This is a genomic window from Pseudoxanthomonas jiangsuensis, assembly GCF_010093185.1.
In the GTDB taxonomy this organism is placed as follows: Bacteria; Pseudomonadota; Gammaproteobacteria; order Xanthomonadales; family Xanthomonadaceae; genus Pseudoxanthomonas; species Pseudoxanthomonas jiangsuensis.
Map to the genome: position 1 here is coordinate 1 of NZ_PDWL01000027.1, position 41,988 is coordinate 41,988.

Sequence of the window (41,988 nt, forward strand, 5' to 3'; positions counted from 1 at the left end):
ACTTTTGTCATCTCTTATGTTCACAGATGTACTTCAGTGATTCTACGTCCCCTCCGTTGATTTTTGGTCATAGCCCGTGTCCCCCACCGCCTCTATTGGTCGGCGGGTATAAAGTTCAATACGAGACAGCAGAGACAGCCCGTGGACAGGCCGCCTCCCCATGACGCCCCGCCTTGACCGGTGCGCTCCCCTCCCCGCGTTGGTGGAAGGAGCCCGGTCGGCGCAGACGGAGCAAGGAGAAACAATGAAACTGGCATGGATTCTCTGGCTGTCGCAGCTCCTGCCGCAGCCGGCCGCCGACTCGCTGTGCCTGAGCACCACCGTGTACCTGGAAGCCCGCGACCAGAGCGCGCGCGGCCAGCAGGCGGTGGCCGAGGTGGCCCTGCGCCGTCGCGACAGCGGCCTGTGGGGCGACTCGATGTGCGACGTGGTCACCGCCCGCAAGCAGTTCGCCCCGACCATCGTCTCGCCCAATACCCGGCTGCGGAACATGGACGCCTGGAACCGCTCGATCGACGTCGCCCTGCGCGCCGAGCGCAACTGGGCCCTGCCGGTCGGCCAGCGCGAGGAGATCGTGCCCGGCGCCAGCCACTTCGCCGCCCACGCCATCGCCAGCCCGAGCTGGCGCAACGCCTACCAGGTGGCGACCATCGGCGACCACACGTTCTACCGGGTGCAGCGGCTCAAGCCGCGGGCCTGAGCCCTCCCTACCCACCCACGGCACGCCCCGGGCCCGCGATAATCGCGGGCCCGCGCGTTTCCGCGCCCCGCCCGTCCCGAGGACCCCGTATGAAGCTCTACACCAAGCCCGGCGCCTGCTCGACCGCCGTCCACATCGACCTGTGCTGGACCGGCCAGCCGTTCGAGCTGGAGGTCCTGGACGCGACCACGATGAAGGCCCCGGCCTACCTGGCGATCAACCCAGCCGGCGCGGTCCCGGCCCTGGTCGACGGCGACTTCGTGCTGACCCAGAACGCGGCCATCGTCGGCTACATCGCCGACCGCTTCCCCCAGGCCGGGCTGGCCGGCGACGGCAGTGCCCGCCAGCGCGCGGAGGCCAACCGCTGGCTGTCGTTCGTCAATTCCGACCTGCACCCGGCGTTCAAGCCGATCTTCGGCCCGGGCAACTACATCGGCGACGAGGCCCAGTTCGACGCGGTCAAGGCCGCCGCCCGCAAGCGCGTGCGCAGCCTGCTGGAAACCGCCGACGCCCGCCTGCAGGGCCGCGACTGGCTGGCCGGCTTCCGCAGCTACGCCGATCCCTACCTGTTCATCACCCTGCGCTGGGCCGGCCGCACCGGCGTGGACCTGGCCGGACTGGACGCCCTGGCGGCGTTCGCCGCGCGCATGGACGCCGACCCGGGCGTGCAGCAGGCGCTGAAGGCCGAAGGCCTGGCCTGAGCCGGCCTCAGGCCGGATCGGCCAGGGCCTGCTCCCACTGGCTGGCGAACGCCTCGCCCTTGCTCTTGGCCAGGGCCTGGCGCAGCTCGGGCAGCACCGCCTGCAGCGAGGCCGCATCGGTGCAGCGCTCGATCTTCAGCTGCAGGAAATAGCCGCGCAGGCCCAGGTGGGCACGGACGGCCTCGCTCATGCCGTCGTACAGGCGCACGTAGTGGCCGGCATCGCCGGAACCGGCGGCCGGCGCTGGCGTCTTCGCCGGTACGGCTGCCGGTGCCGCGGCGACGGCGACAGGCGCTGCCGGCGCCGGCACCGCGCCCGGGCGTGCGGCCTGGACCAGCCCGGCCACGTCCAGCCCCCTGTTCAGCGGCTCGATCAGGCCCTCGGCCAGCAACCGTTCCAAGGCGTCGGCCGGGGCCTTGACCCCGGCGGCCACCTCGCGCAGTTCGGCCAGCGTGCGCTGGCCGTCGGTCATCAGCAGGACGGTCCTCAGGGCCGGCGGCAGCTTGCGGCTGCGGTCGCGGATCTCGTCCCGTCCGGCCTCGGTCTTGCGGTAGATCCCCTCGCGCATCGTTTCCCCCCCAGGAAATGCGGCGGGGCCACGATATCACTCCCGCCGGTCGAGTGGCACGAAGGCCAGGTTCTCCGGGCCGGTGTAGTTGGCGCTGGGCCGGATGATCTTGCCGTCGATCCTCTGCTCGATCACGTGCGCGCTCCAGCCGGAGGTGCGGGCGATCACGAACAGCGGGGTGAACATGGCCGTGGGCACGCCCATCATGTGGTAGCTCACCGCGCTGAACCAGTCCAGGTTGGGGAACATCTTCTTGATGTCCCACATCACCGTCTCCAGGCGCTCGGCGATGTCGTACATCTTGCGGCTGGCCTGCTCGTCGGACAGCTCGCGCGCGACCTGCTTGATCACCTGGTTGCGCGGGTCGGACACCGTGTACACCGGGTGGCCGAAGCCGATCACCACTTCCTTGCGCTCGACCCGCGCCTTGATGTCGGCCTCGGCCTCGTCCGGATGGTCGTAGCGCTTCTGCACCTCGAACGCGACCTCGTTGGCGCCGCCGTGCTTGGGCCCGCGCAGCGCACCGATCGCCCCGGCGATGCAGCTGTGCATGTCGCTGCCGGTGCCGGCGATCACCCGCGCGGTGAAGGTGGAGGCGTTGAACTCGTGCTCGGCATACAGGATCAGCGAGGTGTGCATCGCCCGCACCCAGGACTGCCGCGGCGGCACGCCGTGCAGCAGGTGCAGGAAATGGCCGCCGATGGAGTCGGCCTCAGGTGCCATTTCGTCGATCGCGCGGCCGTTGTGGCTCCAGTGGTACCAGTACAGCAGCATCGAGCCGAGGCAGGCCATCAGCTTGTCGGCGATGTCGCGCGCGCCGGGATGGTTGTGGTCGTCCTTCTCCGGCGACACGCAGCCCAGCACCGATACGCCGGTGCGCATCACGTCCATCGGGTGCGCCGACGGCGGCAGCTCCTCCAGCGCGGCCTTGACCGCCGCGGGGATGCCGCGCAGCGACTTCAGCTTGGCCTTGTAGCCGGCCAGCTCGGCCGCGTTGGGCAGCTTGCCGTGGACCAGCAGGTGGGCGATCTCCTCGAACTCGCTGGTGGTGGCCAGGTCGAGGATGTCGTAGCCGCGGTAGTGCAGGTCGTTGCCTTGGCGGCCGACCGTGCACAGCGCGGTGTTGCCCGCGGCGGTGCCGGACAGGGCGACGGATTTCTTCGGCTTGAAGGTCGGGGTCGGGGTCTCGCTCATCGGAATGCTCCGGTTGCTGGTGCCTGGGCCTTCTAGGCGTATCTGGGAAGGCGTGCTATTTCTTCGCCGCGAACAGCGCGTCGAGCTTCGATTCGAAGGCGTGGTAGCCGATCCGGTCGTACAGCTCCTCGCGGGTCTGCATCGCATCGACCACCGCCTTCTGGTGGCCGTCGCGGCGGATGGCCGCGTATACGTTCTCGGCGGCCTTGTTGGCCGCGCGGAACGCCGACAAGGGGAACAACTGGATCGCCACCCCGGCCGAAGCCAGTTCTTCGCGCGAGAACAGCGGGGTCTTGCCGAACTCGGTGATGTTGGCCAGCACCGGCACCTTGACCGCGTCGACGAAGCGGCGATAGGTGTCCAGGTCGTAGGCGGCCTCGGCGAAGATGCCGTCGGCGCCGGCCTCCACGCAGGCGATGGCGCGCGCGATCGCCGCGTCCACGCCGTCGACCTGGATCGCATCGGTGCGCGCGATCAGGAAGAACTGCGCATCGGTCTTCGCATCGGCCGCCGCCTTCACCCGGTCCACCATCTCGCCCTGGGACACGATCTCCTTGCCCGGGCGGTGGCCGCAGCGCTTGGCCCCGACCTGGTCCTCAATGTGGCAGGCCGCCGCGCCGGCCTTGATCAGCGACTTGATCGTGCGTTCGATGTTGAACGCGCTCGGGCCGAAGCCGGTGTCGATGTCGACCAGCAACGGCAGCTCGCACACGTCGGTGATCCGCCGGGTATCGACCAGCACGTCCTCGAGCGTATTGATGCCCAGATCCGGCAGGCCCAGCGAGCCGGCGGCCACGCCGCCGCCCGACAGGTAGATGGCCTTGTAGCCGGCGCGCTGCGCCAGCAGGGCATGGTTGGCGTTGATCGCGCCGATCACCTGCAAGGGCGACTCGGCGGCCAGCGCGGCGCGGAACTTCGCGCCCGGGGAAGCGCTGGCGCCTGCGGAGTGGCTGGACATGTTCGGCTCCTCGGCCGGCTGGCCGGTTGGCGGGCGCGCGGGAGTGCACGCGGCACGGGCAATGTGTCACCCTGTCTCCGGTTGATCAATCTTGATGCGGACGATCAATATGTCCCTGGACGCCGACCTGATTCCCGCCTCCGAAGCCTGCCGGCTGCTGGGCATCAGCGCCGCCACCCTGTACGCCTACGTCAGCCGCGGCCTGCTGGAATCGCGCCCCGGCCGCGACCACCGCAGCCGCGTCTACCGCCGCCAGGACGTCGAACGCCTGGCCCAGCGCAAGCGCCTGGGCCGCGGCCCGGCCCGCGGCGCCGCGCAGAGCCTGGACCGCGGCCTGCCGGTGCTGGAGACCCGGATCTCCCTGATCCGTCACGATGGCCCGTACTACCGCGGCCGCTCGGCCGTGGCCGCGGTGCGCGCAGGCGCGACCCTGGAGGACATCGCCCGCCTGCTCTGGGACTGCGGCAGCCAGGACCCGTTCGCCGACCCGCCCGGCGACTGGCCCGCGCGCGTGGTCGCCCTGGCCACCGACACCGATCTGCCTCCGGTCGCCCGTGCCATGGCGGTCATCCCCCTGCTCGCGCTGCAGGTGCCCCACTCCTTCCAGGCCGACCAGGGCACGCGCCGTGCGCTGGCCGCCACCCTGCTGCGCCAGAACGCAGCACTGATGGTCGCCCGGCGCCCGGCCGGTCCGGTGCACCGCCTGCTGGCCGAGGCCTGGCGCCCCGGCGACGCCGCCTTCGCCGAACTGGTCCGCGCCGCCCTGGTCCTGTGCGCCGACCACGAACTCAACGTCTCGGCCTTCGCCGCCCGCGTGGTCGCCTCCACCGGCGCCCACCTGCACGCCACCGTCTGCGCCGGCCTGTCGGCCCTGTCCGGCCCCCGCCACGGCGGCGCCACCGCCCGCGTCTACGCCCTGCTCGAGGACGCCCGCCAGTCCAGCGACATCGACCGCCTGGTCGCCGGCCGCTGGACGCGCGGCGAAGACCTGCCCGGCTTCGGCCACGCCCTCTATCCCGACGGTGACCCGCGCGCGACCGAACTGCTGGCGATGCTGCGCGCAGCACGCGTCGAACCGGCGGCGTTGCCGCTGATCGAAGCGGTGATCGCCGCGGCCGAGTCGCACAGCGGCCGCCGGCCGAACGTGGACTTCGCCCTGGCCGCGATCTGCTACGCCTGCGGCCTGCCGGCGGAACCCGCGCTGGCGATGTTCGCCGCCGGGCGGCTGGCGGGGTGGCTGGCGCATGCGCTGGAGCAGCAGGCGCAGGGGAAGCTGATCCGGCCACGGGCGCGGTACGCGGGAGTGCAGCCGGAGAGTGGCGGCGGGGAGCCCCGGCCACCGGCGGCATGACTGCGACCAGGAGGCGGGTACCCCCCACGCTGCGAGCTATACACGTATAGGCATGGTGCCATTCCAATTTCGGGACACCCGAAAAATCCGCGTGGCCGCCACCTAGACTCGGGGCCGATCCCGCCTGCACGGCACTCCGAGACGATATCCATGACCTGGGCACCCCGCTTCCTGCACCATGCCCGCCGCGCCGCGCTGGCAACGGCCCTGCTGTGGCTGGCCTGCGCGCCGGCCAGCGCGCAGGACGATGCGATGACGCCGATCTCCATCCCGGCGCAGCCCGACGCCATCGAGCTGGGAACCGGGCCTTTGCCCGGCGCGACCGTGCCCGAGAGCTGGCACCGGCAGTACGGAAGCGTGTTCACCCGCAATGTCACCGTCGCCACGCTTACGCCCTTCCTTCCCGACCCGGCCAAGGCCACCGGCGCGGCGGTGATCGTCGCCCCCGGCGGCGGCTTCCGCTCGCTATCGATGCAGAACGAAGGCTGGGACGTGGCCCGCGCGCTGGCCGACCGTGGCGTGGCGGCCTTCGTGCTCAAGTACCGGCTGCACCAGACCCCGGCCGATCTGGACGGCTTCGCCCGCTCGATCCAGGAGATGTTCGCCGGACCGGTGCCTGCCCACCGGGTCGACCCGATGTCGAGCATCGCCACCCTGGGCCCGCAGATCGCCGATGCGCGCGCCGCCTTCGCCCTGGTCCGCGACCGCGCCGGCGAATGGCGCGTGGACCCGGACCGGATCGGCATGCTCGGTTTCTCCGCCGGCGCCATGCTCACCATCGCCACCACCCTGGCCGGCGAGGACGCCAGGCCGGCCTTCATCGGCGACATCTACGGCCCGCTGGCGCCGCTGGACGTACCGGCCGACGCGCCGCCGCTGTTCATCGCCATCGCCGCCGACGACGGCCTGTTCGCCGGCAGCGGCTTCGGCCTGGTCGAAAGCTGGCGCAAGGCCGGCCGCCCGGTCGAATTCCACTTCTACGAGCGCGGCGGGCACGGGTTCGGCATGTACCCGAAGCCGACCACCAGCACCGGCTGGTTCGATGCCTTCACCCGCTGGATGGCCATGCACGGGCTGATGGCGCCCAAGCCGCGCAGCGCAGCGGGGGCCGCACGATGAAGGCCCGCCATTGTCCCTCCCCGGCCCGGTCGCCGCGCGGCACACCCACGCGCGCGTGGCCGGCGGCGCTGGCGCCCACCCTGCTCGGCGCGCTGCTGGCCTGCCTGCCCGTGCCGCAGGCCCGGGCGCAGGCCGCGGAGGCCCCAGCCCCCGGATCCAACCCGCTGTTCCGCGACCGTTTCACCGCCGACCCGGCCCCGCTGGTGGTGGGCGAGCGCCTGTACCTGTATGTCGGCCACGACGAGGCGCAGCGCGACGAGATGTTCAACATGCGCGAGTGGCTGGTCTACTCCACGACCGACATGAAGACCTGGACCGACCACGGCCCGATCATGAAGGTCGCCGACTTCCGCTGGGCCAAGGCCGACGCCTGGGCTGCCCAGGCCATCCACAAGGACGGCAAGTACTGGTTCTATGCCGCGGTCGAGCATGACGGCACCCAGCCGGGCAAGGCCATCGCCGTGGCCGTGTCCGACTCGCCCACCGGCCCGTTCGTCGACGCCAAGGGCTCGGCCCTGGTCACCAACGCGATGACCCCCAAGGGCACCCACAGCTGGGAAGACATCGACCCGACCGTGTTCACCGACGATGACGGCACCACCTGGATCGCCTGGGGCAACCGCCAGTGCTACATCGCCCGGCTCAAGCCGAACATGATCGAGATCGACGGCCCGATCACCGAGATCACCCCGCCGCATTTCGAGGAAGGCCCGTGGCTGCACGAGCGCGACGGCATCTACTACCTGACCTACGCCTCGCTGGACCGCTCGCAGCATCGCGACGAGAAGGTGTCGTACGCGACCGCGCCCTCGATCCAGGGCCCCTGGACCTATCGCGGCGAGCTGACCGGCTCGGGCAAGTACAGCTTCACCATCCACCCCGGCATCGCCCGGTTCAAGGGCCAGTGGTACCTGTTCCTGCACAACGCCGCGCTGGCCGTCGGCGACCAGAGCGGCGCGATCGGCCGGCGCGCGGTCACCGTCGAGCATCTGCAGTACAACCCCGACGGGACCATGAAACCGGTGGTCCAGACCGAGGCGGGCGTATCGGTGCCGCCGCCGCGGTGAGGCCTGCGCCCAGGACTCGCCGCGTAAGCTTCCCCGATCCGCTCGAGCAAGGGGCTTGGGCCGTGTTCCAGGCCACCGTGCTCGCGCTGTTGCCCGAGCTTGGACATCTGGACCGCAGGCAGATCGCCAAGCTCACCGGCGTGGCGCCGATGAATCGCGACAGCGGACAGGGCCAGGGCAAGCGAAGGATCCGCGGCGGCCCCGCCCCGGTCCGCGTCGCGCTCTACATGGCCACGCTCTCGGCCGTGCGCTGGGATCCGATGATGAAGGCGCACTACCAACAGCTCAGGGCCCGCGGAAAGCTCGGCAAGGTGGCGCTGGTCGCGTGCATGCGGAAGCTGCTGGGGATCATCAATGCCAGGCGGCGCGACGAGCTGCGGAGCGTGGGTCTGGCGCTGGCTTGAGCGGCATGCTTCAAGACAGTTGCTGAACTAAGCCGACCCGCGAAGCGGGTTCGGCTTGAATGAATTGTTAGACCACAGAGTGCTGGTTAAAAGTGTGGCTGCAATCGCGCCGACCATAAATGCGGCGAGTGCGTTACCCGCGTAAGTCAGGCCGGAGGTGAGAGCAGTAGTGGCGATCACTGCAACGCAGAAGCTGGCGAGCGCGTTCAGTGCGTTAGCCCGCGTAATGAGCAGCGCAGAGGAGTGGATGATCAAAGCCGGCAGGAAAGCGCCTAGGCCGAACACTATGAGAGCGTCCCATAGAGTGACGGACCATCCAGCTGGCATGGCTATAGCGGCAGTGACGCCTATCGCCGGGACCGCCAGGCCGCCCGTGAAGACCCCGGAAAAAGTGCCTGCCAGTATGCTCTTGAGTAGACCTTCCATGATGCCTCTCCTGTGGTCTAACGCCGGAATTAAGCCGCGCCGCGAAGCGGCGTCGGCTTGAATGAACTGTTAGGCAGCGGGCCGATTGGCCTGCCACCCCTTGATTGCGCTCAATGATGCCGCCTCCAAGGCCGGGTCACCGCAGCGCGTGGAATACGTGCCTTGGCGGTACTGAATGGAGCGGGCCAGATCATCCGTGGCCTTGTGCCCAAGAGCATCAATCCGGGTCACCTCATCCGGCGTGAGGCGAAGGACGGCGGAAAAGCTGACAAAGGATTGGCTGCAGTTCACGTCAAGCACGTAGCCAATTCCATCTCGCAACAGGAACCATGCATGGGGCTCGTGATCTACAACGACCATTGATGTTGCTCCCGCGGCCTAACGCTTGAATTAAGCCGACTTGCGAAGCAAGTTCGGCTTGAATGAATTGTTAGGCGCGTACATAGAACCCCCACACGCCAGCTGAAAGCTCGCCTGCAGCGAACTGCACGGTCTTTGCGCCATCGCTGATCTCGTATTGCCACATCTTGTGAAGCTCTTGAGGGTGCGAAGGGTGCGGAAGCTCGATGGCGTCGCCCGAAATTCGTGACCAGCTATAAGACCATACGTTGAGTCCGCCAACGCGAAACGCTTGGCCGTCCATCGTGATCCCAACCTGCTGCCATTTGTGCATAGCGTCTAACGCCTGAGTTAAGCCGGCCCGCGAAGCGGGCTCGGCTTGAATGAATTGTTAGGCCCTTGTCGGCGGGACTAAAACCGCATCCAGTTCGGGCTCCAACTGTGCTAAGGGAAAAACAGTGCGCTCAATGCGTGCAGTTCTCTCCGCGCAGTTTACGCGCGCCTTGACCTCGGTCGGGCGGTGATCGCCCGGGTACTTCCGCAACACTAGTTGGACCTCTGCATCGGTATGCCAAGTGGCGGAATCAAGAGACCACCGGCCATCCAGCGGCGCCCAGATGACTTCGCTCCTTGAGCAATCAACTAGGCGAAACCGGTATACCCAGTGAGAGTTGCGCACTTCTACGGGCTCCGCCTCAACGGCGAAGCGGCCAGTAGATGACTTCGAGATTTCACGATGTGTCTGCACGGGCCTAACGCCGGAATTAAGCCGCGCCGCGAAGCGGCGTCGGCTTGAATGATTTGTTAGGCGCGCACGATACCCGCACCGACGGCCTGCAACTGAGTGATTGCCGGAAGAGCATTGGCAAGAGCTGGAGCGAACCGCGCAGGATCCTGCATGGCTGCACCTGCAAGGACCTGGAGCAGGTTGATGAACTCGTCCACGCTGATAGAAACCACATAGTTGTGGTCTGCGTAGGTGTTGAAGTCCCTGACACGACTTTGCTTGACCTGCAAAACAGCATCACCTTCACTCCAGGAAAACTTTGGGTCAGGAAAGTGCGCCTCCCTTGAGCCGTAGTTTGCACCGGAGCCGTGCCTAGATATCTTCATAACTTTCCCATCCAAAGACGCAACTCGACATGCCTGCCTAACGCCTGAGTTAAGCCGACCCGCGAAGCGGGTTCGGCTTGAACGAATTGTTAGGCACTTCTTGCGATGGTTCGTAACGATCCGCCGTAAGAGCCGAAGAGGACTTCCTCCTCCGCTTCTTCCTCAACGTTGTCGAAGATTGTGTAATGCTTGAAACCAAGTTCACCCGCTAGGCGAATGATGTAGTCACGGGTTTCATTTGGAAGGTATTGGGACACCGCCACAGCGCGTTGGTCCGGCGCCTTGAGACCGCTAAACGTGGAGTAGCCAACCACTCCCAATTGGGCAAGACGGCTCCCGATTGCGTCCCGGTCCTGCAGGAACTCATTCACTCCAATCTTGATGTTCTTCAGCGCCGATGAGTCCGAGTCGGTCGACGTAATCTGCAACGGCGGCAAGCGTGATTCGATCTCCGCGATCCGCTGCGCGATGATTGCAATTCGCGCATCGTCTTTTGTAACAACAATTCGCTCGTTGGTTTTGCTGCTCAAGTATGTAGCGTAGTAAGAGTCCTCTTGCATCTCCGGACGGAACTTTGTCTGGAGTAGGAAAACAGCCAAGAGAAACAATGGGACATTAAAAATTGCAGCGACTACGAGAGCTCTCATCTCCCAAGAGTCTGTAGGCATCCGCGAGGCGGCGATTAGAAAGCAAGAGTCAATGGCAAGCAGGCCAGCAAGCCATGCACCTAGAAGCTGGATTGGTTTTGTGATTTTTTCTGGCTTTACAGCATCACTCACAACAAGTCCCCTGAAGTGCCTAACGCTTGAGTTAAGCCGTGCCGCGAAGCGGCATCGGCTTGAATGAATTGTTAGGTGCCACCCGACGCCTCCGAGAGGACCGGTTGAATGGACCTAAACTCCGGTGTGGCCTGATGATGCCACGGGAACAGGCCAGCCTGGGAAGGCCACACAACCTGGTAGAGCGGGAAAGAACTGCCTTGGTAGTACCACCGGCAAAACCCGACGTGGTCGTGGTACTGCGTGAGCGGAACCTCAACAAAGCAGCAGGAATAGTTGTTGAGCAAAGCGTCTGTGGGACGTGTCAGGTCAAGCGGAGTACCGGCTCTGGCCGCGTCCGCCGCAATGGTTAGGATTTGATGCGCGATCTCAGACCTGAGGCCGAAGATGATGAGTTCGGGATGGCCGAAGCTTTGGAACAAGCCCACGGTAAAGGAGTACGGAGGTAGCTCACCGTCAGCCATGATGTTGACGCAGTGCCAGCCATAGTCGGCAATGTCATCAATGACCTTTTGCTCGCTCTTGTCGTCGCCTGAAGTGCGAACCATCTCTAGTGGCACCTAACGCTTGAGTTAAGCCGCGCCGCGGAGCGGCGTCGGCTTGAATGACTGGTTAGGCCGCGCCTAGAAGCACGCGCCAGCCCAAGAACACCCGACAAAGATAACAACACACAACGCCGATGTAAGAGCAAAGCCCGAATATAGGATCGATAGCATGAAGCGAGCCGACCGCGTGAACTGCATGTTGCGATAGATTCCGACTACGCCAAGTAGAGGCGAGGCCAGCAGCGCCAGAAGAACTAACCCCTCCAAGCGCGCGCCGTAGAGACGGTTGAACTGAGGCAATACAAGAACTGCGGCAACCAATAGAAGTGGGCAGGCAAGAAGCCATCCAGTCAGCGAGAGTCTTCTTGAGATCGTGGCAGTGCCCATAAGCGGCCTAACGCCTGAATTAAGCCGACCCGCGAAGCGGGTTCGGCTTGAATGAATTGTTAGGCGGCACTCGCATGCTAGTCATAGATAAAGCTACCGAACTTGAACAAGACGGATTTGCCACGGAAGACGCCAAAAAAGTTGTCGGTGTTCTTGGGGCAATAGACGTGACGCACGTGATCTCCCGGCCCAGTGAGTGCAATTGCCTCGGTCCATTCAGGTGAGGCTGCCAGATCGGGAGCGCCAAGCCTACGGGCAAAGTCTAGTGTCTCATCGCGGCTCAGTGGCACGGAAACCTCACAGCCGGCAAGTCCAATCTCTCGCGAGAATTTCCTTGGCTCCAACTCAGGTTTGACCGATTGGTGAGCGCAGCCGCTAGCGAGCAGCGAAATGAGTAGAGCCAGTCTGAAAAGTCGGAGTTCGAATCCTGAAGTGCGGAAGTCCATGCTGTGCCGCCTAACACCTATTCGATGAAATTATGACGCATATCCCATACACATAAGCCCACGCAAACCTCCACTCGCCACCCGTCCGCTCAAATGCCGCACGCTCCCGGGTGGACGTTGGTGCGTAATCCATGTGCCTAATCCCGCCGCTTCCCTGGCGCGTGAAGGCCACGCTACAGCCCTACCCCGCCACTTTCAACGCTGAGCCTGGCCTTCGCAGCTCGAAGTGCCGGGCACGGGGCGTTCCGCATCGGCGACGACATTCAACGCACCGGCCACGAGGCTGCCGGGCTCCGGCGCCGCCCTTTTCCGCCCCGACGGCGCTGCTGCAATGCAGCGGCGCCGGGGCTTCCTGCTTCGCCGTCGATGCGCGTTTGCATCGACGTCGGACCTTTTTGCTCCGATCACATGGCTCCCCAGCCACGGCCCCGGGGCTTTTCCGCCCCGCATTCCAGGCTCATGGCGCCGCCCTTGGGGCTTCCCAGCATGCAATCGGAATTTTCCTATACGCCGCTGGGCATTTTCCCGGTGGCCGCTCCCCGCATGTCGCGCCAGCGTGTGCGCGCCGGCACTCCGGCCGGCGCCATCGACAAGGAAGCCTGTTGCCATGAGCCAGAACCTGATCGACCTGAATTTCTCCGCCGAAAGCCTGGCCGCGATCGACGCGGCATTGGCGACGCTGGAAGCCGAGCTGGCACCGCTGAAGGGGCTGGACCCGGGCCAGCGCCGCGACCTGACCAAGATCGGCGACAAGTCCGAGGCGTTCTGCCGGCAGGCGGTGACGGCCTTCTCCGAGCATGCGCAGGTGCTGCCGCGCAATTTCGACCTGGACGCCTACCGCGGCGACCTGGCCGCGCTCGATGCGCTGCGTCCGCGGCTGCGGCGCGTGGGCCGGCTGCAGGAGCTGATGGAGCACACGGAGATGGCGCTGGGCAGCGACCTGATGACCGCTTCGCTGGAAGGCTATGCGGTGCTGAAGGTGTCGGGTCGCAGTGCGGGCCTGGACGGGCTGCGGCAGGCGCTGTCGGCGCGCTTCCGCAGCCGGCGCGGCGAGCCGGCGGCAGCGCCGCCGGCGGAGGCGACGGCGCCGGCCTGATCGGCGCGGGTGCGTGAAGTCGTGGAGGATGCCCCGGCCCCGCCGGGGCATTCTTTTTTGTGCCTGCGCCGGAGCGATGGCGCTACGCCCCCGCGTCCGCGCCCCGCTCCAGCGCGCGCCTCACTTCCTCCAGCGCGTTCGGGTCGTCCAGGGTCGACAGGTCGCCCGGATCGCGCTGCTCGGCCAGCGCCTGCAAGGAGCGCCGCAACAGCTTGCCCGAGCGGGTCTTCGGCAATGCGTTGACCACGTACACGCGCGAGGGCCGCGCCACCGCGCCCAGCTGTTCGCTCACGGTGCGCATCATCTGCGCCGCCGCTTCGGCCGCGTCGCCGTCGCTGCGCTTGAGGGTGGCGAACACCACCGGCACCTGGCCCTTGATCGCGTCTTGCACGCCGATCACCGCGGCCTCGGCCACGGCCGGGTGGCTGGACACCGACTCCTCGATCTCGCGGGTACCCAGGCGGTGGCCGGCGACGTTGATCACGTCGTCGGTGCGGCCGAGGATGAAGGTGTAGCCGTCGGCATCGCGGATCGCCCAGTCCAGCGAGCTGTACAGCTGTTCCTTGAAGTGGCTGAAGTAGCTGGCGATGAAACGCTCGTCGTTGCCCCACACCGTGCTCAGGCAGCCCGGCGGCAACGGCGGCTGGATCGCCAGCACGCCCTTCTGCCCGGGGCCGACGTCCTGGCCGCTGTTCTCGTCGATCACCCGCAGCCGGTAGCCAGGCGCCGGCAGGCCGGGCGAGCCGAGCTTGACCGGCTTCATCTCCACGCCCGGCATCAGGGTCAGTACCGGCCAGCCGGTCTCGGTCTGCCAGTAGTTGTCGATCACGGTCTTGCCCAGGGCGGTCGTGATCCAGTCCGCGGTGGGCTCGTCCAAAGGCTCGCCGGCCAGGAACAGGTACTGCAGCTGCGACAGGTCGCAGCTGCGCAGCCACTGCGGGTCCTGCTTCTTGAGTACGCGCACGGCGGTGGGCGAGGAGAACATGGTGCGCACGCCGTACTTCTCGCAGATCCGCCACCAGATGCCGGGGTCGGGCGAGGTCGGCAGGCCTTCGTAGAGGATCGAGGTGGCGCCGGCGATCAGCGGGCCGTAGACGTTGTAGGAATGGCCCACCACCCAGCCGATGTCGGAGGTGGAGAACATCACCTGGCCCGGGCGGATGTCGTAGATCGCCCACATCGACAGGGCCAGGGCCACGGCATAGCCGCCGACGTCGCGCTGCACGCCCTTGGGTTTGCCGGTGGTGCCGGAGGTGTAGAGGATGTAGCTGGGTTCGTTGGATTCCAGCCATTCCACCGGCACTTCGGCGTCGGCGTGCTGCGCGGCCAGCGGGCCGTATTCCAGGTCGCGGCCGGGCTGCAGCGGCAGGTCGGCCGCCAGCCCGCGGTTGACCACCAGCACGTGCGCCGGCGGGTGCTGGGCGCGCGCCAGGGCCTGGTCCACCAGCGGCTTGAACGGGATCACCTTGCCGCCGCGGATGCCGGCGTCGGCGCAGACCAGCACCCGGGGCTTGGCATCGTCGATGCGCAGGGCCAGGTTGTGCGCGGCGAAGCCGCCGAACACCACCGAGTGGATCGCGCCGATCCGGGCGCAGGCGAGCATCGCGATGGCCGCCTCGACCGTGTGCGGCATGTAGATCACCACCCGCTCGCCCTTGCCCACGCCCAGCGAGCGCAGCACCGCGGCGAACACGTTCACTTCGCGGTGCAGCTGGCGGTAGCTCAGCTCGCGCACCTGGCCGGTTTCCGAGGACCAGCCCACCAGCGCCAGCTGTTCGCCGCGCGCGTCCAGGTGGCGGTCCACGGCGTTGTGGCACAGGTTGGTGGTGCCGCCGGCGAACCAGCGCCGGAACGGAGGCGTGTCGTATTCCAGGATCGCCTGCGGCGGGGTGTGCCAGTCGATGGCCTTGGCGGCGTCGGCCCAGAACGCTTCCGGCTGTTCGATCGAACGCCGGTGGAAGTCTTCGTAACGCATCTGCCTGCCCTCCCGGTAGGTAGGCCGAAGGCTAGACCCGGGCGGGACGGGCGGCGTTAAGACCTTGGTCGAAAAACCGTGGCCTGGAACGGCAAACGCCGGGTTTCCCCGGCGTTGCGCTTCGCGAAAGGTTGATCGGGGTCGTCAATGCGGCCGCCCCCTGTAGGAGCCGGTCTTGCCGGCGACCGCCATATTGGACGCGTTTGCGTGAAACCGGTTGCCTGCGATGCGTCCGCGATGGCGGTCGCCGGCAAGACCGGCTCCTACAACGGCGGCGCGTCCTTCACGTAGCGGTCGAACCAGGCCAGCATCTCGGCGACGAAATGCTCGTTGGATTCGCGCGCGGTGTACCAGTGCGGCTCGAACGGCAGCATCACCAGGCGGGTGGTGCCGCCGTTGCCGCGGATGGCCTGGAACAGGCGCGGCGACTGGGTCGATTCGGTGCCGGGATTGGCGTCGTCGCTGCCGTGCACGATCAGCAGCGGCTCGTCGATCTTGTCGGCGTGGAAGAACGCCGAGGCCTGGTCGTAGACCTTGGGCGCGGCCCAGAACGAACGCCGCTCGTTCTGGAAGCCGAACGGGGTCAGGGTCTTGTTGTAGCCGCCGCTGGAGGCCACGCCGGCGCGGAACAGGTCGGTATGCGCCAGCAGGTTGGCGGTCATCAGCGCGCCGTGGCTGTGGCCGGTGACGCCGATCCGTTCGCGGTCGACCACGCCCAGCTCCACCGCCTTGTCCACCGCCGCCTCGGCGTCGGCGACCAGCTGCTCCAGGTAGGTGTCGTAGGCGTTCTTCGGGTCACCGACGATCGGGAACGAGGCGTTGTCGATGATCGCGTAGCCGGCCAGCAGCAGCAGGCGGTAGTTGGCCAGGCGGGTGAAGGTCTGCTCCGAGCCGCTGATCTGGCCGGCCTTGGACGGATCGGCGTAGTCGGCCGGATAGGCGTACAGGATCGCCGGCACGCGCGTGCCCTCCTGGTAGCCGGGCGGGGTGTACAGGGTGAACGACAGGTCCACGCCGTCCTTGCGCGTGTAGGTCACCAGTCGCTTCTTCACTCCGCGCACCAGCGGCGTGGGATCGGGGAAGCGGGTCAGCGCGGCGGGCGTGGAGGCCATGGCGGCCTCGCCCTCGGCCGCTTCGGCCACCGCTTCGCCGAGGCGGCGCAGGTAGAGGTTCGGCGGATCCAGCGGCGACTGGTGCCAGGTCAGCAGCCGCGAGGTGTCGCCGGCGGCGAAGCCGACGAAGCTCTCGTAGGCGTCGGACGCGCTGCGGAACAGCCGGGTGGTCGCGCCGCTGGCGATCTCGTAGCGGTCCAGGAACGGGCGGTCGCCCTGTGGGGAGGCGCCGCCGCCGCTCAGGAACAGCGCGCCGCCCTCCTCGCGCAGCACCCAGGCGCCGTTGGCCAGGCGGCGGTACTGCGGGTTGCCCGGATCGGCGTACAGCTCGTCGGTGGACAGGTCCCACAGCACGCGGCCGGGCTGGCCGGGACGGTCCACGTCCACCAGGGTGGTGGTCTGCCAGTTGCGGTTGGCGTCGTACTCGTAGGTCAGCGCGCGGCCGCCGTCGGCGAACCAGGCGATGCCGGCGTAGCGCTGCTTCAGCCGCGCGACCTCGCGCGGCTTGGCGGTGAACGGCGCGGCCAGGCTCATCAGCCGGTCGCGGGCGGGCACCTCGGCCTTCCAGTCGCCGCCGTCCAGGGCCTCGGCCCAGACCAGGGTGGCCGGCTGGTTGGCGCGCCAGCCGTGGCTGCGCGGGCCGGTCGGCACGCCGCGCACCGGCACCCGGTCGGCGACCGGCAGCTGCGCCAGCGGGCGCGCCTTGCCGTCGGCCAGATCCAGCACGGCCAGGTCGTGGGCGAAGCGGTTCCAGGTGGTGACGTAGGAATACGGGCGCTTGAGCGTCTGCACCAGCACGTGGCGACCGTCGGGCGCGGCATCGACCTCGCCGATCACCGCCGCCTGCCCGACCGCGGCGACCCGGCCGCTGGCCACGTCCACGGTCGCCAGCTGGGCGGTGGCGTAGTGGTCGAACAGCGCCTCGTCCTCGGGGCCGGACAGGGTGTCGCGCGCCTCGTAGGTGCTTGACTCGCCCTTGCCGGCGATCGCCTCCTTGATCTCCGGCCCCGGTGGCACCGCGGCCTTCTGCGGCGCCGGCCCCAGGCCCTGCGGCACCTGCTTGACCAGCAGCGCCTGGCCCGCGCCCAGCCACTGCACCTCGCTGCCGAGGATGGTGTTGAGCCGCACGCCCTCGATCCGGCGTACGGTGCCGCTGGCGACCTCGCCCACCCACAGTTCCACCCCAGCATCGGTGGTGTTGTCGAAGGCGAAGCGCTGGCCGTCCGGCGACCAGGCCGGCATCCCCGGGCAGGCGCCGGCCGGCAGCGCCACCGGGATCTGCGCGCCGCTGGCCAGGTCGAGCAGGCTGAAGCCCTCCAGGCAGGTGCGGATGCCGTAGCCGCTGGAGCGGTCATGGCGGCTGTGGTTGCGCGGCTCGACCCGCACGCCGGCCAGCTTCAGGTAGGGCTCGGCCACCCGCTCGACCGGCGGGTACAGCGACTGCTGCACCAGCAGGGCGCGGGTGCCGGTGGGGTCGATCGCCGGGGTCGGGTTGAGCGGCGTGCGCATCACCCCCAGCAGCGGTTCGGGCGGCTGCAGGTAACCACCATCGGCGGCCAGCGCGGGCAAGGCGAGCGCCCCGCCCAGGAGTACCGCCATCGCCAAGGGTCGCCGTGTCGCGTGCATGCCTTTCCCCGCAGAGCTGAAGTCACGGGAACGTAACACGTGAAAACACCGCGTTTGCAGGCCCTGGGCGCACATGTGCCATCGGTCATGGCCATGCGCCTCCGAGGCGAAGGCAAAAAAGAGGGCGGCTTCAGCCGCCCTCTCATTCACGCATCCGACCTGTGCCGGATCAGAGCAGGTGCGCCACGCCGGCGCGCTCTTCTTCCAGCTCGGCCAGGGTCTTGTCGATCGCGGCCTGGCTGAAGGCGTCGACCGGCAGGTCCTTGACCCGGGTGTAGGTGCCGTTCTCGGTGGTCACCGCGACGCCGAAGATCACGCCCTCCGGAATGCCGTAGGAACCGTCCGACGGAATGCCCATCGTCACCCACTTGCCGTTGCTGCCCAGCACCCAGTCGCGCACGTGGTCGATGGCGGCGTTGGCGGCCGAGGCGGCCGAGGACAGGCCGCGGGCCTCGATGATCGCCGCGCCGCGCTTGCCCACCTTCGGAATGAACTCGTTGGCGTTCCAGTCGGCGTCGTTGATCTTGTCCTTCAGCGACACGCCATTGGCGGTGGCGAAGCGGTAGTCCGGGTACATGGTCGGGCTGTGGTTGCCCCACACCACCAGCTTCTCGATCTCGCCCACGGCCACGCCGGCCTTGGCGGCCAGCTGGCTCAGCGCGCGGTTGTGGTCCAGGCGCAGCATGGCGGTGAAGTTCTCCGGCTTGAGGTCCGGCGCCGACTTCATCGCGATGTAGGCGTTGGTGTTGGCCGGGTTGCCGACCACCAGCACCTTCACGTCGCGCGAGGCGACCTTGTTCAGGGCCGCGCCCTGGGCGGTGAAGATCTTCGCGTTCTCCAGCAGCAGGTCCTTGCGCTCCATGCCCGGGCCGCGCGGGCGCGCGCCGACCAGCAGGGCGACGTCGGCGTCCTTGAACGCCACTTCCGGGTCGTCGGTGCCGACGATGCCGGCCAGCAGCGGGAACGCGCAGTCCTCCAGCTCCATGATCACGCCCTTGAGCGCGGCCTGGGCCTTCTCCATCGGCAGCTCCAGCAGCTGCAGGATCACGGGCTGGTCCTTGCCCAGCATCTCGCCGGAGGCGATGCGGAACAGCAGGGCGTAGCCGATCTGGCCGGCGGCGCCGGTCACGGCTACTCGAACGGGGGTCTTCATCGGTGGAGGGTCCTTCGGTGGGGTGTTGCGGAGCGGAAAGGATGCGTGGCGGGCGCTGGCTTCGGGCTCGCGGCGCCGCGCAGGTTAATAGACGTCGTAGCCCAGCGGACTCAGCCTTTGGTCCAAGGCGGCGGTGTCGTAGCCGCGGACCACGGCCTGGCCGATCACGGTCACCGGCACGCCGCGGGCGCCCAGCGCGCGCATGGCGCGGTCGCCGTCCTCGGCGTCGATGTCCAGCACCTGGTAGCGCACGCCGGCGCGCTCGAAGTCGCCCTGCTGCTTGCGGCAGTAGCCGCACCATTCGGCGGCCAGCATCACGATGCCCTGTTCGCCGGTGAGCAGGCGCGGGTCGTCCGGTTGCAGCCCCGGGGCGCGGGTCTTCGTCCATGCGGCGTACAGCCCGCCGGCAAGGCCGAGGATCAACAGGAAGCCGAGGATGCGCATGGGTCCGTCGTCGCAGGGCCGGTCGTCGAGGCCGGCGATTTTATCACGCGGGTCCCGGCCGGCCGGGAATGCTGGCAGGTGAAACGGTCTGGATTCGCGGGCCCCGCGGCCCCCGTGCGCGCAGGCACCGGGGGCCGGGATAGGTCCGTGCGGATCGCTCAGGCGCTCAGGTAGCGGTTCCACTCCGCCACGCGGTCGGCCTTGGCCGCCAGCACCGCCGCCGCATCGCCCTCGATCTTCACCGAGTTGATCTTGTCGCCCTGGGCCACCGCATCGACCACGTCCAGGCCCTCGACCACCTTGCCGAACACGGTGTGGCGGCCGTCCAGGTGCGGGGTGGCGACGTGGGTGATGAAGAACTGGCTGCCGTTGGTGTTCGGGCCGGCGTTGGCCATCGACAGCACCCCGCGCTCGTGGCGCACGCCGTTGTCGGTCTCGTCCTCGAAGCGGTAGCCCGGGCCGCCGCGGCCGGAACCCTCGGGGCAGCCGCCCTGGATCATGAAATCGCCGATGACCCGGTGGAAGTTCAGGCCGTCGTAGAAGCCGCGCTGGGCCAGGTTGACGAAGTTGGCCACGGTCAGCGGGGCCTTCTCGGGCAGCAGCTCGACCCGGATCGAGCCGCGGGCGGTGTCGAAAATCGCGGTCAGGCTCATGTATTCAGCTCCAGATGCCCGGATGGGCCGGTAGACCGGTTATGATAGCGCGCTTCCTTTTCGCCCCTCACTCGCGCCTTGCCCCTTCGAAGGGGGTACCTGGGTGCGTTTTCACGATCCCAGAATCCCATGTCCATCGAAAACCTGCGCAACATCGCCATCGTCGCCCACGTCGACCACGGCAAGACCACCCTCGTCGACCAGCTGCTCAAGCAGTCCGGCACCCTGTCCGAGCGCACCGTGCTGGCCGAGCGGGTGATGGACAGCAACGACCAGGAAAAGGAACGCGGCATCACCATCCTGGCCAAGAACACCGCCATCACCTGGAACGGCAACCGCATCAACATCGTCGACACCCCCGGCCACGCCGATTTCGGCGGCGAGGTCGAGCGCGTGCTGTCGATGGTCGACTCGGTCCTGATCCTGGTCGACGCGATGGACGGGCCGATGCCGCAGACCCGCTTCGTCACCCAGAAGGCCTTCGCGATGGGCTTCCGCCCGATCGTGGTGGTGAACAAGGTCGACCGCCCCGGCGCGCGCCCGGACTGGGTGATCGACCAGGTGTTCGACCTGTTCGACAAGCTCGGCGCGACCAACGAGCAGCTGGACTTCCCGATCGTCTACGCCTCCGGCCTGAACGGCTACGCCGGCCTGACCGACGACGTCCGCTCCGGCGACATGGTCCCGCTGTACGAGGCGATCATGCAGCACGTGCCGGCCCCGCAGGTCGAGGCCGACGGCCCGTTCCAGATGCGCATCAGCCAGCTGGACTACAACAACTTCGTCGGCGTGATCGGCATCGGCCGGATCCAGCGCGGCAAGGTGAAGAAGAACCAGCCGGTCATCGTGATCGACCGCGAGGGCAAGAAGCGCCAGGGCAAGGTCCTGCAGGTGCTGGGCTTCATGGGCCTGGAGCGGATTGAGGTCGAGGAGGCCCAGGCCGGGGACATCGTCGCCATCTCCGGCATCCAGGAGCTGACCATCTCCGACACCGTCTGCGCCCTGGACACCCCCGAGGCGCTGCCGGCGCTGACCGTGGACGAGCCGACCATCTCGATGACCTTCCAGGTCAACAACTCGCCGTTCGCCGGCAACAAGGACCTGTCCGGCGGCAAGTTCCTGACCAGCCGCCAGCTCAAGGAGCGGCTGGACCGCGAGAAGGTCCACAACGTGGCCCTGCGCGTGGAGCAGCTGCCCGACGCCGACAAGTTCCTGGTCTCCGGCCGCGGCGAGCTGCACCTGTCGGTGCTGATCGAGAACATGCGCCGCGAGGGCTACGAACTGGCCGTCTCGCGCCCCGAGGTGATCATCAAGGAGATCGACGGCCAGCTGATGGAGCCGATCGAGCAGCTGGTGGTGGACATCGAGGAGCAGCACCAGGGCGGCGTGATGGAGAAGCTGGGCACCCGCAAGGCGCAGCTCAAGAACATGGAGCCGGACGGCAAGGGCCGCGTGCGCCTGGACTACGAGATCCCGGCGCGCGGCCTGATCGGCTTCCAGAACGAGTTCAAGACCCTGACCCAGGGCTCGGGCCTGCTGTTCCACGTGTTCGACCACTACGGCCCGAAGGAACAAGGCGCGATCGCCAAGCGCATCAACGGCGTGATGATCGCCAACGCGCCGGGCGTGACCCCCGCCTACGCCCTGGGCCCGCTGGAAGAGCGTGGCCGCCTGTTCGCCGCCGAGGGCGACAACGTGTACGAGGGCCAGCTGGTCGGCATCCACTCCAAGGACAACGACCTGACCGTCAACGCGATCAAGACCAAGCCGCTGACCAACATGCGCGCCTCGGGCAAGGACGACGCGATCAAGCTGACCCCGGCGATCAAGTTCTCGCTGGAACAGGCCCTGGACTTCATCGAGGACGACGAGCTGGTCGAGGTCACCCCGAAGGAGATCCGCCTGCGCAAGAAGATGCTGACCGAGAGCGACCGCAAGCGCGCCTCGCGCGCGGCCTGATCGCGCCCGCGCCGCCGCCGCGGCGCGCACCGGAAACGATCCGCGAAACGCCGGCCCCGCGCCGGCGTTTCGCGTTGTCGACGGGCGAAACTCCCTACGCAGCGTTGCCACGACGGCGCTCGCGACGTAGGCTCGGGCGGCACGCCCCCGGGGAGGAACTGGATGCGCTCGACCGCCTGGCTGCTCGCGGCCGGCCTGTGCTGCGCCGCCTCGGCCTGCCGCCCCCAACCGGAGCCCGACACGCCCCCGCCGGCCGTCCCGGCCGCGGAGGCCTTCGCCTACGCCGAAGCCGACATCGCCGACCTGCAGGCCGCCATGGCCCGCGGCGAGACCAGCAGCCACGCCTTGGTCCAGGCCTACCTGGCGCGGATCGTCGCCCTGGACCGCAACGGCCCGCGCCTGAACGCCTACCTCGAGCTCAACCCGCGCGCACGCGCCGAAGCGGCCGAGCGCGACGCCGAGCGCCGCGCCGGCCGCGTGCGCGGCCCGCTGCACGGCATCCCGATCGTGCTCAAGGACAACATCGACGCCACGCCGATGGCCACCAGCGCCGGTTCGCTCGCCCTGGCCGGCTTCCGTCCCGGGCGCGACGCCTTCCTGGTCCAGCGCCTGCGCGAGGCCGGCGCGGTGATCCTGGGCAAGGCCAACCTCAGCGAGTGGGCCAACTTCCGCTCCACCCATCCGGTCTCCGGCTGGAGCTCGCGCGGTGGCCAGACCCGCAACCCATACGCGCTGGACCGCTCGCCCTGCGGCTCCAGTTCCGGCAGCGCGGTGGCGGTGGCGGCCAACCTGGCCGCGGCCGGCATCGGCACCGAGACCGACGGCAGCATCCTCTGCCCGGCGGCGATGAACGGCCTGGTCGGGCTCAAGCCCACCGTGGGCCTGGTCAGCCGCGACGGCATCGTGCCCATCTCCTTCAGCCAGGACAGCGCCGGCCCGATGACCCGCAGCGTCGAGGACGCCGCCCTGCTGCTGGCCGTCATCGCCGGCCGCGACCCGCAGGACCCGGCCACCGCCGACAACAGCACCCTCGCCGCCTTCGACTACGCCGCGCGCCTGCGCGAAGGCAGCCTGCGCGGCGTGCGCGTCGGCCTTTTGCGCGACCGCATGGCGATCTCGCCCGAGGTCGCGGCCGCGACCGAGCGCGCGGCGGCGACCCTGCGCGAAGCCGGCGCGGTCGTGGTCGACGCGGCGATCCCGACCCAGGACCAGTGGCACGACGACGAGCTGGAAGTGCTGCTGCACGAGTTCAAGGCCGGCGTCGAACGCTACCTGCAAAAGAACCAGGCTCCGCTCACCACCCTGGACGAGCTGATCGCCTACAACCGCGAACACGCCGAGCGAGTGATGCCGCACTTCGGCCAGGAACTGTTCGAACAGGCCGCCAGCCGCGGCGACCTGGCCTCGCCCGGCTACATCGCCGCGCGGATGCGCGCGCGCCGCCTGGCCGGTGCTGAAGGCATCGACGCGGCGCTGCGGGCGCAGAAGCTCGATGTACTGGTCGCGCCGACGACGGGCGTGGCCTGGCCGCTGTCGGCCGGGGACGCGGCCTTCCCCGGCGCCGGCTACGGCGCGGCCGCCGTCGCCGGCTATCCCGCGCTCACCGTGCCGATGGGCCAGAGCCAGGGCCTGCCTCTTGGATTGACCTTCATCGGCCCGGCCTGGAGCGAGGCCAGGCTGCTGCAGATCGGCTACGCCTACGAACAGCTCACCCGCGCGCGGCGCCCACCACCGGCCCTGCTGGCGGGCGACCGGGCCCCGCCCGCCACGCCCTGACGCCTGCCGCGCTAGACCGCTACGGCAGGCGCACCGTCGTCATCGGCATCTTCGGCCCGCGGCGAGTCGGGAACCGCGTCGGCGGCGGCACGGCCGCCCGCGCCGGGATCCTCGCGGCCGATCTCCGCCCGCAACCGCGGCAAGGCGTACGGATGGCGCCGGGCGAGGAAGCCGATCATGCGCTCGCGCACCGCGCAGCGCAGGTCGAAGGCCGCGCCCGAGTCGCGCGCGCTCACCAGCAGGCGCACCTGCATCACGTGCTCCCCGGTTTCGGTGACCTGGGCGATGCACACCCGCCCGTCCCAGCGCGGGTCGTCGCGGCAGATCCGCTCCAGTTCCACCCGGACCTCCTCCATCGGCGTGCGGTAGTCCAGCCAGAGGAAGGCGGTGCCCAGCATCTGCGCGCTGCGCCGGGTCCAGTTCTGGAACGGGTTCTCGATGAACCAGGCCAGCGGCACCACCATCCGCCGCTCGTCCCAGATGCGCACCACCACGTAGGTGCTGGTGATCTCCTCGATCCGGCCCCACTCGCCCTCGACGATGACCACGTCGTCCAGGCGGATCGGCTGGGCCAGGGCGATCTGCAGGCCCGCAATCAGGTTGCCGAACACCGGGCGCGCGGCGATGCCGGCGACCAGGCCGGCGACGCCGGCCGAGGCCAGCAGGGTCGCCCCGACCTGGCGCACCGCCGGGAAGGTCATCAGCGCCAGGGCCACGCCGAGCAGGATGATCGCGCCCATCGCCACCCGGCTGAGCACCCGGGTCTGGGTCTGGATCCGGCGCGCGTGCAGGTTGTCGCTGACCTCGATCGGATTGCGGCGCAGGATCGAGGCCTCGATCGCGCCGACGATCCGCACCAGCAACCAGGTGAAGCAGCCGAACAGCGCAAGGCGCAGCCCCTGCATCCACGCCTCCAGGCGGGCGGCCGGCATCGGGACCGCGTGCAGGGCCGCGCCGAGGAACAGCAGCGGCAAGGCGAACGCCAGCGGCAGGATCACCACCTGCGCGATCCGCGCCCGGGTCGAGTCGCGCCTGGCGATGCGCCGCGCCAGCCGGCGCAGCACCAGGTTGACCAGCAGGCCCAGCAGCAGCGCGCCGCCGATGGGCATGAGGTAGGCGCGCGCGGCGCTCCAGTCGAAGATCGCGATATCCGGCATCGGCGGCTCCTTTCACGGCCCCGCTGCGGGACCTTGAGGCCGGAGCGCTTCACCAGTCGGATCGGGTCCGGCGCAGGGTGGACGGAGGCTTGATCGTGCCAGGTCGCGCGTGACGGATCCGCAGCGGCGGCGCTCAGGCCTGCCGCTGGCCCTGCTTGCGCACGATCGCCATGGCGATCTCCAGCGACTGCTCGTAGTTCAGGCGCGGATCGACGCTGGAGCGGTAAGCCCGTTCCAGATCGGTCTCGGTCAGCTCGCGCGCGCCGCCGGTGCACTCGGTGACGTCCTCGCCGGTCAGCTCCAGGTGCACGCCGCCCAGGCGGGTGCCGGCGGCCGCATGCAGGTCGAAGGACTGCTCCACCTCGCCCAGGACGTTGGCGAAGCGCCGGGTCTTGTAGCCGTTGGCGGTGCTCTCGGTGTTGCCGTGCATGGCGTCGCACACCCACAGCACCCGGCGGCCGTCGCGGCGCACCGCCTCGAGCAGGGGCGGCAGCTTCTCGGCGATCTGGGCCGCGCCCATGCGGTGGATGAAGGTCAGCCGGCCCGGCTCGTCCTCGGGATTGAGCACGTCGATCAGGCGCAGCAGCTGGTCCGGGTGCACCGACGGCCCGACCTTGATCGCCACCGGATTGCGGATGCCGCGGAAGTACTCCACGTGCGCGCCGTCCAGCGCGGCGGTACGCATGCCGATCCACGGGTAATGGGTGGACAGGTTGAACCAGCCCCATTGCCGCGGCACCTGCCGGGTCAGCGCCTCCTCGTACGGCAGCAGCAGGGCTTCGTGCGAGGTGTAGAAGTCGATCCGGTTGAGGTTGTGGACCTCGGCCCCGGCCAGCGTCTCCATGAAACGCACCGCGTCGCCGATCGAGTTCACCATCTTCTGGTAGTCCTCGGCCAGCGGCGAGCAGCCGACCCAGCTCAGGTTCCAGTACTCGGGATGGTGCAGGTCGGCGAAGCCGCCGTCGATCAGCGCGCGGACGAAGTTCATGGTCATCGCCGAGCGCGCGTGCGCGGTGATCATCCTTTGCGGATCGGGCACCCGCGCGGCGGCGGTGAACTCCGGGCCGTTGACCACGTCGCCGCGGTAGCTGGGCAGGCTGACCTCGCCACGGGTCTCCATGTCGGCCGAGCGCGGCTTGGCGTACTGGCCGGCGAAGCGGCCGACCCGCACCACCGGCAGGCGCAGGCCGTGGACCAGCACCAGGCTCATCTGCAGCAGCACCTTGAGCCGGTTGGAGATCGTGCCCGATTCGCAGTCGCCGAAGTTCTCCGCGCAGTCGCCGCCCTGGAGCAGGAAGCGCCGGCCCTCCTGGGCCTCGGCGATCTGCTTCTTCAGCGCGAAGATCTCCCACGAGGTCACCAGCGGCGGCAGCCGGCGCAGCTCCGCCAGCGCCGCGTCCAGCGCGCCCGGGTCCGGGTACTGCGGCAGCTGCAGCGCCGGGCGGCCACGCCAGCTGTCCGGCGCCCAGTCGTCGGCCAGGTTGACGGGATGCAGGCTGCGCTCGGGGGTGCTCATGGCGGTGGCTCGTCGGGGTGACGCGTGGTCGGGATCGATGCGGATCAGAGCCGGCTGCGGCCCTTGCGGCGCTGGAACGCGGCCAGCAGGCCCCAGCCGGCCAGCAGGACGAAGCCGATCAGGCTCCAGCCCGGCATGCTGATGCCCAGCAGGGTCCAGTCCACGGTGCCGCAATCGCCGGTGCCGGTGAGGACCTTGCGCACCAGTTCCAGCGGACCCAGGGTTTCCTGCAGGAACGACAGCGGCGGGCCGCAGGACGGCGCGGTACCGGCCGGCTGCAGCTGCAGCCAGACATGCCGGCCGGCGATGCCGATGCCGACCAGCGAGGCGAGCGCCACCAGCACGCCGTAGGCCTTCCGCCCGCCCGCGCCGCGCGGGGCGTGCAGTCCGCCGGCCAGGAACACCAGCCCCAGCGCCGCATAGGCCAGGCGCTGGAAGATGCACAGCGGGCACGGTTCCAGGCCTTGGTAGAGCTGGGTGTAGATCGCGTAGCCGATCAGGGCCGCGCAGCCCAGGAAACCGGCGAGGAACTGCGCGCGGAAACTCCAGCGGAAGGGATTCATCGACGGGAACGGCCGGGAAGCTGCGGAAGTCCCGATTATTCCCCATCGGCGGCGGCAAGGTAACCGTGGCAGCTGAAACGAAAAACCCCGGCGCGGGGCCGGGGTCTTCGTGGCGTCGCGATGCGCTCGCGGCTTACTCGGCCGCCTGCGGGCGGTCGACCAGCTCGACGTAGGCCATCGGCGCGTTGTCGCCGGCGCGGAAGCCGCACTTGAGGATGCGCAGGTAGCCGCCCGGACGGGCCTGGTAACGCGGGCCCAGCATGGTGAACAGGTTGCCCACCGCTTCCTTGTCGCGCAGGCGCGCGAAGGCCAGGCGGCGGTTGGCGACGTTGTCGACCTTGGCCAGGGTGATCAGCGGCTCGGCGACGCGGCGCAGCTCCTTGGCCTTGGGCAGGGTGGTCTTGATCAGCTCGTGCTTGAACAGCGAGGCGGCCATGTTCTTGAACATCGCTTCGCGGTGGGCGCTGGTGCGGCTGAACTTGCGGCCGGCTTTCTGGTGGCGCATGACGGTGTGTCCTTTATCGGTTCAATGATGGGTCGTTGTGGATCGCTGTCGCCATCCTGGCGGTGTTGCCGTGGACTGCGCTGGCCCGGTCCGGCCTCCCTGGCCGGAGAGTCGCCGCGGGCCTTCTGGGGCCCGTCGGCGCTTGAACGCCTCCGCGTCGCCGTGGACGCGGAAGCGGTGTTTCCACTATCAGCCGAGCATCCCGTGGGCGGCGACGCCGGCCGGCGGCCAGTTCTCGAGCTTCATGCCGAGGGACAGGCCGCGCTGGGCGAGGACTTCCTTGATCTCGGTCAGCGACTTCTTGCCCAAGTTCGGGGTCTTGAGCAGCTCGACCTCGGTCTTCTGGATCAGGTCGCCGATGTAGTAGATGCTCTCGGCCTTCAGGCAGTTGGCCGAACGCACGGTCAGCTCCAGGTCGTCGATCGGGCGCAGCAGCACCGGGTCCACGCCGGCCGGGGTCGGCTTGGCCGCGCCGCGGTCGCGGTGGGTGAAGTCGCCGAACACCGACAGCTGGTCGCTGAGGATGTCGGCGGCGGTGCGCACGGCTTCCTCGGCGTCGATGGTGCCGTTGGTCTCGATGTCGATGACCAGCTTGTCCAGATCGGTGCGCTGCTCGACGCGCGCGGCTTCCACCGCGTAGGCGACGCGGCGGACCGGCGAGAACGAGGCATCCAGGACCAGGCGGCCGATCGCACGGCTCTCCTCGTCCGGACGGCGGCGCGAGGTCGCCGGCTGGTAGCCGAAGCCACGCTCGATCTTCAGGCGCATGTTCAGCGCCGTGTCCTTGGTCAGGTGGCAGATCACGTGGTCGGGATTGAGGATCTCGACGTTGTGGTCGGTCTTGATGTCGCCGGCGGTGACCACGCCCGGGCCCTGCTTGGACAGGCTCAGGGTGGAGCTTTCGCCGCTGTGCATGCGGATGGCGACGTCCTTGAGGTTCAGCAGGACTTCCAGCACGTCCTCCTGCAGGCCTTCCACCGTGGTGTACTCGTGCAGCACGCCGTCGATCTCGACCTCGGTGATCGCGAAGCCCGGGATCGAGGACAGCAGGACGCGGCGCAGCGCGTTGCCCAGCGTGTGGCCGTAGCCGCGCTCGAGCGGCTCGATCACGATCTTGGCGCGATTGTCGGTGAGGCGTTCGATCTGCGGTCCGCGGGGACGCAGGACCTGGTTGGCGGTAACCGTCATGTTGCGGATTCTCCTGCAATGAACCGACGATCCGGGGGAACCGCCGGCCCTGATGTGTGGCCCCGTCGTCCGGGGGCGGCCGGAAGGCGGGGCGACGCGATCCGGCCGGAGGTGGAATACGGCGCCGCGCCCCTGGGGGCGCGGCTGCCTGCCACTGTTACTTCGAGTACAACTCGACGATCAGCGCTTCGTTGATGTCGGCCGGCAGGTCGGCACGGTCCGGCACGGCCTTGAACACGCCGGCGAACTTCTTGGCATCGACCTCGACCCAGGACGGGTTCAGGTCGTGCTGCTCGGCGACGGTCAGGGCTTCCTGGACGCGCAGCTGCTTCTGGGCCTTCTCCGACAGCGCGATCGCGTCGCCGGCCTTGACCTGGTACGACGGCAGGTTCACCGGCTTGCCGTTGACCAGCACGCCGCGGTGGCTGACCAGCTGGCGGGCGGCCGGACGGGTCACGGCGAAGCCCATGCGGTAGATGACGTTGTCCAGGCGGGTTTCCAGCAGCTGCAGCAGGTTCTCGCCGGTGTTGCCCTTCTTGGTCGAGGCCTTCTTGTAGTAGTTGCGGAACTGGCGCTCCAGCAGGCCGTAGATGCGCTTGACCTTCTGCTTCTCGCGCAGCTGGGTGGCGTAGTCGGAGAGCTTGCCCTTGCGGGCGGCGCCGTGCTGGCCGGGCTTCTGCTCCAGCTTGCACTTGGAGTCCAGCGCACGGGCCGGGCTCTTGAGCGACAGGTCGGCGCCTTCGCGGCGCGCGAGCTTACAGGTAGGACCGATATAACGAGCCATTTTTTATCGCCCCCTTAGACGCGACGCTTCTTCGGCGGACGGCACCCGTTGTGCGGGATCGGCGTCACGTCGATGATGTTGGTGATCTTGTAGCCCACATTGTTGAGCGAGCGCACGGCCGATTCACGGCCCGGGCCCGGTCCCTTGATGCGGACCTCCAGCGACTTCACGCCGTAGTCGAGCGCGGCCTTGCCGGCCTTCTCGGCGGCGACCTGCGCCGCGAACGGGGTCGACTTGCGCGAACCGCGGAAGCCCGCGCCGCCCGAGGTCGCCCACGACAGGGCGTTGCCCTGGCGGTCGGTGATGGTCACGATGGTGTTGTTGAAAGAAGCGTGGACGTGGGCGATGCCGTCGGTGACGACGCGCTTGATCTTCTTCTTGGTCTTGGATGCTGCCGGCTTAGCCATGGTCGGTATCCCTTACTTCCTGATCGCCTTGCGCGGACCCTTGCGGGTGCGGGCGTTGGTGCGGGTGCGCTGGCCGCGCAGGGGCAGGCCGCGACGATGGCGCAGGCCGCGGTAGCAGCCCAGGTCCATCAGACGCTTGATGGCGATGCCGATTTCGCGACGCAGGTCGCCTTCGACCACGTACTTGCCGACCTCGGCGCGCAGGCGCTCGACTTCCGGCTCGGACAGGTCACGGATCTTGGTCGTCGAAGCCACGCCAGCGGCCTCGCAAACCTTCTTCGACCGGGTGCGGCCGATGCCAAAAATGCTCTGCAACCCTACCCAGACGTGCTTCTGGGTCGGCAGGTTGACGCCTGCAATACGCGCCATGACGCGATCTCCAAACTTGAGGGTCGGAACGCGCTCGGCACGCCCGACAGGATTGGTTCAAAAGTGAACTGCGAATTCTATCAATGTCTCGGATTACTTGGAAGCCCGGGGCCACAAGGCCCTGGACCCGGCATGGGGAGTGTGCCCATGCTCCGGCGCCGGACTCCGCTGACGGCCCCGGTTGCCCGGATCCGCCGGCCGCGCTACTCCAGCGCGGCACCGCAGTGTCTCACCCGCGCGCGAGACGTCGCACGGGCCGCCCATTTCTGGAAGATCCGGTCCGATGGACCGGCTTGCCGGCGGAATGGGTCCGCCGGGCTTGGGTATTCAGGTCAGCCGCGGGCGAGACCGCCGCGCGAACCGCCCTTCAGGTTGGCCTTCTTCAACAGGCTCTCGTACTGGTGCGACATCAGGTGGGCCTGGATCTGGGCGATGAAGTCCATCACCACCACCACCACGATCAGCAAGGAGGTGCCGCCGAAGTAGAACGAGGTGCCCAGCTGGGTGCGCATCACTTCCGGCAGCAGGCAGACGATCACCAGGTAGGCGGCGCCGGCGGCGGTCAGCCGGGTCAGCACGCCGTCGATGTAGTCGGCCGTGGCCTTGCCCGGGCGGATGCCCGGGATCAGCGCGCCGGACTTCTTCAGGTTGTCCGCGGTTTCCTGCGAGTTGAACACCAGCGCGGTGTAGAAGAACGCGAAACCGGTGATCAGCGCGGCGAACACGATCATGTGCAGCGGCTCGCCCGGGGCCAGCGCGTTGGACACGCGCTGCAGCCAGGTGGCCGAGGTGGCCTGGCCGGACCACATGCTCAGCGTCGCCGGGAAGGCCAGGATGCTGGAGGCGAAGATCGCGGGGATCACGCCGGACATGTTGAGCTTCAGCGGCAGGAACGAGGTCTGGTTCATGTACGCGTTGCGACCGCCCTGGCGGCGCGCGTAGTTGACCGTGATCCGGCGCTGGCCGCGCTCGACGAACACCACGAACCAGGTGAACGCCAGCACCACCGCCACGATCAGCAGCAGGGTCAGGAAGTTCATGCTGCCGCCGCGGTAGGCCTCGATCGTCTGGATCACCGCGCCCGGCAGGCCGGCGACGATGCCGGCGAAGATGATCAGCGACACGCCGTTGCCGATGCCGCGCTCGGTCACCTGCTCGCCGATCCACATCAGGAAGATGGTGCCGGCGGTCAGCGCGACCACGGCGGTCAGGACGAAGCCGGTGCCCGGCGCGTAAACCACCGGCATGCCGCCCGGGGCGACCTGGTTCTGCAGCGCCAGGGCGATGCTGCCGCCCTGCACCACCGCCAGCAGCACCGCGCCGATGCGCGAGTACTGGGTGATCTTGCGGCGGCCGGACTCGCCTTCCTTCTGCAGCGACTTCAGCGCCGGGAAGATGTGCACGGCCAGCTGCATCACGATCGACGCCGAGATGTACGGCATCACGTTCAGCGCGAAGATGCTGAAGCGGTGCAGGGCGCCGCCCGAGAACATGTTGAACATGTCCACGATGCCGCCGCCCTGCGCCTGCATCATGGCGAGCATGGCATCGGGGTTGACGCCCGGCACCGGCACGAAGCAGCCGATCCGGTAGACGATCAACGCACCCAGCACGAACAGCAGGCGCTGGCGAAGTTCGGTGAACTTGCCCAGGCCGCTGCCGAGATTGCCGATGCCAGCTTGCGCCATGTGCCGATTACTCCTCGATGCTGCCGCCGGCGGCTTCCACCGCGGCCTTGGCGCCCGCGGTCAGCTGCACGCCCTTGATCACCAGCTTGCGCGACAGCTCGCCCTTCTTGACGATCTTGGCGCGCTTGGCGGTGGAGGGGACCAGCTTGGCCGCCTTCAGCGCGGCGAAGTCGACGGTGTCGCCCTCGACCAGGGCCAGCTTGTACAGCAGCACCTCGGCGGTGTCCTTGGCCGACAGCGAGCGGAAGCCGATCTTCGGCAGGCGGCGCTGCATCGGGGTCTGGCCGCCTTCGAAGCCGGCCTTGATCTTGCCCTTGCCGGCGCGCGCGAACGAACCCTTGTGGCCGCGGCCCGCGGTCTTGCCGAGGCCCGAACCGATGCCGCGACCGACGCGGGTGCGTTCCTGGCGGGCGCCCTCGGCGGGCTTGAGAGTGTTGAGACGCATGGTGTTCTCCTTAGTCCTCGACCCGCACCAGATAGTGCAGCTGGTTGATCAGACCGCGGACCTGCGGGCTGTCCTTCAGCTCGCGCACGTCGTTGAGCTTGTTCAGGCCCAGGGCCTTCACCGACAGGCGGTGGCGGGACTGGGTGCCGCGCAGGCCGCGCACCAGGCGCACCTTGACGGTCTTGTTGGACTCGTTAGCCATTGAGGAGTTCCTCCGCCTTCTTGCCGCGCTTGGCCGCGATGCGGGTCGGCGACTGCATGGCTTCCAGGCCCTTCAGCGTGGCGCGGACCAGGTTGATCGGGTTGCGCGAACCGACGGCCTTGGCCAGCACGTTCTTCACGCCGACCGCTTCCAGCACGGCGCGCATGGCGCCGCCGGCGATCACGCCGGTACCTTCCGAGGCCGGCTGCATGAACACGCGGGCCGCGCCGTGGCCGGCCTTGACCGGGTGCCACAGGGTGCCGTTGTTCAGGTCGACGTTGAGCATGCCCTTGCGCGCGTACTCCATCGACTTCTGGATGGCCACCGGGACCTCGCGGGCCTTGCCGTAGCCGAAGCCGACCTTGCCGTCGCCGTCGCCGACCACGGTCAGCGCGGTGAAGGTGAACTGGCGACCGCCCTTGACGGTCTTGCTGACGCGATTGACCGCGACCAGCTTCTCGATCATGCCGTCGTCGACCTTTTCTTCGCGGTTGCGGTCGCGATCGCGACCCCGCGGCTGACGCTCTTCTGCCATCTTCGTATTCCTTAGGTGTGTAGGGATGTACGGCTCGCGGCCGCTTATGGTTGTGGGCTGTCGCGGTGCAGCGTCACGTCCCCGCAGAAGGAGGACGGCGCCCGGCGCCACCTGCGCCGGCAGGCCGGGCCCGCCGAAGCGGGCCGCGGGGGATCAGAACTGCAGGCCGCCTTCGCGGGCGGCGTCGGCCAGCGCCTTGATGCGGCCGTGGAAGCGGTAGCCCGAGCGGTCGAAGGCGACCTTCTCGATGCCCGCGGCCTTGGCGCGCTCGGCGATCAGCTTGCCGACCTTGGCGGCCGCGTCGGTGTTCTTGCTGCTCTTCAGGCCGTCCTTGACGTCGGCCTGCAGGGTGTTGGCGGCGGCGATCACCTTGGCGCCGTCGGCGGTGAACAGCTGGGCGTACAGGTGCTGGCCGGTGCGCAGCACCGACAGGCGCGGCACGCCGAGCTTGCGGATGTGGGCGCGGGTGGACTTGGCGCGGCGCAGGCGGGCGTCGTTCTTGATGCTCATGGTCTGTGTCCTCGAAAGCGGATCGGCTTGGGCCTGTCTCCCCTGGAGGCCCGGCCACGGGTGGCCAGGCTTCCGGCGGGAGGCCGGCATTACGCCTTCTTGGCTTCCTTGCGAATGATGACTTCGTCGGAGTACTTCACGCCCTTGCCCTTGTAGGGCTCCGGCGGGCGGAAACCGCGGATCTTGGCCGCGACTTCGCCGACGCGCTGCTTGTCCGCACCCTGGACCAGGATCTCGGTCTGGGTCGGGGTGGCCAGGGTGATGCCTTCCGGCGCCTGGAACACGACCGGGTGCGAGAAACCGAGCGACAGGCTCAGGTCCTTGCCCTGCATCGCGGCGCGGTAACCCACGCCAACCAGCTCGAGCTTGCGCTCGAAGCCTTCCGACACGCCCTTGACCATGTTGGCCAGGATGGCGCGCACGGTGCCGGTCAGCGGGACCAGCGAGGCGTCGTTGGCCGACAGCACGGCGTTGCCGTCCTCGACGGCGATCTGAACGCCGGCCGGCTTGGCCAGCGACAGGGTGCCCTTCGGACCCTTGGCGCTGACGCTGGTGTCCTGGATGTTCAGTTCGACGCCCTTGGGCAGGGCGATCGGCTTCTTGGCTACGCGGGACATGGTCGTCGTACTCCTTCGATTAGGCCACGTAGCACAGGACTTCGCCGCCCACGCCGGCGTTGCGCGCCTGCTTGTCGGTCATGATGCCCTGGGAGGTGGAGATGATGGCCACGCCGAGGCCGCCGAGGACCTTCGGCAGCTCGCTCTTGCCGCGGTACAGGCGCAGGCCCGAGCGCGAGGCGCGCTTGAGCTGCTCGATGACCGGGCGGCCCTCGAAGTACTTCAGCACGATCTCGAGTTCGGCCTTGTTGTTCTCGCCCTGGGTCACGCGCAGGTCCGAGATGTAGCCCTCGTCCTTGAGGACGTTGGCGATGGCGACCTTGATCTTGGAGGACGGCAGCTTCACCGTCTGCTTGCCCACAGCGGCCGCATTCTTGATGCGGACCAGCATGTCGGCGATGGGATCAGTCATGCTCATGAATGGTTCCTTGAGTGCACCGATATCCGCTTTCGCGAAATCTGGATTGTTCCCGGGAGGGGCCGGGACCCTGTCGCATCCCGGTCGGCCCGGGGAAGCGCGGAATCATAGCAGGAAAACCGGCCGCGTGGGCCGGTTTGCCGGATACAGCGCGGGACGGACGACCCGGAGGCCGCCCCGCCCTCTTACCAGCTGGCCTTGCGCAGGCCCGGCACGTCGCCGCGCATGGTGGCTTCGCGCAGCTTGTTGCGGCCCAGGCCGAACTTGCGGTACACGCCACGCGGGCGGCCCGACAGTTCGCAGCGGTTGCGCTGGCGGCTCGGCGAGGAGTCGCGCGGCAGCTTGGCCAGCTTGGTCGCCGCCTCGATCTTCTCCTCGTACGAGGCGGTCTGCGAGGAGACGACCTTCTTCAGGGCGTCGCGCTTGGCCGCGTACTTCTTGGCCAGCTTCTCCCGCTTCGCGTCGCGGTTGACCATGGAGGTCTTTGCCATGTCTCTAACCCTTAGTTGCGGAACGGGAACTTGAACGCCTCGAGCAGCGCCTTGGCTTCGGCGTCGGTCTTGGCGGTGGTGGTGATGGCGATATCCATGCCGCGGGTCGCATCGATCGCGTCGAAGTCGATTTCCGGGAAGATGATCTGTTCCTTCACGCCCATGTTGAAGTTGCCGCGGCCGTCGAACGAACGGCCGGACACGCCGCGGAAGTCGCGCACGCGCGGCAGCGAGACGCTGATCAGGCGGTCCAGGAACTCGAACATCTGGTGACGGCGCAAGGTCACCTTGCAGCCGATCGGCCAGCCGTCGCGGATCTTGAACGAGGCCACCGAGACCCGGGCCTTGGTGGTCACCGGCTTCTGGCCGGAGATCTTGGTCAGGTCGGCGACGGCGTTTTCCAGCACCTTCTTGTTGGCAGCCGCCTCGCCCACGCCCATGTTCAGCGTGATCTTGACGAGCTTGGGCACTTCCATCGGATTGGTGTAACCGAACTTCTCCATGAGAGCCGGCACAACCTGTTCCTTGTAGATCTTTTCGAGCCGCGTGGTCATTGCTTCATTCCTCAGGCGTCGAGCGCCTCACCACTGGAGCGGAACACACGCAGTTTGCGTCCATCCTCCAGGACCTTGAAACCGATGCGCTCGCCCTTGCCGGTGGCGGGGTTGAGCGGCATGACGTTGGAAATGTGGATCGAGGCTTCGCGCTCGACCACGCCGCCGGCGACGCCCGCCTGCGGGTTCGGCTTGGTGTGCCGCTTGACCAGGTTGACGTTGGAGACGACCACACGGTCGCCGTCCACGCGCACAACCTCGCCCTGCTTGCCCTTGTCCTTGCCGGTGGTGACGACCACCTGGTCGCCCTTCTTGATACGGTTTGCCATGTCTGCTTCCTCCGCTCAGAGCACTTCAGGCGCGAGCGAGACGATCTTCATGAACTTCTCGGAACGCAGTTCGCGGGTCACCGGTCCGAAGATACGGGTGCCGATCGGCTCCTGCTTGTTGTTCAGCAGGACGGCGGCGTTGCCCTCGAAGCGGATCAGCGAGCCGTCGGCGCGACGCACACCCTTGCGGGTGCGGACCACGACGGCGTCGTAGACTTCGCCCTTCTTGACCTTGCCGCGCGGGATCGCGTCCTTGACGGTCACCTTGATGATGTCGCCGATGCCTGCGTAACGGCGCTTGGAGCCGCCCAGCACCTTGATGCACATCAGCTCCTTGGCGCCGGAGTTGTCGGCCACGTCGAGGTAGCTCTGCATCTGGATCATGATTCAGATCTCCCTTATTCGGCCGCGCGGGTGACGATTTCCACCACGCGCCAGTTCTTGGTCTTGGACAGCGGCGCGATCTCGGTCACGCGCACCACGTCGCCCTCTTTGCAGCTGTTGTCCGCATCGTGGGCGTGGAGCTTGGTCGAGCGCTTGATGTACTTGCCGTACAGGGCGTGCTTGACCTGACGTTCGACCAGGACGGTCACCGTCTTGTCCATCTTGTTGCTGACCACCCGGCCTTCGACCGTGCGGACCTGCTTGTTGTTGTCGTCGCTCATCGCTGCGATCCCTTACTTGTTGCTGCCGAGCAGGGTCTTCACGCGCGCGATCTCGCGGCGCACCCGGCGGGTTTCGTGGGTCTTCGTCAGCTGACCGGTCGCCCGCTGCATGCGCAGGGAGAACTGCTCCTTGCGCAGGTCGAGCAGGTGGGCCTTCAGGTCGTCGGACGACTTTTCACGGAGTTCGTTGATCGTAGCCATTAGCGCACCGTGCGGGTCACGAAGGTGGTGGTGACCGAGAGCTTGGCGGCCGCCAGGCGGAACGCCTCGCGCGCCTGCTCCTCCGGCACACCCTCGATTTCATAGATCATGCGGCCGGGCTGGATCTGGGCGACCCAGTACTCGACGCTGCCCTTGCCCGAGCCCATGCGGACCTCGATCGGCTTCTGGGTGATCGGCTTGTCGGGGAACACGCGGATCCACATCTTGCCGCCGCGCTTGACGTAGCGGCTGATGGTGCGGCGCGCGGCCTCGATCTGGCGGGCGGTCAGGCGGCCGTGGGCGGTCGCCTTCAGGCCGTACTCGCCGAAGGACACGGCGTTGGCGCTCCAGCTCAGGCCCTCGTTACGGCCCTTGAACTGCTTGCGGAACTTGGTTCGCTTGGGTTGCAACATCGCCGTTACCTCGCTTCACGTGCGGGACGGGAGGGACGCTCGCGGTCGCCGCGGTCACCACGCTCGGCGCGCGGGCTGCTGGCTTCTTCCTGCTTCTCCTGTCCGACCTGGGAGAAGTCGAAGACCTCGCCCTTGTAGACCCATACCTTGATGCCGATCACGCCGTAGGTGGTGTGAGCCTCGGCAAACCCGTAGTCGATGTCCGCGCGCAGGGTATGCAGCGGCACGCGACCTTCGCGGTACCACTCCGAACGGGCGATCTCGGCGCCGTTCAGGCGGCCGGCGACGTTGACCTTGATGCCCAGGGCGCCGAGGCGCATCGCGTTGCCGACGGCGCGCTTCATCGCGCGGCGGAACATGATGCGGCGCTCCAGCTGCTGGGCGATCGACTCGGCGACCAGCTGCGCGTCGAGCTCCGGCTTGCGGACCTCGGTCACGTTGATGTGCGCCGGGACGCCCATCAGCGCGCTGACTTCCTTGCGCAGCTTCTCGATGTCCTCACCGCGCTTGCCGATCACCACGCCCGGGCGGGCGGTGTGGATGGTGACGCGGGCGGTCTTGGCCGGGCGCTCGATCAGGATGCGGCTGATGCCGGCCTGGGCCAGCTTCTTGCGCAGCATCTCGCGGACCTTCAGGTCGGCAGCCAGGTACTGGGCGTACTCGCCCTTGCCGGCGTACCACTTGGAGTTCCAGTCCTTGGCGATGCCCAGGCGGATACCGGTGGGATGAACTTTGTGACCCATATTACTTGCCCTCTCCCACGACGACGGTGATGTGGCTGGTCCGCTTGAGGATGCGGGTGCCGCGGCCCTTCGCACGCGCCATGAAGCGCTTCAGGGTCGGGCCCTCGTCGACCATGATGGTCTTGACCTTCAGCGCGTCGACGTCGGCGCCCTGGTTGTTCTCGGCATTGGCAATGGCGGACTCGACGACCTTCTTGATCAGGGCGGCGGCCTTCTTGTCGGAGAACTTCAGCAGGTTGACGGCGCGTTCGGCCGGCAGGCCACGCACCTGATCGGCGACCAGGCGGGCCTTCTGAGGGGAGATGCGCGCGGTGCGCAGGATGGCTTTCGCTTCCATGGTCATCTCTCCTTACTTCGACTTCTTGTCGCCACCGTGACCCTTGAAGGTCCGGGTGACGGCAAATTCGCCGAGCTTGTGGCCGACCATGTTCTCGTTGACGAGCACCGGAACGTGGTTCTTGCCGTTGTGCACAGCGATGGTGAATCCGACCATTTCCGGCAGGATCATGGAACGGCGCGACCAGGTCTTGATCGGCTTCTTGGTGCCGCCCGCGGCCTCCACCTTCTTGACCAGGTGGTGATCGACGAACGGGCCTTTCTTGAGGGAACGTGGCATGGTCGATTAGCCCCTACGATCGCGGACGATGAACTGCTGGGTGCGCTTGTTCTTGCGCGTCTTGTAACCCTTGGTCGGCACGCCCCACGGGGTGACCGGATGCGGGTTGCCCTGGCCGGCCTTGGCCTCGCCACCGCCGTGCGGATGGTCGACCGGGTTCATCGCCGCGCCGCGGACGGTCGGCTTGACGCCGCGCCAGCGCTTGGCACCGGCCTTGCCCAGCTTCTCGAGGTTGTGCTCGTCGTTGCCGACTTCGCCGATGGTGGCGCGGCACTCCGACGGAACCTTGCGCATCTCGCCCGAACGCAGCCGCAGCAGCGCGTAGGCGCCCTCGCGGGCGACCAGCTGCACGCCGGCGCCGGCGGCACGCGCGATCTGCGCGCCCTTGCCCGGCTTCAGCTCGATGCAGTGCACCGTGGTGCCGACCGGGATGTTGCGCAGCGGCAGGGTGTTGCCGGCCTTGATCGGCGCGTCGGAACCCGCGATCACCTGGTCGCCGGCCTTCAGGCCCTTCGGCGCGATGATGTAGCGGCGCTCGCCGTCGGCGTAGCACAGCAGGGCGATGTGCGCGGTGCGGTTCGGGTCGTACTCGATCCGCTCGACGCGCGCGACGATGCCTTCCTTGTTCCGCTTGAAGTCGATCAGGCGGTAGTGCTGCTTGTGGCCGCCGCCGACGTGGCGGACGGTGATGCGGCCGTGGTGGTTGCGGCCGCCCGACTTGCTCTGCTTCTCGACCAGCGCGGCGTGCGGAGCACCCTTGTGCAGGTCCGGGGTGACCACGCGGACCGCGGAACGGCGGCCGGCGGAGGTGGGCTTGAATTTCATCAATGGCATGGGTTTACCCTCAGGCCTTGGCGGACACGTCGATGCTCTGGCCGTCGGCCAGGCGCACGTACGCCTTACGCCAGTCGCCGCGGCGACCGGAACGGAAGCGGAAGGACTTGTTCTTGCCCTTCACGTTGACGACGTTGACCGACTCGACCTTCACGTCGAACAGCTGCTCCACGGCGGCCTTGACGTCGGCCTTGGTGGCGTCGTTCGAAACCTCGAACACGTACTGGTTGCTCACTTCCTGCAGGCGCGCGGTCTTCTCGGACACGCGCGGCGACAGCAGTACGCTGAAAACTTTCTCGTTGGTGCTCATGCCAGCCACTCCTCGACCTTCTTGACCGCATCGGCGGTGATCAGCACGGAATCGGCGCCGACCAGGGCGACCGGATCCAGGCCCTGGACGTCGCGGACCTGCACGTACGGCAGGTTGCGGGCGGACAGGAACAGGTTCTCCGACGCGTCCTCGGTGACGATCAGCGGACGCCGGCCCAGCTCGAAGCCGGCCAGCTTCTCGACCAGCGCGCTGGTCTTGGCGGCCTCGACGTCGAACGCGTCGACGACCTTCAGGCGGCCCTGGCGGTTGAGCTCGGACAGGATCGAGCTGATCGCGGCCCGATACATCTTGCGGTTGACCTTCTGCGCGAAGCTGCGCGGCTTGGCCGCGAAGGTCACGCCGCCGCCGACGAAGATCGGCGCGGTCAGGGCGCCGTGACGCGCGCCGCCGCCCTTCTGCTTCTTCGACTTCTTGGTGGTGCCGTTGACCTCGGCGCGGGTCTTCTGCGCCTTGGTACCGGCGCGACCGGCGTTGCGGTAGGCGACGACGACCTGGTGGACCAGGTCCTCGCTGAAATCGCGGCCGAACACGGCGTCGGAGACCGACAGCTTGTTGGCGCTACCCGTAATGGTGAGTTCCATCGTGATTCTCCTTACGCCTTGCTCGCCGGACGCACGACCACGTCGCCACCCGGGGCACCCGGGACGGCGCCGCGAACAGCGATCAGACCGCGCTCGGCATCGACGCGAACCACTTCCAGGTTCTGCGCGCTCTGAACCTCGGCGCCCATGTGGCCGGACATCTTCTTGCCCGGGAACACGCGGCCCGGCGTCTGGCGCTGGCCGATCGAACCCGGCGAGCGGTGCGACAGCGAGTTGCCGTGGGTGGCGTCGCCCATGGTGAAGTTGTGGCGCTTGATCGTGCCCTGGAAGCCCTTGCCCTTGGTCACGCCCTGGACGTCGACGATCTGGCCGACCTCGAAGATGTCGGCCTTGATCTCGCCGCCCACGGCGAAGTCACCGAGCTTGTCGTCGGCGACGCGGAACTCCCAAAGACCGCGGCCGGCTTCGACCTTGGCCTTGGCGTAATGCCCGGCCAGCGGCTTGTTGACCAGCGCGGCACGGCGGGTACCCGTCGTGACCTGGACGGCGCTGTAGCCGTCGGCCTCGAGGGTCTTGATCTGGGTGATGCGGTTCGGGGTGGCCTCGATCAGGGTCACCGGGATGGAACGGCCATCCTCGGTGAAGACGCGGCTCATGCCGGCCTTGCGGCCGACCAGACCCAACGAATACTTCTTCGTCATGTCGGCAGTCCTCAGGCGAGCTTGATCTGGACGTCGACGCCAGCCGCGAGTTCGAGCTTCATCAGCGCGTCCACGGTCTTGTCGTTGGGGTCGACGATGTCGAGCACGCGCTTGTGCGTGCGGGTCTCGTACTGGTCGCGCGCATCCTTGTCGGCATGCGGGGAGACGAGAACGGTGTAACGTTCGATCTTGGTCGGCAGCGGAATAGGGCCGCGCACCTGCGCGCCGGTCCTCTTCGCCGTCTCGACGATCTCGCTGGCCGAACGGTCGATCAAACGGTGATCGAACGCCTTGAGCCGAATCCGGATCTTTTGGTCCGCCATGACGGAGTTCCTTCGTTAAAAGAGCGACGGGCTCGGCCTCTGGGATGCCTGCCCCGGGTTGGTTCCTGGTGTGCCCTGGCCGTGTCGCCGGCCGGACGGGAATCGCTGGGCGACCCCCAAAAGCGCGGGCAGACCAGCAAGCCGGCCTGCCCAGACGGAAAAGTATAGAACGCGTAAAACGGCACGTCAACAGCCTTGCGGCTGCCACGCGCGGTGCGTCACGCGACCCTTCCCTGTCCGGCGAACACGAGGCACGTCCTGTGCCTCTTTTCGCTGTAGGACTCCGTCCGGCCCAGGCCGGACGGAGTCGGTAGAACCTTGAATTACTTGATGATCTTGGCCACGACGCCGGCGCCGACGGTGCGGCCACCCTCGCGGATCGCGAAGCGCAGGCCTTCGTCCATCGCCACCGGGTTGATCAGCGTGACCACCATCTTCACGTTGTCGCCC

Annotated in this window: 52 protein-coding genes and 1 pseudogene; 9 read left to right on the forward strand and 44 right to left on the reverse strand. The window is 67.9% G+C overall.

Annotation, left to right across the window (positions count from 1 at the left end; translation table 11 throughout):
• Positions 1 to 244: 244 nt before the first annotated feature.
• Both CSC62_RS14625 and CSC62_RS14630 read left to right on the forward strand, forming a co-directional pair.
• Positions 245 to 700 carry a cell wall hydrolase gene (locus CSC62_RS14625; protein WP_162407425.1) on the forward strand — a complete coding sequence of 152 codons (456 nt, stop codon included), beginning with the start codon at positions 245 to 247 and terminating at the stop codon, positions 698 to 700.
• 89 nt (positions 701 to 789) lie between these two features.
• Positions 790 to 1,401, forward strand: a complete 612-nt coding sequence (locus CSC62_RS14630) for a glutathione S-transferase family protein (RefSeq protein WP_162407426.1) — start codon at positions 790 to 792, stop codon at positions 1,399 to 1,401.
• 7 nt (positions 1,402 to 1,408) lie between these two features.
• On the opposite strand, the gene CSC62_RS14635 is transcribed toward CSC62_RS14630, so the two are convergent.
• The 3 genes from CSC62_RS14635 to prpB are packed head-to-tail and all read right to left on the reverse strand — an operon-like array spanning position 1,409 to position 4,121.
• Positions 1,409 to 1,969 (reverse strand): hypothetical protein, encoded by a 561-nt coding sequence (locus CSC62_RS14635; RefSeq protein ID WP_162407427.1) that lies wholly within the window; start codon positions 1,967 to 1,969, stop codon positions 1,409 to 1,411.
• A gap of 36 nt (positions 1,970 to 2,005) precedes the next feature.
• On the reverse strand, positions 2,006 to 3,163 hold the full coding sequence (prpC, locus tag CSC62_RS14640; protein WP_162407428.1) for a bifunctional 2-methylcitrate synthase/citrate synthase: 1,158 nt from the start codon (positions 3,161 to 3,163) through the stop codon (positions 2,006 to 2,008).
• Between the two features lie 55 nt (positions 3,164 to 3,218).
• Positions 3,219 to 4,121, reverse strand: a complete 903-nt coding sequence (gene prpB / locus CSC62_RS14645; protein ID WP_162407429.1) for a methylisocitrate lyase — start codon at positions 4,119 to 4,121, stop codon at positions 3,219 to 3,221.
• Between the two features lie 109 nt (positions 4,122 to 4,230).
• Between prpB and CSC62_RS14650 the strand changes: the two genes are divergently transcribed.
• The 4 genes and pseudogenes from CSC62_RS14650 to CSC62_RS14665 all read left to right on the forward strand — a co-directional run.
• Positions 4,231 to 5,472, forward strand: a complete 1,242-nt coding sequence (locus tag CSC62_RS14650) for a citrate synthase family protein (RefSeq protein WP_162407430.1) — start codon at positions 4,231 to 4,233, stop codon at positions 5,470 to 5,472.
• 150 nt (positions 5,473 to 5,622) lie between these two features.
• On the forward strand, positions 5,623 to 6,591 hold the full coding sequence (locus CSC62_RS14655; protein WP_162407431.1) for an alpha/beta hydrolase: 969 nt from the start codon (positions 5,623 to 5,625) through the stop codon (positions 6,589 to 6,591).
• A complete protein-coding gene (locus CSC62_RS14660) occupies positions 6,588 to 7,658 on the forward strand; it encodes a glycoside hydrolase family 43 protein (protein ID WP_162407432.1) in 1,071 nt (356 codons plus the stop codon). The genes CSC62_RS14655 and CSC62_RS14660 overlap by 4 nt, the downstream gene beginning before the upstream one ends.
• Before the next feature lie 80 nt (positions 7,659 to 7,738).
• Positions 7,739 to 8,062 (forward strand): annotated as a pseudogene (locus CSC62_RS14665) (transposase); the annotation flags it as partial.
• 27 nt (positions 8,063 to 8,089) lie between these two features.
• Here the strand turns inward: CSC62_RS14665 and CSC62_RS14670 are convergent.
• From CSC62_RS14670 to CSC62_RS14690, 5 genes are all read right to left on the reverse strand, one after another.
• Entirely contained in the window at positions 8,090 to 8,488 is a 399-nt protein-coding gene (locus CSC62_RS14670) for a hypothetical protein (protein WP_162407434.1), read from the reverse strand.
• Positions 8,489 to 8,557: 69 nt separating this feature from the next.
• Positions 8,558 to 8,788, reverse strand: coding sequence for a hypothetical protein (locus CSC62_RS14675; protein WP_162407435.1), 231 nt, complete (start codon positions 8,786 to 8,788; stop codon positions 8,558 to 8,560).
• 843 nt (positions 8,789 to 9,631) lie between these two features.
• Positions 9,632 to 9,940 (reverse strand): hypothetical protein, encoded by a 309-nt coding sequence (locus tag CSC62_RS14680; protein WP_162407436.1) that lies wholly within the window; start codon positions 9,938 to 9,940, stop codon positions 9,632 to 9,634.
• Between the two features lie 89 nt (positions 9,941 to 10,029).
• Positions 10,030 to 10,470: a hypothetical protein gene (locus CSC62_RS14685; RefSeq protein WP_162407437.1), complete on the reverse strand. Its 441-nt coding sequence runs from the start codon at positions 10,468 to 10,470 to the stop codon at positions 10,030 to 10,032.
• 320 nt (positions 10,471 to 10,790) lie between these two features.
• Positions 10,791 to 11,267: a DUF4262 domain-containing protein gene (locus CSC62_RS14690; protein WP_162407438.1), complete on the reverse strand. Its 477-nt coding sequence runs from the start codon at positions 11,265 to 11,267 to the stop codon at positions 10,791 to 10,793.
• 1,437 nt (positions 11,268 to 12,704) lie between these two features.
• Between CSC62_RS14690 and CSC62_RS14695 the strand changes: the two genes are divergently transcribed.
• Positions 12,705 to 13,193 (forward strand): hypothetical protein, encoded by a 489-nt coding sequence (locus tag CSC62_RS14695; RefSeq protein ID WP_162407439.1) that lies wholly within the window; start codon positions 12,705 to 12,707, stop codon positions 13,191 to 13,193.
• A gap of 82 nt (positions 13,194 to 13,275) precedes the next feature.
• Here the strand turns inward: CSC62_RS14695 and prpE are convergent, their stop codons facing one another.
• From prpE to CSC62_RS14720, 5 genes are all read right to left on the reverse strand, one after another.
• Positions 13,276 to 15,168, reverse strand: coding sequence for a propionate--CoA ligase (gene prpE / locus CSC62_RS14700; protein WP_162407440.1), 1,893 nt, complete (start codon positions 15,166 to 15,168; stop codon positions 13,276 to 13,278).
• A 263-nt stretch (positions 15,169 to 15,431) separates the two neighbouring features.
• Positions 15,432 to 17,906, reverse strand: coding sequence for a S9 family peptidase (locus CSC62_RS14705; RefSeq protein WP_162407441.1), 2,475 nt, complete (start codon positions 17,904 to 17,906; stop codon positions 15,432 to 15,434).
• Positions 17,907 to 18,075: 169 nt separating this feature from the next.
• Positions 18,076 to 19,059, reverse strand: a complete 984-nt coding sequence (locus CSC62_RS14710; protein WP_162407442.1) for a malate dehydrogenase — start codon at positions 19,057 to 19,059, stop codon at positions 18,076 to 18,078.
• A gap of 84 nt (positions 19,060 to 19,143) precedes the next feature.
• Positions 19,144 to 19,503: a glutaredoxin family protein gene (locus CSC62_RS14715; RefSeq protein ID WP_162407443.1), complete on the reverse strand. Its 360-nt coding sequence runs from the start codon at positions 19,501 to 19,503 to the stop codon at positions 19,144 to 19,146.
• A gap of 158 nt (positions 19,504 to 19,661) precedes the next feature.
• A complete protein-coding gene (locus CSC62_RS14720; protein ID WP_162407444.1) occupies positions 19,662 to 20,156 on the reverse strand; it encodes a peptidylprolyl isomerase in 495 nt (164 codons plus the stop codon).
• A 129-nt stretch (positions 20,157 to 20,285) separates the two neighbouring features.
• Here CSC62_RS14720 and typA point away from each other — a divergent pair, with 129 nt between their 5' ends.
• Together typA and CSC62_RS14730 are read left to right on the forward strand one after the other, a co-directional pair.
• Positions 20,286 to 22,115 carry a translational GTPase TypA gene (gene typA / locus CSC62_RS14725; RefSeq protein ID WP_162407445.1) on the forward strand — a complete coding sequence of 610 codons (1,830 nt, stop codon included), beginning with the start codon at positions 20,286 to 20,288 and terminating at the stop codon, positions 22,113 to 22,115.
• A 162-nt stretch (positions 22,116 to 22,277) separates the two neighbouring features.
• Complete coding sequence (locus tag CSC62_RS14730; RefSeq protein WP_162407446.1) at positions 22,278 to 23,891, forward strand: amidase; 1,614 nt, start codon at positions 22,278 to 22,280, stop codon at positions 23,889 to 23,891.
• Positions 23,892 to 23,902: 11 nt separating this feature from the next.
• On the opposite strand, the gene CSC62_RS14735 is transcribed toward CSC62_RS14730, so the two are convergent.
• The 31 genes from CSC62_RS14735 to CSC62_RS14885 all read right to left on the reverse strand — a co-directional run.
• Positions 23,903 to 25,048, reverse strand: coding sequence for a mechanosensitive ion channel family protein (locus CSC62_RS14735; protein WP_162407447.1), 1,146 nt, complete (start codon positions 25,046 to 25,048; stop codon positions 23,903 to 23,905).
• 133 nt (positions 25,049 to 25,181) lie between these two features.
• Positions 25,182 to 26,564, reverse strand: a complete 1,383-nt coding sequence (locus tag CSC62_RS14740; protein WP_162407448.1) for a class II 3-deoxy-7-phosphoheptulonate synthase — start codon at positions 26,562 to 26,564, stop codon at positions 25,182 to 25,184.
• 44 nt (positions 26,565 to 26,608) lie between these two features.
• Complete coding sequence (locus tag CSC62_RS14745; RefSeq protein ID WP_162407449.1) at positions 26,609 to 27,127, reverse strand: disulfide bond formation protein B; 519 nt, start codon at positions 27,125 to 27,127, stop codon at positions 26,609 to 26,611.
• A gap of 133 nt (positions 27,128 to 27,260) precedes the next feature.
• The gene (gene rplQ, locus CSC62_RS14750; protein WP_162407450.1) at positions 27,261 to 27,632 is read right to left on the reverse strand and encodes a 50S ribosomal protein L17; all 372 of its coding nucleotides are present in this window, start codon (positions 27,630 to 27,632) and stop codon (positions 27,261 to 27,263) included.
• Positions 27,633 to 27,821: 189 nt separating this feature from the next.
• On the reverse strand, positions 27,822 to 28,820 hold the full coding sequence (locus CSC62_RS14755) for a DNA-directed RNA polymerase subunit alpha (protein ID WP_162407451.1): 999 nt from the start codon (positions 28,818 to 28,820) through the stop codon (positions 27,822 to 27,824).
• A gap of 157 nt (positions 28,821 to 28,977) precedes the next feature.
• A complete protein-coding gene (gene rpsD, locus CSC62_RS14760) occupies positions 28,978 to 29,604 on the reverse strand; it encodes a 30S ribosomal protein S4 (RefSeq protein WP_162407452.1) in 627 nt (208 codons plus the stop codon).
• Positions 29,605 to 29,618: 14 nt separating this feature from the next.
• The gene (rpsK, locus tag CSC62_RS14765; protein ID WP_052630513.1) at positions 29,619 to 30,011 is read right to left on the reverse strand and encodes a 30S ribosomal protein S11; all 393 of its coding nucleotides are present in this window, start codon (positions 30,009 to 30,011) and stop codon (positions 29,619 to 29,621) included.
• Positions 30,012 to 30,023: 12 nt separating this feature from the next.
• A complete protein-coding gene (gene rpsM, locus CSC62_RS14770; RefSeq protein WP_162407453.1) occupies positions 30,024 to 30,380 on the reverse strand; it encodes a 30S ribosomal protein S13 in 357 nt (118 codons plus the stop codon).
• A gap of 332 nt (positions 30,381 to 30,712) precedes the next feature.
• Positions 30,713 to 32,068 (reverse strand): preprotein translocase subunit SecY, encoded by a 1,356-nt coding sequence (secY, locus tag CSC62_RS14775; RefSeq protein ID WP_162407454.1) that lies wholly within the window; start codon positions 32,066 to 32,068, stop codon positions 30,713 to 30,715.
• Between the two features lie 7 nt (positions 32,069 to 32,075).
• Positions 32,076 to 32,513 (reverse strand): 50S ribosomal protein L15, encoded by a 438-nt coding sequence (gene rplO / locus CSC62_RS14780; protein ID WP_162407455.1) that lies wholly within the window; start codon positions 32,511 to 32,513, stop codon positions 32,076 to 32,078.
• A gap of 10 nt (positions 32,514 to 32,523) precedes the next feature.
• On the reverse strand, positions 32,524 to 32,715 hold the full coding sequence (rpmD, locus tag CSC62_RS14785; RefSeq protein ID WP_162407456.1) for a 50S ribosomal protein L30: 192 nt from the start codon (positions 32,713 to 32,715) through the stop codon (positions 32,524 to 32,526).
• Positions 32,708 to 33,250 (reverse strand): 30S ribosomal protein S5, encoded by a 543-nt coding sequence (gene rpsE, locus CSC62_RS14790; protein WP_052630523.1) that lies wholly within the window; start codon positions 33,248 to 33,250, stop codon positions 32,708 to 32,710. Before rpsE ends, rpmD begins: the two co-directional genes overlap by 8 nt.
• A 153-nt stretch (positions 33,251 to 33,403) precedes the next feature.
• Positions 33,404 to 33,760 carry a 50S ribosomal protein L18 gene (rplR, locus tag CSC62_RS14795; protein WP_162407457.1) on the reverse strand — a complete coding sequence of 119 codons (357 nt, stop codon included), beginning with the start codon at positions 33,758 to 33,760 and terminating at the stop codon, positions 33,404 to 33,406.
• Between the two features lie 89 nt (positions 33,761 to 33,849).
• Positions 33,850 to 34,377 carry a 50S ribosomal protein L6 gene (gene rplF, locus CSC62_RS14800; protein ID WP_162407458.1) on the reverse strand — a complete coding sequence of 176 codons (528 nt, stop codon included), beginning with the start codon at positions 34,375 to 34,377 and terminating at the stop codon, positions 33,850 to 33,852.
• Positions 34,378 to 34,396: 19 nt separating this feature from the next.
• Positions 34,397 to 34,795 carry a 30S ribosomal protein S8 gene (gene rpsH, locus CSC62_RS14805; protein WP_162407459.1) on the reverse strand — a complete coding sequence of 133 codons (399 nt, stop codon included), beginning with the start codon at positions 34,793 to 34,795 and terminating at the stop codon, positions 34,397 to 34,399.
• A gap of 185 nt (positions 34,796 to 34,980) precedes the next feature.
• On the reverse strand, positions 34,981 to 35,286 hold the full coding sequence (gene rpsN / locus CSC62_RS14810) for a 30S ribosomal protein S14 (RefSeq protein WP_162407460.1): 306 nt from the start codon (positions 35,284 to 35,286) through the stop codon (positions 34,981 to 34,983).
• Between the two features lie 11 nt (positions 35,287 to 35,297).
• A complete protein-coding gene (gene rplE, locus CSC62_RS14815) occupies positions 35,298 to 35,840 on the reverse strand; it encodes a 50S ribosomal protein L5 (RefSeq protein ID WP_162407461.1) in 543 nt (180 codons plus the stop codon).
• Between the two features lie 11 nt (positions 35,841 to 35,851).
• Positions 35,852 to 36,169, reverse strand: a complete 318-nt coding sequence (gene rplX, locus CSC62_RS14820) for a 50S ribosomal protein L24 (protein ID WP_162407462.1) — start codon at positions 36,167 to 36,169, stop codon at positions 35,852 to 35,854.
• 15 nt (positions 36,170 to 36,184) lie between these two features.
• Positions 36,185 to 36,553, reverse strand: a complete 369-nt coding sequence (gene rplN, locus CSC62_RS14825; protein ID WP_162407463.1) for a 50S ribosomal protein L14 — start codon at positions 36,551 to 36,553, stop codon at positions 36,185 to 36,187.
• Positions 36,554 to 36,567: 14 nt separating this feature from the next.
• Complete coding sequence (gene rpsQ / locus CSC62_RS14830) at positions 36,568 to 36,834, reverse strand: 30S ribosomal protein S17 (RefSeq protein ID WP_162407464.1); 267 nt, start codon at positions 36,832 to 36,834, stop codon at positions 36,568 to 36,570.
• 12 nt (positions 36,835 to 36,846) lie between these two features.
• A complete protein-coding gene (gene rpmC / locus CSC62_RS14835; protein WP_162407465.1) occupies positions 36,847 to 37,035 on the reverse strand; it encodes a 50S ribosomal protein L29 in 189 nt (62 codons plus the stop codon).
• Positions 37,035 to 37,448, reverse strand: coding sequence for a 50S ribosomal protein L16 (gene rplP / locus CSC62_RS14840; protein ID WP_162407466.1), 414 nt, complete (start codon positions 37,446 to 37,448; stop codon positions 37,035 to 37,037). Before rplP ends, rpmC begins: the two co-directional genes overlap by 1 nt.
• A gap of 5 nt (positions 37,449 to 37,453) precedes the next feature.
• Positions 37,454 to 38,191: a 30S ribosomal protein S3 gene (gene rpsC / locus CSC62_RS14845; RefSeq protein ID WP_162407467.1), complete on the reverse strand. Its 738-nt coding sequence runs from the start codon at positions 38,189 to 38,191 to the stop codon at positions 37,454 to 37,456.
• Position 38,192: 1 nt separating this feature from the next.
• A complete protein-coding gene (gene rplV, locus CSC62_RS14850; RefSeq protein WP_028918209.1) occupies positions 38,193 to 38,528 on the reverse strand; it encodes a 50S ribosomal protein L22 in 336 nt (111 codons plus the stop codon).
• Positions 38,529 to 38,540: 12 nt separating this feature from the next.
• Positions 38,541 to 38,807, reverse strand: a complete 267-nt coding sequence (rpsS, locus tag CSC62_RS14855) for a 30S ribosomal protein S19 (protein ID WP_052630548.1) — start codon at positions 38,805 to 38,807, stop codon at positions 38,541 to 38,543.
• Between the two features lie 6 nt (positions 38,808 to 38,813).
• Complete coding sequence (rplB, locus tag CSC62_RS14860) at positions 38,814 to 39,641, reverse strand: 50S ribosomal protein L2 (RefSeq protein WP_162407468.1); 828 nt, start codon at positions 39,639 to 39,641, stop codon at positions 38,814 to 38,816.
• 10 nt (positions 39,642 to 39,651) lie between these two features.
• The gene (gene rplW / locus CSC62_RS14865) at positions 39,652 to 39,951 is read right to left on the reverse strand and encodes a 50S ribosomal protein L23 (RefSeq protein WP_162407469.1); all 300 of its coding nucleotides are present in this window, start codon (positions 39,949 to 39,951) and stop codon (positions 39,652 to 39,654) included.
• The gene (rplD, locus tag CSC62_RS14870; protein WP_162407470.1) at positions 39,948 to 40,553 is read right to left on the reverse strand and encodes a 50S ribosomal protein L4; all 606 of its coding nucleotides are present in this window, start codon (positions 40,551 to 40,553) and stop codon (positions 39,948 to 39,950) included. The genes rplW and rplD overlap by 4 nt, the downstream gene beginning before the upstream one ends.
• Before the next feature lie 11 nt (positions 40,554 to 40,564).
• Positions 40,565 to 41,215 carry a 50S ribosomal protein L3 gene (gene rplC / locus CSC62_RS14875; RefSeq protein ID WP_162407471.1) on the reverse strand — a complete coding sequence of 217 codons (651 nt, stop codon included), beginning with the start codon at positions 41,213 to 41,215 and terminating at the stop codon, positions 40,565 to 40,567.
• An 11-nt stretch (positions 41,216 to 41,226) separates the two neighbouring features.
• Positions 41,227 to 41,538 carry a 30S ribosomal protein S10 gene (gene rpsJ, locus CSC62_RS14880; RefSeq protein WP_052630556.1) on the reverse strand — a complete coding sequence of 104 codons (312 nt, stop codon included), beginning with the start codon at positions 41,536 to 41,538 and terminating at the stop codon, positions 41,227 to 41,229.
• 323 nt (positions 41,539 to 41,861) lie between these two features.
• Positions 41,862 to 41,988, reverse strand: a 127-nt coding sequence (locus CSC62_RS14885; protein WP_484573170.1) for an EF-Tu C-terminal domain-related protein, incomplete at its 5' end; no start/stop codon positions are given.

Bases quoted from the DNA above. Each gene is read 5' to 3' on its own strand.
- CSC62_RS14625 (WP_162407425.1), top strand. From the start codon at position 245: ATGAAACTGGCATGGATTCTCTGGCTGTCGCAGCTCCTGCCGCAGCCG.
- CSC62_RS14630 (WP_162407426.1), top strand. From the start codon at position 790: ATGAAGCTCTACACCAAGCCCGGCGCCTGCTCGACCGCCGTCCACATC.
- CSC62_RS14635 (WP_162407427.1), bottom strand. From the start codon at position 1,969: ATGCGCGAGGGGATCTACCGCAAGACCGAGGCCGGACGGGACGAGATC.
- prpC (WP_162407428.1), bottom strand. From the start codon at position 3,163: ATGAGCGAGACCCCGACCCCGACCTTCAAGCCGAAGAAATCCGTCGCC.
- prpB (WP_162407429.1), bottom strand. From the start codon at position 4,121: ATGTCCAGCCACTCCGCAGGCGCCAGCGCTTCCCCGGGCGCGAAGTTC.
- CSC62_RS14650 (WP_162407430.1), top strand. From the start codon at position 4,231: ATGTCCCTGGACGCCGACCTGATTCCCGCCTCCGAAGCCTGCCGGCTG.
- CSC62_RS14655 (WP_162407431.1), top strand. From the start codon at position 5,623: ATGACCTGGGCACCCCGCTTCCTGCACCATGCCCGCCGCGCCGCGCTG.
- CSC62_RS14660 (WP_162407432.1), top strand. From the start codon at position 6,588: ATGAAGGCCCGCCATTGTCCCTCCCCGGCCCGGTCGCCGCGCGGCACA.
- CSC62_RS14670 (WP_162407434.1), bottom strand. From the start codon at position 8,488: ATGGAAGGTCTACTCAAGAGCATACTGGCAGGCACTTTTTCCGGGGTC.
- CSC62_RS14680 (WP_162407436.1), bottom strand. From the start codon at position 9,940: ATGAAGATATCTAGGCACGGCTCCGGTGCAAACTACGGCTCAAGGGAG.
- CSC62_RS14690 (WP_162407438.1), bottom strand. From the start codon at position 11,267: ATGGTTCGCACTTCAGGCGACGACAAGAGCGAGCAAAAGGTCATTGAT.
- CSC62_RS14695 (WP_162407439.1), top strand. From the start codon at position 12,705: ATGAGCCAGAACCTGATCGACCTGAATTTCTCCGCCGAAAGCCTGGCC.
- prpE (WP_162407440.1), bottom strand. From the start codon at position 15,168: ATGCGTTACGAAGACTTCCACCGGCGTTCGATCGAACAGCCGGAAGCG.
- CSC62_RS14705 (WP_162407441.1), bottom strand. From the start codon at position 17,906: ATGCACGCGACACGGCGACCCTTGGCGATGGCGGTACTCCTGGGCGGG.
- CSC62_RS14710 (WP_162407442.1), bottom strand. From the start codon at position 19,059: ATGAAGACCCCCGTTCGAGTAGCCGTGACCGGCGCCGCCGGCCAGATC.
- CSC62_RS14715 (WP_162407443.1), bottom strand. From the start codon at position 19,503: ATGCGCATCCTCGGCTTCCTGTTGATCCTCGGCCTTGCCGGCGGGCTG.
- CSC62_RS14720 (WP_162407444.1), bottom strand. From the start codon at position 20,156: ATGAGCCTGACCGCGATTTTCGACACCGCCCGCGGCTCGATCCGGGTC.
- typA (WP_162407445.1), top strand. From the start codon at position 20,286: ATGTCCATCGAAAACCTGCGCAACATCGCCATCGTCGCCCACGTCGAC.
- CSC62_RS14730 (WP_162407446.1), top strand. From the start codon at position 22,278: ATGCGCTCGACCGCCTGGCTGCTCGCGGCCGGCCTGTGCTGCGCCGCC.
- CSC62_RS14735 (WP_162407447.1), bottom strand. From the start codon at position 25,048: ATGCCGGATATCGCGATCTTCGACTGGAGCGCCGCGCGCGCCTACCTC.
- CSC62_RS14740 (WP_162407448.1), bottom strand. From the start codon at position 26,564: ATGAGCACCCCCGAGCGCAGCCTGCATCCCGTCAACCTGGCCGACGAC.
- CSC62_RS14745 (WP_162407449.1), bottom strand. From the start codon at position 27,127: ATGAATCCCTTCCGCTGGAGTTTCCGCGCGCAGTTCCTCGCCGGTTTC.
- rplQ (WP_162407450.1), bottom strand. From the start codon at position 27,632: ATGCGCCACCAGAAAGCCGGCCGCAAGTTCAGCCGCACCAGCGCCCAC.
- CSC62_RS14755 (WP_162407451.1), bottom strand. From the start codon at position 28,820: ATGACGGTTACCGCCAACCAGGTCCTGCGTCCCCGCGGACCGCAGATC.
- rpsD (WP_162407452.1), bottom strand. From the start codon at position 29,604: ATGGCTCGTTATATCGGTCCTACCTGTAAGCTCGCGCGCCGCGAAGGC.
- rpsK (WP_052630513.1), bottom strand. From the start codon at position 30,011: ATGGCTAAGCCGGCAGCATCCAAGACCAAGAAGAAGATCAAGCGCGTC.
- rpsM (WP_162407453.1), bottom strand. From the start codon at position 30,380: ATGGCGCGTATTGCAGGCGTCAACCTGCCGACCCAGAAGCACGTCTGG.
- secY (WP_162407454.1), bottom strand. From the start codon at position 32,068: ATGGCGCAAGCTGGCATCGGCAATCTCGGCAGCGGCCTGGGCAAGTTC.
- rplO (WP_162407455.1), bottom strand. From the start codon at position 32,513: ATGCGTCTCAACACTCTCAAGCCCGCCGAGGGCGCCCGCCAGGAACGC.
- rpmD (WP_162407456.1), bottom strand. From the start codon at position 32,715: ATGGCTAACGAGTCCAACAAGACCGTCAAGGTGCGCCTGGTGCGCGGC.
- rpsE (WP_052630523.1), bottom strand. From the start codon at position 33,250: ATGGCAGAAGAGCGTCAGCCGCGGGGTCGCGATCGCGACCGCAACCGC.
- rplR (WP_162407457.1), bottom strand. From the start codon at position 33,760: ATGAGCATCAAGAACGACGCCCGCCTGCGCCGCGCCAAGTCCACCCGC.
- rplF (WP_162407458.1), bottom strand. From the start codon at position 34,377: ATGTCCCGCGTAGCCAAGAAGCCGATCGCCCTGCCCAAGGGCGTCGAA.
- rpsH (WP_162407459.1), bottom strand. From the start codon at position 34,795: ATGAGCATGACTGATCCCATCGCCGACATGCTGGTCCGCATCAAGAAT.
- rpsN (WP_162407460.1), bottom strand. From the start codon at position 35,286: ATGGCAAAGACCTCCATGGTCAACCGCGACGCGAAGCGGGAGAAGCTG.
- rplE (WP_162407461.1), bottom strand. From the start codon at position 35,840: ATGACCACGCGGCTCGAAAAGATCTACAAGGAACAGGTTGTGCCGGCT.
- rplX (WP_162407462.1), bottom strand. From the start codon at position 36,169: ATGGCAAACCGTATCAAGAAGGGCGACCAGGTGGTCGTCACCACCGGC.
- rplN (WP_162407463.1), bottom strand. From the start codon at position 36,553: ATGATCCAGATGCAGAGCTACCTCGACGTGGCCGACAACTCCGGCGCC.
- rpsQ (WP_162407464.1), bottom strand. From the start codon at position 36,834: ATGAGCGACGACAACAACAAGCAGGTCCGCACGGTCGAAGGCCGGGTG.
- rpmC (WP_162407465.1), bottom strand. From the start codon at position 37,035: ATGGCTACGATCAACGAACTCCGTGAAAAGTCGTCCGACGACCTGAAG.
- rplP (WP_162407466.1), bottom strand. From the start codon at position 37,448: ATGTTGCAACCCAAGCGAACCAAGTTCCGCAAGCAGTTCAAGGGCCGT.
- rpsC (WP_162407467.1), bottom strand. From the start codon at position 38,191: ATGGGTCACAAAGTTCATCCCACCGGTATCCGCCTGGGCATCGCCAAG.
- rplV (WP_028918209.1), bottom strand. From the start codon at position 38,528: ATGGAAGCGAAAGCCATCCTGCGCACCGCGCGCATCTCCCCTCAGAAG.
- rpsS (WP_052630548.1), bottom strand. From the start codon at position 38,807: ATGCCACGTTCCCTCAAGAAAGGCCCGTTCGTCGATCACCACCTGGTC.
- rplB (WP_162407468.1), bottom strand. From the start codon at position 39,641: ATGCCATTGATGAAATTCAAGCCCACCTCCGCCGGCCGCCGTTCCGCG.
- rplW (WP_162407469.1), bottom strand. From the start codon at position 39,951: ATGAGCACCAACGAGAAAGTTTTCAGCGTACTGCTGTCGCCGCGCGTG.
- rplD (WP_162407470.1), bottom strand. From the start codon at position 40,553: ATGGAACTCACCATTACGGGTAGCGCCAACAAGCTGTCGGTCTCCGAC.
- rplC (WP_162407471.1), bottom strand. From the start codon at position 41,215: ATGACGAAGAAGTATTCGTTGGGTCTGGTCGGCCGCAAGGCCGGCATG.
- rpsJ (WP_052630556.1), bottom strand. From the start codon at position 41,538: ATGGCGGACCAAAAGATCCGGATTCGGCTCAAGGCGTTCGATCACCGT.